The following is a 50,295-nucleotide window of genomic DNA, read 5'->3' as shown; positions in this document are numbered from 1 at the left end:
AGTCCATTTATTAGGTTGAACTTTTCAATGCCTGTTTTTTGTTGGAAGTCAATCTTTATTTTTAGGTAAACTTAAATAATTATCTGATATGAATAAAGCAACTACAATAGGTGAGGTAAGTTAACTTTTTGAATAATTTAGGAAGTTCTATGTAATGATGGCAATTTTTATGTAAAATAAAAATATGTTATTAAGCAAACGTATGGGAGGATGGATGAATTTATGTATGGTGAAGAGCCTAACTTTTTGTTGAGATTTATATTGTTGTTAGCCATTGTAGGGTTTATATTGTTTTTGTTTCATACCATAATGAGAAATTGGCTAAAAGTTGAGAAAAGGAGAGGGAATTTATTTTCAAATAACTATTTCAATGAGAAGCATAAAAAAATAGATTGGACAATTAGAATTATTACAATAGTAATTATCTTATTTACCTATGTGATAACCATCATGAGAGAACCTATGGATAGAACTTATCCGTGGTTTATTATATTTATTCTGATTGGTATTTCAGAAATCGTTAGAGCAATTATGGAGCGAAAGTATGCGGAAAATCCGAATGAATATAAATTAACAATTAGTCAAGTAATATTTACTCTTATATTATTTTTAATTTTGTTCAAGACTGATTTTTTTGGGTTAATATAATACAGTTGGATAATCAAAAAAATTATATTAATTTAGTGAAGAGCCTTGTAGGGTTCTTTTTTCTTCAATTGACTCCATGAAAAAGTTGGCAGTTCCGTTTGTTTTAATAACAGCATTCGCATGGGTTGGGGCTATAATAAGTTCCGGCATCTTAGAATCATTACTTATTATAGTTGCCATTATTCTCAGTATATTTGCTCTCCCAACAGCTTGGACTATAATCACAATTTACAGGAACAAATGGAAGGTAGAAGGAAGAAAAGGATTAGTCCATTTAGTAAAAGCCATACCATCCCTTGTCCTATTACTATTGGCTATTCTTTTGTTATTTGTCGGTGGTAGAGATCCAGATTCTGCAATTAACTCTTATCATATATAACAGCTGGAGTGATCGTACTTCCAATCCCTATTTGGATCATTATGTCCCTTTATCATAAGGTCCGAGGTAAGCAGGATAGTGTTAAATAACAATAAAGTTGTTTCCAAACTCCAGTCTCGGTATCAACAATCTAATATTTTGTTAAAGATAATTAAATAATCTAAGGAGGGTTCTTATGGTTAATAAATTAATATCATATTTTTATATTATTGTGGGTGTTCTGGTAGGGATTATAATTGTGAGTGCAATTCGACATGGGGAAATGAATTGGATGTATATTGGTAGGACAATTGCTATATCAGCTTTAGTATTCTTTTCTTTATTGTTTATCCGTATAGGAATTAAAAAAAGTAGGTAGTGAATAATTGGGCGATCCTTTTACATTGACTAGGAATTCAAAATGTAAATAATAAATTAGGATTCATTTTATCTTCCAAATACATCAGTGAATTAGTTATATTTATCCTACTCCCACCTTTATACGCTGCGTATTTATAAGGGGATTCTTTTCTTAAAGGACGCGCTAAACAAATCTCTATAATCTTTGTTCTTTAATAGACTTCTAAAGATATTCATATAATCTACCAATCTGCCTCTGATAAACTTTTCAGACTGAATTTCTTGTATTTTTATTGCATAAGATATAAAAATATTGCATGTATTTATAAACTCTTTCTCCTGAAGATTTAGATGTTAGTCCGTATGAAACGATTGCTACTATGGATCCACGTAGCAAATCAAATATAACATACATTAACTTGTAAATGAAACTCCATTTTGATTAATCTTTTTTCAAAATGGAGTTTTTGAAATTGGAGGCTAAATAAGGATAAAGGTAACTCTTCAGTTAATATTTATTCTGAAGCTACCAATTTGATTGAAAAAAGTCAAATAATAATTATAAAAGCAATTGCATAAATATACATGATTTTAAATTTTTATGATATGATAGTATTTACTTTTTATAGGGGTGTGAGGTTAATGGCATTATTCTTTACATATGTTATTGCGGGACTTGCTGTTGCAATGCCAGTAGGGGCAATTACGGTAGAAATGACGAAACAAGGTCTTAAAAACGGATTTATGCACGGTTGGGTTGTGGGGTTAGGTGGAATGACCATTGATTTTGTTTTAATTTTATGCCTTTATTTGGGGCTAGCCTCAATTTTGCAACTTCCTTTTATTCAAATTCCTATGTGGTTCATTGGTGCAATATTTTTGTTACTAATCGGATATGATTCCATTAAGAATGCGGACAAGGATATAACATTATCAGGAGAAAAACCGAAAAAATCATTATGGTCTACTTATCGTAATGGATTTCTTGTTGCCGTATCGCCAGGGAATATTGTTTTCTGGTTAAGTGTATTTGGGGCAGTACTAACCAACTCGTATAATGCGGCTGAGCCAGCCAACTTTTTAATTATCGCTTCAGGTGTTTTAACAGGAATTTTATTGCACGATATAGGGTTATTAACCATCGTGGCGACAACTAGAAAAGTAATGAGCCATTCCATGATTAAAGGGTTTTCTATCGTTGCAGGATTAGTATTAATTGGTTTTTCATGTTATTTTGTTTATCAATTTATTATGGCGATAACACATGTTATATAGAGATTCAGCGAAGGGAGCGATTACGGTACTAACCATAATCGCTCTTTTATCAGTATCTTATTTTTAAAAAAATATTACCTTGTCTTGCCCTTCATTTTTCTTTAGGTTTTTTGTCCAAAATGGAACGTAATTCTTTAATATCATCTTCTGATAAAGACTCTTCCTGAATGAACTGAACTAACATCGACTTTAAGGTTCCACCATAAATTCGATCAATGAAGGAGCGAGCCTTGGCGCGCTGACACTCTTCTTGTGAATAAAGTGGATAAAACGTATAGACTCTTTGATCTTTGTTGACACCAACGGCTTTTTTTTGAGTAAGACGATCTAAAAGAGTACGTATGGTTTTCGGCTTCCAATCTGTTTTTTCCTGTATGGAAGATATAACCTCACTAGCCGTTCTAGGAGACTTTTCCCATAGGACATGCATAATTTCCCATTCTGATTCTGAAATATTGGGGATTTTCTTAGTCAACCTGATTCCCCTCCTTCTTTTACATACATGTGAAATTCAATTATTCTCCAATTTCCTTAATGATTCCCTTATCTTTTAAAATAGATAATGTTATGTTTGCGGCCTTGCTTCCATAACTATTATCTTCATTTTGGATGTTGGTTGCAAAGAAAAATGTATTGTTCTTCGTTTCTACATATCCAATAAACCAGCCATTTACATTTTTGCCATTAATAGTACCAGTACCGGTTTTTCCAGATAACCTTACATCATCATATACCTCTAATAAAAGGGAGTCTTTTACAGTCTGGATATTCTTATCTTTAAAACCAAACTGATTTGTATAAAACGCTGATAGTAATTGTACCTGTTCGATTGGAGATATCTTTAAAGAAGATTCTAGCCAATAGTCTGTTCCACCAGTAAGATCTTCATTTCCATATCCAATTTGTCTTAAATAAGTTTGGACGGTGTCTTTAGGTATTTTTTGGTCCAATTCCTGAAAATACCAAGTTACCGAATTTTTCATAGCGGTTGATAAGTTTTGGTTTTTATTCCAAGGTTCATAAGGATAATGTTTTCCATTCCAATTGATTGTGGAATGATCACCTGCTATTACTCCTGACTCTAATCCAAATAATGCAGTATAAATCTTGTAAGTAGAATTCGGAGAAACTCTTGTCATACTGTTATTTTTATTGTAAATGGTATAATGATCAGCCTTCATATCGTATAATACAAAGCTTCCATCATAGTTAGAAAAATATTCGCTGAAGTCTTCATAAGTGGTATTTTCTTCACTGTTAAAATGATAAAAGCTTTTGTCATTGGACATGGCTGAAACAAATGGGACTTGACCTGCTACGAATACACCTATAAGGGAAAATATTGAAATACTTTTGAACTTTAAGCCCTTTGATTCCATCGTGAAAGATGCAATTTTTTCGATTCGTTTTTTGAGTTGCTCCTTGGGTCCATTAAACTGATTGGTCCAAGTAATATTACTCGATCGTGAGGATAATTCCACAAAATTTATAATTGTATTCCCATAATCTACGTAACAATGCTCATCCAATGATTTTAAAACAGCTGCATCACAGGCAATTTCGCGATCTACCCTCATTTCCTTAAAAGCAATCCATACAAGTGGATTAAACCAGTAAATAATTTGATAAATGATGAGGATGAAGTTTGTTGCGATATCTTTATATTTGTAGTGATGTAGTTCATGCATAAAAATATATTGGATTTTTTCAAGTGGCATCCATTCGTCAAGCTGCATCGGCAACACCACATATGTCTTAAATATACCGAATGTCATTGGAGATTTGACAAGTGGTGATTCTCCAATGAATATCGGTTTGGAGATATGCAAATGATTCTTACACTGCTCAAATAAATGTAATACCTCTTGATTCTTTAGAACCGATGTTGTACTTTTTATTTTCTTTAACTTAACCCAGGCTAGTAGGGATAGAATAATCATGACTATCATGCCTATGATCCAAATACTTCCTAAAGTTATATTTAGAAAATCCAGGTCGAGTTGATGGACTGATACTGTGAAGTCCTCCATCCAGTTTCCATTACTAAATCTTAAGCTTTTGTCGTTGTTGATAGATGAATCGATCATTCCATTGTTTTGATTTACATCGAATGAAAGAAAAAGATTTTCAAAATGAAATAGTTGTTTTGGTAAAAATGGTAGAGTTAACGCGATTAGCAATAAAAACCATAGATTGTACTGCCATTTCTCGGAAATGTGTTTTGAAAATAACCTTTTAATCAACATAATAACAGCTATAGTAATGGAGGACACTATAAAACATGTGAATATGTATACGAGGAACATTCTAATTACCTCCATTTTTTGGCAAGTAGGAAAATATAAAGTTCTTTCCCACCAGTAGGTATTTGCATTTTAACAATTCATTAGAAGATTATCAATTAGTTATTGATTACCTAATATAGGAAAATGGAATAGAATACGAGATTAAAAGTCTTTAAAGAAAGTTTATGAAACAACTTGACACATATCGATTACAATTGTAGTATATGACTACAGGTGTAATCTGGAAAGGAGGAACAGGAGTTAATTTAGAAGAGTTGTAAGGAAGAAGATAGAACTAAGGTTAACAATAAAATCTTATTTAAAGTTTTAAGTCAAATTTGATTATTATTAAATCAAGATAGTGAATCTAAAATAGAAAGAGGTTATAGATATGGGAAAACGATTTGAATATAAATTCAGCATACATAAATTTACATTATGTATATTATTGCTTATGCTGATCACACTTGCGGCTTGCGCGGATAAGGAAAATTCAAAGGATGCCTCATCTAAGGAGGAGAAAGAAGAAAATCAAACAGCAAAAATAGATAATCAGTTTTCTCAACTCGAGGAAGAGTTTGATGCTGAACTTGGTGTCTATGCGGTTGATACAGAAACAAATCAAGCCATTGAATATCAATCGGAGGAACGTTTCGCCTTTGCATCCACGTACAAGGCGTTGGCTGCTGCTATTGTTCTGCAGCAGAATTCTATGGAAGAGCTTAATCAAGTTATCACTTATACTAAAGAGGATTTGGTTCCCTATTCTCCGGTGACTGAGAAACATGTAGATAGCGGTATGACCCTTTTAAACCTTGCTGAGGCAGCAGTTCGAACCAGTGATAATACAGCTGGAAACCTCTTATTTAATGCAATAGGTGGCCCTAAAGAATTTGAACAAACCCTAAGAGAGATAGGAGATAACGATACTCAGGCAGAACGATATGAACCAGACTTAAATCAATTCAGTCCGGAAGATCCTCGCGACACCAGTACTCCAAAAGCTCTTGCTACTAGTCTTCAAGCATTTGCATTAGGTGACTTGCTTCCGAATGAAAAGCGTGAACAGTTCACGGATTGGCTACAGGGAAATGCGACAGGTGATACACTGATTCGTGCAGGCGCACCAGAAGGATGGGAGGTTGGCGATAAGAGTGGAGCCGGAAGTTACGGAACGAGAAATGACATTGCAGTTGTTTGGCCACCAAACAGAGAGCCAATCGTCATTGCAATTATGTCCCGTCATGATACAGAGGATGCAACATATGATGATGCGTTGATTGCGGAAGCTGTTAAGATTGCACTTAACGCCCTAAAATAAATGTAAGATCTATGGCTATCGAGAAGTTCTCGATGGTCTTTTTTTAATGAGTGTAGAAACATTCTTTTCTCAAATATAAGTTAACGAAAAAATTAGTTTTACTTTTTTCTAAAAAGGATGTAAGATATAAATTACATATGTAAGATATAAATTACATAAAACAGGTGAGTTTATGAAGAATAATGTGAAAATAATGCGATTGAAAATGTCAATGACACAAGAACAATTAGCCAAAAGAGTGGGAGTTACGAGGCAAACGATTGGGCTAATTGAGAAAGGAGAATATAATCCAAGTCTTCAATTATGTGTTGCAATAGCAAAAGAGTTAAATAAAACGTTAGATGATTTATTTTGGGAGGAGAATTTGATATGAAATCTTGGATATCCTTTTTATTGCCAGATGATGAGTATAAGGAAAAAAGAATGTTGTATTTTTTCTCGGAAGGAGCAATAATCCTTTTCCTATCTGTTATTATTATGATAATTTGTAACAGAATTTTTACTATTAACGATGTAGAAATAGTACTATTATTGTTCGTTGCTATATTCCTCTTATATGTTTCGGGAAGGTATATAATATCTGGAATTGAATATACAGATATTGCAACAGAACATTCTTACAAGAAAGAGATAAAAAACATTTTCAGTAGAACATGTAGCTTTGTAGTTATTTTTATGCTGTTATACTTAATTTTTTTAGATATACCAAGCAATCGAAACGAATGGATGGAAATTATAGGGTTATTATTAAGTGTTGGCATAGTTTGGTTTATCACTAGCTTCATTTCCTTAAGGAGATCCTATAAAAAGAATAAGGAATTGTTATAATGAGTTTTCTTTTTTAACAACCAAATATCACTTAGTTTTACGTTTGAAAGCTATAAAATTTTAGTTCGGAACGGATCCAATATATCTTAAAAATTAAACGGGCCAAGTATAAAAACTAATACATTCGCTAAAGGACGAGCGAATATGTTAGTTTTTTTAACCTTTATGGTGAGGGACAAACCTTTTCCTTTTTCTGATGTCTTAAATAAATTGTTATTTAATTAAAAAAGTTGAAACTTTTGCAGAATAGTTACCGTATAAGGATATAAAGATTAAAATCAGAAAGGATGTAAGCACAATGTCAGAAGTAAAAAAATTAGAAACGGAAGAGCCAATTGTGGAGAAACCCTCCATATTTGGAATGATTTGGAGTCCAATCGAACAGTTCGAACGGATTAGGGAGCGTCCAAGGATTTTGGGACCGATGGCAATTATTATCGGTTTATTTATTGTTGGAATGCTGATTACGATGTTTAGTGTAGATACCGGACTCGATGGCATATCAGATGAGGAAATGGCTGGTTTTGCAGTATTTGTAGCAGTAACTTCGGGTATTTTAGGTGTGATTGCACCAATTGTTGGAGCTCTAATCAGTAGTTTTATTTATTGGATTATTGCAAAGTTAGCTCGATCGGAAGTATCTTTTAAGCAATTATTTTCTATGTGTACATACATAATGATTATATCTGTCTTAGGTTCCATTATAAATGGAATTGGTATTGCCATCCTTGGTGGAGATGGGGAAACAATGTTCACTAGTCTAGGATCGATTATTCCGGCTGAGGGTGCAATCGGCGGTTTACTAAATAGTATTGAATTGTTTGGCATTTGGGGAGTTATTCTTGCAGCGCTTGGATTGAATAGAGTTGCGAATTTTTCGAAGGGATTGGCATGGACGGTTTCTATTGCGTTCTTTGTTATCGGAGTTGTCTTCGCTATGATTGGCGCTGCATTTAGTGGAATGGTCGGTGTCTAATGGAAATGGAAGCGAAAACGAAGAAGAGAAAAATATGGATTGCGATAGGTATTGTAGCTATCATTGTCGGATTTCTAGGAATAAATATTTGGGTAAACGCTGATGAAAGCAATCTTACTGTTGAAGTGACGACATTAAAAGAAGAAGAGATTACGGATAAGGTGTTGACACAGGGTACATTAAAACTTGCTGAAGAACAAACCGTTTATTACAGTCCTGACAAGGGAGAAATTGCAGAAATTCTTGTCAACGAAGGAGATGATATTGAGAGAGGAAAAGCACTCCTCACATATAAAAATGATCAGCTAACATTAGAACAAAGACAGAATGAACTTGAACAACAATCTGGAATTTTGCAGAGTAATAGTTTAAGAGAGCAGCATAAGGAAATTGATAAACAAATCGAAGAAGATAAAGAAAATAAGATGTTACAGGAGGAACATGATCAGATTAAGTTACAACAACAACAGGCGAATATTGAATTAGAACAGCTTAAATTACAAAAAGAAACCATTAATCAACAAATCGCTGATTTAAAGGTAGTAAGTGATATTACCGGAAAAGTGGTTGAAGTAAATGAACAGGCTGCCTTTACTTCAAATCAAATGGAGCAACAACCGCTTATCCGTATTGGATCACTTGATCAGCTGATTGTTGAAGGGTCCGTATCAGAATATGATGCTTTGAATATAAAGGACGGTCAAACAGTCACGTTAACCTCTGATGCGATTCCAGATGAATCATGGACAGGAACAGTTAGCCACATATCCTATCTACCAAATGATACAGGTGAAATGGGGATGGATGATGGAACTACAGGCGTTCAGTATCCAGTAACAGTCACCGTGGACGATAAAGATATTGGTCTAAAACCGGGGTTTCAAATGACTATGGAAATTAAAACGGATGAACATAAGGCGAACACACTCCCGATCACTGCAGTACAACAAGAGGAAGATGATAATTATGTTTATGTTGTCGTGGAAGGCAAAGCCGAAAGACGAGAAGTAAAGGTAGGCACCGCATCTCTTAAGACAATCGAGATTAGCGATGGAATTACGGATAAAGATCAAGTAATTATAGACCCAGCAGAGAACATCAAAGATGGTATGGATGTGTCGGTACAATGATACGTTTAGAGTCTATTAGGAAAAGCTATAAATTGGGTAAAGAGGATGTTGATGTTCTCAAGGGGATTGATTTAACGATAAATAAAGGTGAATTTACCGCTATTATGGGTCCATCTGGTTCAGGAAAATCAACGATTATGAATATTATTGGCTGCTTAGATCGTCCGTCAAGTGGTGACTATTTTTTAAATGAAAAACTCGTGTCTGAGTATGATGATAAAGCACTTGCCCGAGTACGAAATCAATCGATTGGTTTTGTCTTTCAACAATTTCAATTATTACCACGCTTAAATGCATGGAAGAATGTAGAGCTTCCGATGATTTATGCAGGCTTAAAGAAAAAGGAACGCGAGGAGCGGGCCAAAGAGGCACTGGAAAAAGTCGGACTGGCTGATCGTATGTATCATTTGCCAAATGAATTATCTGGTGGACAAAAGCAACGTGTCGCCATTGCTAGAGCAATTGTTAACCAGCCAGATCTCATTTTAGCAGATGAGCCAACAGGGGCACTTGATACTAAAACAAGTGTACAAATTATGGAACTTTTCACGATGTTAAATCTTGAAGGTACCACGATTGTAATGGTTACACATGAGCAAGAAGTCGCTGTGTATGCACAAAGACAAATCCATGTTCGTGATGGATTATTAAATAGAAATGAGCAGGTAGTTATGGATGAGGGGGAGAGGCTTCAATGAGTATCTTAGAAAATATGAAAATGGCAATCTCCTCCTTGTTATCACATAAAATGCGCTCGATTTTAACGATGCTTGGGATTATCATTGGTGTTGGTTCTGTTATTGCCATTGTTGCCATTGGACAAGGCGGAGAGGCGATGTTAAAGTCGCAGATTGTTGGCACAGGAAACACGGTAGAATTATACTACATGCCATCCGATGAAGAGATACAGGCGAATGCGTATAGTTTGATGTCCCCGTTTACACAAGAGGATATTAAGGCAATTGAGACGATTCCAGAAGTAACCAATGTTGTTGCAACAAGTAGTAATTTTGGTGATATACGTAATCGAGAAGATACGGTTGAAGCCTATATTACTGGAATAAACCAATCCTATTTAGATGTGAATGAACTAAAAGTAGAAAGTGGAAGAAACTTACTTGCAACGGATTTCCTTGGTGGTAGTCGAACGGCTGTTGTAAGTGCTTCGTTTCGTGAGGAATTATTTGACGGGGAAGACCCGCTTGGTGAGGTGATTTATATTGAGTCCCAGCCCGTTGAAATTGTCGGGATTTTAGAAGAACCAACTGGTTTTCTTTCCTTTGGATCAAATGATGTGTATATTCCTTGGAATACATGGCGAAGTATTTATGCGAGCAATGATATTAGTGAAGTCACATTACAAGCCGAGGATGCTGATGCATTACAGGAAGTTGGGGCGAAAGCTGCTGATATGCTGAACCGCATTCATGATACAGAGGAAGCTTACCAGGTGATGAATATGGAAGAGATTGCGGCAGGACTAGGACAGGTAACACGTATTATGACCATCATTATCGGTAGTATTGCAGGGGTATCCTTATTGGTTGGTGGAATTGGTGTGATGAATATAATGCTCGTTTCTGTTACAGAAAGGACACGTGAAATTGGTGTCCGTATGTCTTTAGGTGCCACACGGGGACAAATCTTATTCCAATTTCTCGTTGAATCGGTAACCCTCACACTAATTGGTGGAGCGATTGGTATCTTTTTAGGAACAGGGGTTGCCAATGTCGTTTCTTATTTTGCTGGCTGGCCACCACTCGTATCATTCCCAGTTATTATCGGTGGATTATTATTCTCGATGATCATTGGGGTTATCTTTGGAATCTTACCTGCGAACAAGGCATCTAGCCTAGATCCTATTGAGTCATTACGTTATGAATAACGTGGGTATTTTAAAACCTCATTTGGTATAGGTCTTGATCCAAAAGCTACAATGGAAATAATTCGTTTGTTAAAGTTAAATGTCCCAAGTATAAGAAAAACTGACACATTTGCTGAGAGACGAGCGAATGTGTTAGTTTTTACCTAACGTTTTTGTATAGAAAGTAGAGGTATAAACTTTATCAAAGGAGGATGCTAATAATGGAGTACACTCTTATATGTATATCTATTCTACTAGTATTTATGGTTATTTCTTTATTTATTAAACTGGATAGATTAGAAGGCCGTATGAAGGCTATGCAGTACAAGCTAGATCGGCTAGTTAAACAATCGGATATACCGGAAAATCCAATAAACGATGATTTGCGTCAACTTATAAAAGAAGGTAAAGATGTAAAAGCGGTTAAAAAGGCTAGAGAAACTTTAGGTCTTTCATTGGTTGAAGGAAAGCAATATATTGATAAATTGAAAATGGAAGATACATAATCCTTAATATACAAGGGAGAAACAAACCTATGCCTGAACATAAAAATGATTCATTTCGTAATATGAATATAAAAGAAAAGATGGCAACAATTTTAGGAATAGCACTTCTCATAATCCTGGCAGTGGGTTTTGTATTTGGGCTTTTTTTCTTTGGCTTGGCGGGAATATTTGAATTACTTGATGTACGATATGAATCCATCTGGTCATTGGTTGTTTTCGTTATCAACTTCATTATTCTAGGCATCATTGTTGAGTTATTTTCTAAAGTAATTTTCAAGCTGTCCGTCCGGAATATAACAGGTAAAAGAAAGGTGATTTTGATTCGAGCCATTATTGAAGGCACATCGAATTGGTTAGTTCTGTTTACGGTGGATGAGCTTATGACAAGTATTGCACTTTCCTTGAAAACAGAGATTATTATTGCATTGCTGCTTACTGTAATAGAGATTGTTTTTGATGGAGATGACGACGATAAAGAATAAGTTGCTAATATTAATTGATTATGGTAAGGGGTTTATAATAAAATAATTAAGTTTTAGTTTTGAACAAATAATTATTTATAGTCTTTTGTGTATGATAATTATAATATCTCTATTATAATTAGAAATAAGAGGAGGGGTGCTAAATGAAATGGCAAGAGGTAAGGGAATTATTCCCTAATCAGTTTCTTTTAGTTTCAATTCTAGATTATCATTATGAGAATGACAAGAAGATAGTTGATGAAGTAGCACCAATACGTACAATTGATGATGAAGATGCAACTAGAGAATTTTTTAAAGCTAAAGAAGGAACCGTAGTATACCATACAGCAAATGAAAAATTTGTAATTCACATTCGTAAGGATCCTTTAATGAAAGTGAGAAGGCTGCAGTGAACATATTATTTGATGGACAACTTATTACTACTTCTCTAACTATCAATTATCGTGGAAACTCAACCAGAATTGACGATGTAATAATTGATACTGGTTCATCTCACACGGTTATTTCCCCAGATGTATTAGAAACCATTGGGGTGAAATATGAAAACGGCGATACCATTTATGAGGCATACGGGATTGGTGGTAGTGTTCCGTTTTATACAAAAGTTATGGATGAAATACGGATTGGTACATTTATTATAAAGAACTTTGAGTTGGACGTAGGAATGTTACCCGCAGAACATAGTGGGTTACTTGGTTTGGATATTTTAAAACCAAATAAATTTATACTTGATTTAGATAAGCTAGAATTATATCAATCAAAGGGGAACAGGAATTTAGAGTCAAATTTCTGTTACCCTATTTTTATGTTAATTCTTTGAATATAGAAATTCTATTATTAAAATATCTACAAGCACATTTTCGTGAATGGAGTGATTACGGAGCAAACATAATCTCTGTATCTAAATAAAGATACCGTATCTTCTGATAAAATTACAACGAATACTAGAGGAAATTACGCCATTGAAGAAGTTTTCTAATTCTCTAGAAGCAATGAGAGAATATCAGGCACTTCATCGTGAAGATCCAAAAGGGAATTATATGTACTTCATACTAACCGTAAAGAGCCTAATATTATTGAGAAAAAATGGTTAAGAACAGGTCAATAGATATCAAGAAACACAGCGATACTAATATCACTGCGTTTTTCTATGCAATTTATCATTTATTTACTGTTTAATTTAAACGGTAAACTCTTTTTTTATTGGAGAAAAATACAAATTTCGCATCAATTCTAAGCAGATTCATGCGTATACGCCCCCTTTTTCATCTCCCAATAATTTAACCATCGAAACAATGGCGGGAGTATGATACAAACAGCGATGATCCTTAGTACTTGCACAGCCACGACAAATGTAGAATCTGCATCAAGGACGATTGCAGTAGTAGTCATTTCTGCTATTCCGCCCGGGGCAAATGCTAAGGCGGATGTGATAAATGATATACCAGTTAGCAATGAAACGATATAGGAACAGGTGAACATAGAAATGATAAGGCCAATGGTACCTAAAAGGGATACGACTAAGGTTCTCTTTAATCCGCTGAACATATTTTTATGAAAACGAGAGCCGATGCTTGCGCCGATGAAAACTTGTGACAAAATCATAAGCACATGTGGCCACCAAAATATAAGGTCGTGCCCGATAATAATGGAACCAAAGGACTTAACAGCTGCAACACTTACCATACTTCCAAGCAGCCATGGGGCAGGGAATTTTAAAAATTTACCTAAATAATACCCAAGCCATGCTATCACTATGAACACAATCATCCATAGTACCTGCTCTGCTTCAAAGGGTGGGGTTGCTGTTGAAACGGGATGACTAGCTACTGAACTAGTATGATTAACAAAGCTCATTGAGAGAACGACCGGTATGGTTAGCACAACTAAAAATATACGCATGGTCTGAACAATGCTGACAATTCCGGTATTAGCACCTACTTCTTCCGCAATACTTGGAATCGAGGATAGACCACCAGGTGCAGTTGCGAAAAAACCAGTCAACATATCCAAGTTCGTGTATTTCCATACAATAAATCCTGAAAGTAAAGCGAAAACAATGGACAAAATAAGCATAACAATGATCGTCAGCCAATTTTCCCCGAAAATGTATAACACGGAACTATTCATTTTCCGTCCAAGTTCTATACCTAATATAAGCTGGCCGACATGTAACCAAATCTTTGGTAACCCTTTTTGTTTGTGAAGTGCTGGTACTTGCAATAATTTTGGGTAGAAAATAGAAAGCAAGGTCGCCGTGAGAAGTGTCCCAATCATCCAACCAATTGATAGACCTGTGAGCGAAAGAAGAAAACCTCCTATTCCACTTATGATGACAAACCCGACAAATCGAAATACAGATTTACCTTCCATCATTGTAAAACCTTCTTTTTAGTTTTTTGGCAGATAAAAAGGTATAAACCTTTTTATCCTGGGGCTCCAATTACTCGCCCACCGTAAACTTGCATAAGTACAACTAAGGCATTCGTCCAAAGGCTTGGCAAATGCCAATTTTCTAAGATACTAACTTTTACGTTTTACATCCAATATAGTATACTTTTAGAAATAAATAAAATATTGAATTTGCATATTTATCTATAACAAAAGTTGATGGCTGATGAGGTGATTCATTTGATTGAACGAGATTGGCTAGTTTTGCAAACGCTCTACAATGAGAAAAACATTACGAAAGCAGCGCAGAGATTATATATATCCCAGCCTGCCTTGACAAATCGCATCCAACAATTGGAAAAGGAATTTGGCGTACAAATTGTAAACAGAGGAAGACGAGGTGTTCAATTTACACCACAGGGGGAATATCTAGCAACCTGTGCGCATGATATGTTGTTGTCCATTCAAAGGATGAAAGAAAATGTCCAGAATATGGAGAATAACGTGGCAGGAACATTAAGGTTAGGTGTTTCTAACTTTTTTACCGATTATAAGCTTCCCAACCTATTAAAGTTATTCAAGGAACAGTATCCTAATATTGAATTCAAGGTAACAACAGGCTTTAGCAGTCATATTGCACAATTAATTTATCAGCAGGATGTTCATATCGGTATTGTAAAAGGGGAATACAGCTGGGAAGATAAAAAACACTTATTATTAGAAGAGACGATATGTATCGCCTCTAAGGAAAAGATAGATATCCAGGATCTTCCCCGTTTACCTAGAATTGATTACCATTCTGACACACATTTGAAAGCTTCTGTTGATCATTGGTGGTCTGAAAACTTTACCCAACCGCCATTAGTCAGTATCGAAGTAACGAAAGCGGACACCTGTAAAAAAATGGTTGTGAACGGATTAGGTTATGCCATTTTACCAAGTATGTCGCTAAATGACGTAGATGATGTGTACAAATATGTAATAAAAATGAAAGATGGAAAGCCAATTCTGCGTAAGACATGGATGCTATACCATGAGGATTCTTTAAAGTTAAATATTGTGAGGGCATTTGTTGATTTTATAGAAAGTGTTGACGTGGAGAATAGAATTTAGTCTATTAGCATCCGAATGGGAGCACCGATTTTTGAAAGATATATTAGAGAATTACCCCACCTTAAGTTTCTAGAGAAACAAAGGAGATAGGTGGGGATCAACTGTCCATAAAGGAAGGAAAACCCCCACCTAAGGAAGTCTGCTTTATCATATGAGCGTATATTCATCAATATCATTAACTTTCTTGTATGAATATCTTTTCAAATGTTTCAATAATACACCATGGGATGCCTTTATTCGATGATGATAATGGACTTGTTATTTCAGTAGACATATCTATTTATTCTTCTCTAGTTTAAACATTATCCAAAGGTAAATGCCAATTCCACCAAAGGTTATGATTGAATTTAAGATTAGTTGTGTTTCATATTCCAATGATGTTAGGTTTAGTAAATAATTAGGTAGTGTTAACATTGTCACTACGATAATTAGAAGCCAAGTTTTCGCCCAAAGAGACATTCCGATAATAAATAGGGCTGCAATAATAGCAATAATTATGCTTCCTGTATTGCCCAAATAGATGATAGGAGTATTGATGGATCTATTTAAGAAAATCAAACCACTAAACAAAAGCATTGGCAGTAGAGCTATAGTAAACAATATTAATCCCTGTATTTTAATAGATTGATTTGATTTGGAAATGTATTTAAAACCAGTAAATACAGAAGCAATAAAGGTTATTGTAATAACAATGTATCCGACAATTTCCAAGACAGAGTAGGAGAGATTTCCTTCCAATAAATCGGGTAAAATATTTATAAACAAGGCCCCAAAAATGATTAGGCAAATGTATTTGAACCATGTTCGATAGTCAATAATCATTTCATTAGAAATCATTTCCATATATTCCTTCGGTGATTTCCCAATAACTTTTTCAATGGGTTTTCCGTTTTTTTCAGCTTCGGATAAGTGGATTTCTAATTCATTCACAATTCCTTCAATTTCATCCCATCTTTTTCCACTTGAAAATAAGTAAACACGTAAGTTTTCCAAGAACTCTTGGCTTTTTTTAGAAAGTTTTAACTCATTACTCAATGATTTCATCTCCTTTTGTATATTCTGTATCTGACTCACAATCCAACACTTTGTTAACATTAGACTGTAAATTGTTCCAGCGTTCTATAAATTTATTCAATTCCAACTCCCCTTTTGGAGTTAGTGAATAATATTTCCTTCTTGGTCCTGCTGTGGATTTTTTTAAGGTGGATGTAACTAATTCTTCCTTTTGCATCCGCAATAACAAAGGATAAATTGTACCCTCACTAAAAGAGTGAAAACCATAACTACCAAGTTTTTCTGCCATTTCGTAACCGTACACTTCTGTATCTTTGATAATTGCCAGCAAACAGCCATCAATGATGCCCTTTAGCATTTGTGTTGTCGACAAATCTTTCACTCCTTTTCCACTAACTTGTAATGCAAGGGTTATGATTATAGAATATCTTGTATTACATGATATATAGAGGATAGCATTATTAGCCTTGTAATGCAAGGTAAGTTTCTAAGGAAATCGATATAGTAAAGGTTCCACATGATAATCCGAATACCCATTAAAATTAAGTAAGAAGATTAAAAAGTCTCCACATGTAGTGATATCATGTAAGAGACCTTTCGCAGAGTTCTTCTTATTTTATCTTCATCATTTCTGCAATCTTTTTAGGTAAATCGGTGTTATCATGGAACCCTAAAAATTTCTCGGATTGTGGTCCATACACATAAAGCGGGATATCTACACCGGTATGATTGGTGCTTGTCCAGCCAACACTCGCATGTTCACTTGTAACTGTATTAATTGCTAAAGCTGCATCCTCTGCTTCTTGAACTTTTTGGACTTGTTGTTCAGATAATGTAAGTCTAGTATGTCCTTCAACCACTTCACGAACATTAGAACGATCATCATTTAACTGGCTTGCCATGTAATCCCCTGTAGCTGTAACATTTTGTAATACGTCCAAATTCAATTCCATGGATCCATTTGCCCCAGTCGTCATTCCGCCTGTGTCATGATCACCGCCAACAACAACTAATGTTTTCCCATCTTCTTTAGCAAATTCTATCGCTTTTTCAACTGCTTCTTCAAAAGCTGCTACTTCAGACATAGCCCAAGCAGCATCATTCGCATGTCCTGCCCAGTCAATTTGGCTTCCTTCCACCATTAAGAAAAAGCCATCTTTATCTTCTTTTAATACATTTATTGCTGTCTCTGTCATTTCAGCAAGACTAGGTTCTTTTGTATCACCACGATGTAACTCAGGTGCTAATGCTTCGTTAGCAAATAAACCAAGTAATTTATCTCCATCTTCTACATTTAGGTCTTTTACATTCGTTAATTCGTTGCGAGTCTCTACGATTTCAAAACCTTGTTCTTCTGCTTGTGTAAGTAGGTTTAGTTCCTCTTGGTTTCCGCCCTCAGAGGCTGGAAGAAAGTTATTTTTTCCTCCGCCAAGCATGACATCTACATCACTAGCAATAAGTTGTTTGGCAATTTCTGTTTCATTGTTTCGGTCATCCACATGTGCAGCGAATGAGGCAGGAGTTGCATGTGTAATGGTTGCGGTTGCTACTAATCCAGAAGATCTGCCATCTTTTTCAGCAGCTTCTAGAATGGTTTCTACCTTGTTCCCTTTTGTATCAAGTCCAACTACACCATTATTTGTTTTGATCCCTGTTGCCATCGCTGTTCCAGCAGCTGCAGAATCGGTAATGTCAGAGTTTGCTGATTTCGTAGTATACATCCCTTTTAAATGACTATCCCAAATGGCATCTTCGCCTTTGAACAAACGATAATTCGCAGCATAGTCACTACTAAATCCATCCGGAATCATATATATCACATTTTCTACTTTCCCATTATTTCCATTTCCATTTCCCTTACCGGCATTTTCTGGTTTAGCTGCATCTGCTGTTCCAAGATTTACCCCGGAAAATACAAGTGCTCCACTTAAAGCTACAATACCTAGTTTTTTTAACATCTAATCTCTCCTTTTCCAAAATCTATTACACTTATAGTTTAATAGATATATATTGATAGAGAGTTAATAGAAAGTTAATGGTTTATAAAGAATATTCATACTAAATGACTAGTACTTTTTGAAGGAAAATGTAGAAAATACTGTTAAAATCCCATTCATATTATGCTAACATTACCTTAATACAGTTAAGTGATAGGAAGGTTAAAACATGCATATTCGTGAAATCGAAGAAAAAGACAATCATACAATGGAGCAAATTATTAAACGCTCACTGGAATCGTTTGATTTAAACATTCCGGGAACTGCCTATTTTGATCCTGAGCTTGGCAAGTTAGCACAATTTTACAAGCAACAATCAAATGCTAACTATTGGGTAGCAGTGAATGAACAAGATGAAGTGGTAGGTGGTGTAGGTATTGCACCATTTGCACAGAAGGAAGGGGTTTGCGAGCTCCAAAAGCTATACATTACACCGAAGTCACAAGGAATAGGACTGTCGAAGGAACTGATGAAAGTAGCTCTCGACTTTGCTAAGGAGCATTATTCATACTGTTACTTAGAGACATTAAAGAAACTCGAAACAGCTAATCTCCTTTATGTTAAATTAGGATTCAAATCACTAGAAAAACCTCTAGATGGTTCAGAGCATGGAGCTATGGATGCGTGGTATATAAAAGAATTATCGTAAAGATGGTAGAAGCATTTCTTATTACAGGAATGCTTTTTTTCTGTATCTAAAGTGAATAGAGAATCAAATCACAATAAATATATAACAGAAAACAATATTTTTTTATTGTAAAACGATTAATAAAATAGTAAAATCATTCTTGAAAATAATTTAGTGAGGTGTTTTTTTTATGAAACAAGTTTCTACACTCTTTTTAAAAATAGCCGTTATTCTTCTTGGAATACCAGTACTTGCTTTGGGGGGATTTGGGTTACCTTGGTTAGTGAATAATCCTGTAAATCCAGATTATGCCCATTTACTGTATCCGATTGTAATAGGAATCTGTATATCCGTGATTCCTTATTTCATAGCTTTGTATCAGTCTTTTAAACTATTAAGTTACATTGACAAGAGTCAAGCTTTCTCGGAATTGTCTGTTAAGGCTCTAAAAAACATTAAATTCTGCGCCATGACAATCAGTGGTTTGTATGTGGTTATGCTGCCATTTGTTTATGTTGTAGCAGAGCTAGACGATGCGCCAGGGCTTATCATAATTGGAATGGTTCCTATTTTTGCATCACTGGTTATAGCTGTTTTTGCTGCTGTTCTTCAAAAACTATTAAAAGAAGCTATTGATATCAAATCTGAAAATGATTTAACGGTCTGAGGTGAATGACATGGCAATTATAATTAATATTGATGTAATGTTAGCGAAGAGGAAAATGAGTGTAACAGAACTGTCGGAGCGGGTTGGAATTACAATGGCTAACCTTTCTATATTGAAAAATGGAAAGGCAAAGGCAATCCGATTATCCACTTTAGATGCAATTTGTAAGGCACTAGATTGTCAACCAGGGGATATTTTGGAATATAAAGGTGATGAAGAAACGGAAGGGTAATAAGGAAACCACTTGTAGGGGAAAAGGAGAGTAGATAGGATGAACGTAACCATTCAACAAGATGCTCAGAAAAAAACAGTGAGGGCATCCATCTCAAGAGCATTCAAACAACTCATTCTCTTTGGTTGGGAGCAGGCCTTATCCTGTTTGTTTCCTGTCGTTATTTTTGCCTCTTTGGCCATTACGCAAATGATTCCACTACCTTTCCTACCGCGGTATGATTGGTTACTCATCCTTTTTCTTTTTATGCAAGGCTGGATGGTACGTTCAGGGCTTGAAACGTGGGATGAACTAAAGGTTATCACATTGTTTCACTTGATTGGGCTTGCTCTTGAAATTTTTAAGGTACATATGGGCTCTTGGGCTTATCCGGAGGAAGGATATTTCAAAGTTTTGGGAGTGCCGTTATATAGTGGGTTCATGTATGCAAGTGTTGCGAGTTATCTCTGTCAGGCATGGAGAAGGTTAAAAGTTAATCTGGTTAAATGGCCACCGTTTATAGTGGTTGTCACTCTTGCAGCTGCGATTTATTTAAATTTTTTCACTCATCATTTTTGGATTGACATCCGCTACTGGTTAGCCGGACTTGTCATTATTGTCTTTTGGAAATCATGGGTCACATATGAGGTGGGTGGAACTCGTTATCGTATGCCAATCGCACTTTCTTTTGTGCTCATCGGATTTTTTATATGGATAGCTGAAAACATTGCAACGTTCTTTGGAGCTTGGAAATATCCAAACCAAGCTGATGCATGGAGTCTTGTACATATAGGAAAGGTGAGTTCATGGGTTTTACTCGTGATTGTTAGCTTTCTAATTGTTGCGACGTTAAAACAGGTGAAAGGTAAGTTCCGTGAAGGTAGTAGTTAAAGAACAACATTTGAGGGGATAGACAATGTTAATGAAAATTCCTTTTTTCAATAATAAGCAATTGCAATCGAAAGAAAACTATCATAATACGGGAGGTAGTACACCTGACCATGTGGCCATCATTATGGACGGAAACGGACGCTGGGCCCAAAAGCAAGGCATGCCCAGAGTCGCTGGCCACAATGAAGGGGTATCTGCAGTTGTGAAAATTGTCAAGGCAGCAGTCAAATGCAAGGTAAAGGTTCTTACACTTTATACCTTTTCCACGGAAAATTGGAAACGTCCTAAGCTCGAGATAGACTTTTTAATGAGACTTCCTAAGGAGTTTCTAAATCATTATTTGCCTGATCTTTTATCTAATAATGTACGAGTTGAGGCAATTGGTGATCTGGGAAAACTTCCAGCCTATACACGTCAAGCTATACAGTACGCAATCAATCGTACCCGGGACAACGACGGTCTTCAACTGAATATTGCAATCAACTATGGAAGTAGATATGAGATTCTGAATGCCATGAAAGAAATTCACCTGGATGTAAAAGCTGGAAAATTGTCACTGAATGAACTGGATGAACAGCAGCTTTCAGGATACTTATACACAGCTGGTATGCCAGAACCTGACCTACTTATTCGCACCGGCGGGGAAAAACGATTGAGCAATTTCCTTCTATGGCAGCTTGCCTATACGGAGTTCTGGTTCACCGATACACTGTGGCCGGATTTTTCAGAGAAGGAATTTCTGCATGCGCTTGAAGAATATCGGCAACGAAAGAGAAGGTATGGCGGAATATAAGTTGGTTTATAGAGGAAGAAAAAATAAGAAAATCAGAAGATAATATAATAAAATGGGAAATGTGAATTTACAACGATAAACATTTTTCAACAAGTCTTAGCGGTAAGTGTAAAGTTTTCTATAAAGGGAATTACAGGTTAATTAATAAACCTGTATAAACTCCTTAATGTTAATTTTCAATCAAAATGGTTTATCATATAAATAAAAGAATGTTGAAATAAAGGTGACCACCAAGAGAAGGTGGTCTATATCGAAGCCATTGGAAACCGTGGGGATATTTTTAAATAGATAATCATATACAACTCTCTAGTGTACTCTGGGGAGTATTTTTAATTGGGAAGGTTAATCATCTAATGTTATGATATACGTTTAGACATTGACATATGATTGAAGGAGACTAAAAATGAAAACTGAAAAAGAAAAAATGATAGCTGGTGAGATATATGATCCTGCTGACCCGATATTAGTGAAGGATCGTGAAGAAGCAAGACGTAAAGTCAGAATATACAATCAATCGTTAGAATCGGAAGGAGAAAAGCGAACGGAATTATTAAAGGAATTACTCGGCTCAACAGGGGAAAAACTATATATGGAGCCTAATATAAGATTTGATTACGGTTATAACACATATGTAGGTGAAAACTTTTATGCAAATTTTGATTGTACTATCTTAGATGTATCTGAAGTTCGGTTTGGGAATAATTGCATGCTTGGACCAAGTGTACAAATTTATACTGCAACACATCCCCTCCATCCAACCGAACGAAATTCAGGTATAGAATATGCAAAACCGATTACTATCGGAAACAATGTGTGGATTGGTGGTAGTGCAGTAATTTGTCCAGGAGTAACGATAGGAAACAATGTTGTAGTTGCAGCAGGTGCAGTAGTTACTAAAAATGTACCGGATAATGTTGTAGTTGGAGGTAATCCAGCTAAAGTGATAAAAAAGATCGATATATAAGTTAGTTTATTGGGTGACAAAGGTATCACGGACAAAATGCAAGGAAATAGCAGTAAAAATGTCCGTGATACAGGTACAGGATTACATATTCCAGCTGTCCTGACACCATGCATCAATAATATTGCATAGGTTCATTACCTTTTCCCCAACGATATAAGGTGTGGCTGGCTCAGGTTCTTCCTCTAAGATTCCCTCTACGGTAATGGTAAAGGTCTATTCATTCCCATAACCAAATACATACAAGAAACACTTTCCGGTATATAATCCGACTGTACCAATTTCCAAGAATTTTTTATTTATTAGAATTTTTCTAAAATGAATTTAAACACAAAACGATAATTCGATAAGGAGTAGTTTGTGCTGGGATACTTTTGGTGGAAGGTCCATAGATAACAATTAAATCTCGATTTGCTGGATTATTCGAAAATAATTGACCGTTTGTTAATAACAATGGTGTATATGGAGATATATTTAATTGTAATTGTCCATCGCTACTTACTAATTGACTATCAAAATAATCCACTTTTACATTCTGGTTTGGATTATCTTTTACCATGACAAGTGCTGGATATTGAGGTGGGTAAATAAGAATGGTAGGTGCATTCCCGTCATAATATCCAGTTACTCGGTCTCCTACTGTCACCATGACATGATCTACAAAGTAAGTAGTAGGTGTTACGACGAAATTTACAATGGCACCTGAGTTGTCTTCTACAGTTATAAATTTATTACAGCCTTCTCCATCTTGCCCTGTATACATATCACTTATCCTCGTTACAGTCCCGTGAAATGATTTAAAATTTGTCACTATCTTACCTCCGTTTCTTTTAAATAGATAAAGAATACTTCCATCAGTGGGGGGGTTCTTCATCCCCCACTGATGGTTAGTCACTGACCTTCTTTGTTTCCCCAAAAGCTTGGGGTGGGAGTCTTACTGCTCGTTTAGGTGAGATAAATAATCATTAACCATATTATCCCTACATTAAAAATATCCGTTACTCGTGAATGAAAATCAGTTGTTAGTAATATTGAATTCGATACTCAAGCCAGGTAATCCGTTACTAGCAAGTAGGATAAAATAAATAGGATAAGTGGAGATGTGTACCCATCATTAATAGCTATGGACTTGCAGCCATTCTTCCAAGTGGCCCTTCTTCATCAATAATATCTTGAATGTCATATACGGAAATAGGGAACATTGGAAAACCAAATGCATATGGAGCTAACTCGTAAAGCTGGAAGTAGATGACGAGTGTTTTGTCTGCTATATAGAAATATTGATTAGGCTCAATTTTGGTAAACTCAGTAATGACTGGAATATCACGTGCTGCAATTTGCTTATGAACGATTTCAGAAAGCCGGTTGATATAATCACTTCCATATTTGAATAGGTCTTTTAAATTGCAACGCTTCTTTTTTTCTAAATCAAATGTTACGGATCTTAATAGGGTAAGACCATGTGCAGCATGATAATAGTAAGCGTAGTTGGATAGGGATACGCTTAAGACGTTACGTTGATTATTTTTTACTTCAAATGAACCATCCATTTCCACAATCGCTGTTGGCATTTCCCTAGCTTGCTCGTTGATGAGCTTTTGTGTTTCTTGAACAAAAGTTTGATTCATAACGTGTTCGAATTGTTTATCTTGTGGGTAGCTAACTTGAGGGTAGACAACTTGTTTACTTGGTCCAGCTTGAATCTTATAGGCTTTTATATTAACCGGTAAAGGGATAGGCATATTTATCACCCTTTTTGACCTATTGTATTCTTTGGAATAGAAGGGTGTGCTGATTTTAAAAAAGTACTTCTTTTATCTTGGAACATTCATTTAATTAGCATGGAAAATTAAGTCCCCACCTAAGAGAAAAACCATATACATAGTATAAAAGCACAGGAGTAGATTCTGTTGGATAATCAAAACAGTAAATTTAGATGGATTGTATTTGCTTCTGTATTATGTTCCTATTTATTGATGTCAAGTTTACGAACAGCTCCAGGATTAATAACAGATCAGTTAATGGCTGATTTTAGTGTAACAGCAACAACGGTTGGGTTAGTAACAAGCATACAGTTTTTCGTATACACGGCCCTACAAATACCGATGGGCATTCTAACAGATCGATATGGACCGAATTTTTTTCTTATTGTAGGTGCGATTCTTACAGGGATTGGAACTATTATATATAGTGTAGGTAGTCATGAATTTATCTTGTTTTTTGCAAGAATATTAACAGGGATAGGCGATGCGACAATTTGGGTGAATCTGGTGTTAATTTTAAGTCAATGGTTTAATGCTAAAGAATTCACCCGATTAATCGGTGTAGCAGGAATGACCGGAAGTCTAGGATTCTTAATGGCGACCGTTCCTTTCTCTGCATTTATTATTCTCGTTGGCTGGAGAAGGACGTTTCTTTTAGCGGGAATTTTATTATGCTTATGTGGAATACTTCTTTATTTTGTCCTCGTGAAAAAGCCAAATAAACCATTATTTGAAAAAAGAGAGATGCGACGAGAAAATACATGGGTTATCTTAAGAAGAGTTTTATCGAATCGACAAGCTTGGGCAATTTTCTTTTCCCACTTTGGTGTTGTTGGGGCATATCTAGGTTTGATTGGATCATGGGCAGTACCGTATGGGATGGAGATGTATGGTTTAACGCGTATAGATGCAAGTCAGCTCATTATGATTAGTCTAGTTGGAGCGCTTATTGGTGCCCCGTTCCTAAGTTGGCTTGCCAGTCGGTTAAGAACGATTAAACGTCCTTTTGTTATATTTCATATCGTCATGTTATTGTGCTGGTCTACTATTCTAATATTTCATGGAAAACCGCCATTTTTGTTTTTAGTGATGATTATGTTCATTATCGGCTTTGCATTTGGGTCCAATTCGTTAACCTTTGCCCTTGTACGCATATCATTTCCTGTAAACGAATCTGGAATTGTTTCTGGTTTTGCAAACACAGGCGGATTTATGAGTGCTGTTTTGTTACCTGGTATTTTTGGGAAAATATTGGATCATTTTCAGAATGTAGGTGAGTTAGGGGCTGGGTATTTCTATGGTTTTATTACTCCAGTTATATTTTCAGTAATTGGTTTAGTTGGGGTGATTTTTATAAAAGAATCCCCATAATACGAAGTTGTTTTAGATAGTAAAGTTTTTCCTATAATAAGATTCCACCTTCTATCTATACGTTTCTACCTTTCACTAGTATGATAGAAAAGGGAGGTAGATTGAATTGAATATGGATACGATTATTTTCGATGTCGATGATACGTTGTATGATCAAGCGATGTCTTTTAAAAATACGTGTAGAAGAATGTTTGATAGAGATTTTACGGAAGAGGAATTAAATCAATTTTATATTATAAGTAGGAAATATAGTGATGCGTTATTTGACCGATGTGAAGCAGGAGAAATGACCGTTCAGGAGATGCATATTCGTCGGATTAAAGATGCCTGTGCGGAAATTGGAATAGAAATATCGAATCAAGAATCTTTGGATTTTCAAGACGCTTATGTCGAGGAACAACATAAAATCACTTTATTTCCTGAATCTGAAAAACTACTAGAATATTTACATGAGCAAGGAAAACAACTGGCTATTTTAACAAACGGTTCAGAAGACCATCAATCAATGAAAGTTAAACAATTGAATGTATCAAGATGGATTCCCGAAGAAAACACTTTTATTTCTGGTGCGATTGGTCATGCCAAACCGACAGGAAAAGCATTTCAAATACTAGAGGAAAAACTTGGCTTAGACAAAGAAAAGACGGTTTATGTCGGAGATTCATTCGACAATGATATGGTTGGTGCCAAACAAGCAGGATGGAACGCTGTTTGGATGAATCATCGCAGAAGAAAAGCTCGTGAGAATTCCGTGAAACCAGATAAAATTGTATACAGTGCAACAGAGCTTTTGGAATTGTTTGTTGAATAATAGACTATAATGAGTAGCCTCCCGGGGATGTTCGGGGGACTTTTTCATTTCCTGGGAAATATCGACACTTTATTATGTAATTCAGGTTAATAACTTGAGGAATCTACGGGAAATGTAATAAATTTAGCATGTATAGTGAGTTTGGGTTACGATAAGGTTAAATAAAAATATCGTGTATCAAGGAGGATTCTTTTATGAAAATAGCATTTATTTCCGATATTCATGGAAATGCTACCGCATTGGAAGCGGTACTTGAAGATATTGAAAAGAAGAATGTAGATAAAATTGCGGTACTTGGTGATCTTTGCTTTCGTGGATCAGAACCAAAGCGTGCTTTAGATCTGATACGTTCATTAAATACAGATGTGGTTAAAGGGAATGCGGATGAATGGGTTTCTCGGGGAATTAAGGAAGGAGAAGTTCCTAACGAGGCACTAGAGATTATGAGAAAAGAACGTGAATGGACACTAAAGCAATTGACTACTGAGGATATTGACTTTTTAACTAATTTACCGACACAATTAACTATTAAACTGTCGGATGATATAGAAATCCATGCATTTCATGCTACACCGAATAATCTTTTTAATATGGTGCTGCCAAATCAATCGGATACAGAGCTTGCGGAACAATTAATGCAACAAACATCAGCGGATATTTTTTTGTATGGGCATATTCATCTACCGTATGTTCGCTTTATTAACGGCAAGTGCGTAGCTAATTTAGGGAGTGTTGGTTTGCCATTTGATGGTTCGAAAAATGCTTCCTATTTAATAGTAGAGGGAGAAGATAAACATTTTCAAGTTAGTGTTCATCGTGTTTCTTATGACGTCGACTATGTAATTAAGCAATTAAAAGAAAAAGAATATCCTAATTATGAATTTTTAAGAAATGTGTTAGTAAAAGCGTCATTATCGTGAATGAACTCATACCTCCTTTGTATTGTGAAAACAAACCCTAATTAATTATTATTTTGTATAGGGAATAATAGATGTTGGGGAGATAGGGTTTACAAGTGTTTTATATTAGCTAGGTTTTTTATTTATGCAATTCGAAACCATATAGCTAGTTTATTAATGAGGAAAGAGTGATTTTTATTGAGATGTGGAGCGAAGTGCTTTCTGGTTAAGATTGATGTGGATGAAGCAAAACTAATACAGCCGGTTGTTGCTAGGACTTCCGCCGAAGCAAGGAAACGTATTCGTCAGGAATTTGAGGGAAAAGTTCAAATCATATCGGTACGGGAAGAAAAGAAGAAAAGGTGATTTCACTCTATCTTGTAATGAGCAAATTAATGAAAAAAAGCTTTTATCAAATGTTGCACTCTTCATTTAATGATGAGTGCATTTTTAATTTTTTGGATTAAATTCGAGTTTGAATTGAAGGGACTCCCAAAAAGTTGACAAAGACTAAAGGTTTATGGTAATTTATATTTAATTAATAATAACTTAATTAAATATAAATTAATTAAAAGTAATTTGATTAAGTCAGAAAAAAATCGCTAGGTAAAAATCAGACAGCCAAGAAAGTATCGTTATAAATGAAGAATTGGCAACTTATGTTTAACAAAGACTTCAACATACTAAATAAAGAATAAAAAGGAGAGCATGTATGTGAAACAAACAGCAGGTATCCATCATATTACCGCCATTGTTGGCCACCCACAGGAAAATGTAGATTTCTATGCAGGTGTCCTTGGGTTAAGGCTAGTAAAAAAGACAATAAATTTCGATGACCCGGGTACGTATCATCTTTACTTTGGTAATGACGAAGGAAAACCGGGTTCCATTATCACCTTCTTCCCGTGGGCCGGCGCTTATCAGGGGAAAATTGGGGGCGGTCAAGTAGGTGTTACTACTTATGTCATTCCAGTTGGTTCTATGAAATTTTGGGAGAAGAGATTTTCAAAATTTAATATGGAATTCAAAAAGACAGAACGATTTGGAGAAACGTATTTAGAGTTTAGAGATGTTCATGGATTACAATTAGAGCTTGTAGAAAGAGAAGAAGGCGAACCAAATAATTGGACAACGGGTGATGTGACACCAGAAGTTGCTATTAAAGGTTTTGGTGGAGCAGTATTATTATCTATTCATCCAGAAAAAACGAACGATACGCTTGAAAAGGTTATGGGTCTAAAAGAAGTAGGAAAAGAAGATGATTTAGTTCGATTCCAATCTTATGGGGAAATTGGAAATATCATAGATGTTAAACAAACACCAATTGGACGTGGCCGAATGGGTGTTGGAACGGTTCACCATATTGCGTGGCGCGCGAAAGATGATGTTGATCATTTAGATTGGCAGGAATATTTAGCAAACAAGGGATATGGGGTTACTGACGTAAAAGATAGAAATTACTTCAATGCCATCTATTTTAGGGAGCCTGGAGAAATACTTTTTGAAATTGCAACCGACCCACCAGGATTCGCTCATGATGAGTCTTATGAAACTATGGGACAGGAACTGAAATTGCCATCACAATATGAACAATATCGTGATCAGCTTAATAGAAGATTAATACCGTTAGAAACATGATGAAAAGCTTCAACGCAGTAAGTCGATTAGCCGGCTTTTATTACGCGAAAATTGGTGATGTATTTTTTATCGTGAGAGCAGAATAGGTTGGGGGAAAGTTTATGAAAACAGCCGGAATTCATCACATCACAGCAATTGTTAATGATCCACAAGTGAATGTTGATTTTTATTCCAGAGTGTTAGGGTTACGACTTGTGAAAAAAACGGTGAACTTTGATCGACCTGAAGTATATCATTTATATTTCGGGAATGAATCAGGAGATCCCGGAACCATTATCACTTTCTTCCCTTGCCCAAAACTTCCTAAAGGACGTGTTGGTATTGGACAGGTAGGAACGACAAGTTATGTGGTTCCGATAGGTTCGATGGATTTTTGGAAAAATCGTTTGCGCGAATATAAAATTTCTTTCACTTTAGAGACCCGTTTTAATGAAAACTATATGAAGTTTAAAGATCCAGATGGATTAAAACTAGAAATAGTGGAACGTGATGAAGGATTAGAAAATAGTTGGAGAACGAATGGCATATCATCAAAAAATGCCATTAAAGGATTTGGCGGTGTAATTCTAAATTCAGCACAGCCAAATCAAACCAAAGATGTGCTAGAAACCATATTGAACATGAATTTTGTTAAACAAGAAGATGATTATTTACGTTTTAAATCGGATGGAGTGTTAGGTAATTTGATTGACATTAAACTATCCCCATCTGTTAGAGGACTTGCAGGTGCAGGTACGGTACATCATATTGCCTGGAGAGCAAAAGATGATGAAGAACTTGAAAATTGGAGAGAGTTACTAGAGGAAAAAGGCTATAAACCGACTGAGATAAAAGAACGCAATTATTTTAAAGCTGTTTATTTTTATGAACCAGGCGGAATCCTTTTTGAGATGGCAACTGATTCTCCGGGGTTTTCGATTGATGAATCTCCAGGGAAACTCGGTGAGAAGTTAATGCTACCAAGCTGGTTTGAACATAAAAGGAAAAAATTTGAAGAAATATTACCTCCAATTGAAGTGGAGAAAGAAGATTTATGAAATGATAGAACAATGAACCAATCAAAATGAAACGAAAGGCTGGAGGAATAAACATGCAACCATTAAAAGGAGTACACCATATAACCGCAATAACGAGCAGTGCAGAGAGGATTTATGAATTTTTCACGTATACATTGGGATTACGATTAGTTAAGAAAACTGTTAACCAAGACGATATTCAAACCTATCATTTGTTTTTTTCGGATGATGTAGGTAGCGCTGGGACAGACATGACTTTCTTTGATTTCCCTGGTATTCCAAAGGGGATGCATGGAACAGATGAAATTTCAAAAACTTCTTTCCGTGTTCCGAATGATGCAGCATTGGACTATTGGGTGAAACGGTTTAATCGTTTAAATGTGAAACACACAGGAATTAAAGAGCAATTTGGGAAGAAAGTACTTAACTTTGTTGACTTTGATGATCAGCAATACCAATTAATTTCTGATGAGAATAATAAAGGTGTAGCTTCAGGAACCCCTTGGCAAAAAGGACCGATTCCTTTGGAGTATGCCATTACTGGGTTAGGGCCAGTCTTCGTACGAGTATCTAACATGGATTACTTTAAAACCATTATGGAAAGGGTATTGTTCTTTGAAGAGGTAGATAAGGAAGGCTCGTTCCATTTATTTGAAGTAGGGGAAGGCGGAAATGGTGCACAAGTCGTTGTGGAGTTTAACAACATTCTTCCACGTGCCCGCCAAGGTTACGGTACCGTTCACCATGCTGCATTCCGAGTGGAAGATCGCTCCGTATTAGATGACTGGAAGAAATGGTTTGATGAAATTAGATTGCCAAATTCAGGTTTTGTCGAACGATATTATTTTGGTTCGCTCTATGCTAATGTTGCTCCGCAAATCTTATTTGAAATTGCAACAGATGGACCTGGATTTACGGGTGATGAGCCATATGAAACACTTGGAGAAAAACTATCCTTACCCCCATTCTTTGAAGCAAAACGTGAGGAAATTGAAAAATTAGTAAGACCTATCGATACAGTTAGAAGCACGAAGGAATTTGAGAAAGAGTATGAGAACTAAGCACTTTATTGTTAAAGGGAGGAATACAGTTGAAACATATTTTTCAAAAAGGAAATGACGCATCTAAACCGACACTACTATTATTACATGGAACTGGTGGAACGGAACATGACCTTCTGCCTCTTACAGATAAAATGGATCCAAATGCCAATGTTTTAAGTGTAAGAGGAAATGTTCTTGAGAATGGAATGCCACGCTTTTTTAGAAGATTAGCTGAAGGTGTATTTGATGAAGAAGATTTGGTTTTCCGTACAAAAGAATTGAACGAATTTTTGGATGAAGCAGCTGAAAAATATGAGTTTGATCGTAATAATGTTTTTGCGATAGGATATTCAAATGGAGCAAATATTGCAGCAAGCCTCATGTTCCATTATAAAGACGCTTTAAAAGGCGCAATTCTCCATCATCCCATGATTCCAAGAAGGGGAATTGATTTGCCGGATTTATCAGGTAAGAATGTATTTATTGCAGCAGGTACCAATGATCCGATATGTTCAGCCCAAGAGTCAGAAGAATTAACATCCTTGTTAAAGGGAGCAGGTGCAAAAGTGGAACTTCACTGGGAAAATAGAGGGCATCAATTAACCTATAGTGAAGTAGAAGCAGCTAGTAAATGGTATAAGAGTAAGCAGAAAAACAAGCAGTAAAAAGTAGTATGAGAAGCTGTTGTGAAACCTAAGGCTAAACGAACCGTAACGGTTGCGGAATACAATAATAATTAAAATAGATATTTTTCTATAAAAAGCCTAATTTCTCAATTATATTGGAAATTAGGCTTTTTATTTGATATCTTGGTTGGAATACCGATATCTGAGCTGTAATCTGAGTTTTAGTTCTCATTTCCTAGCAGCCTTCATAATAAGGCTCACAATGAAAATAAGGATAATTGCACCAATTAGTGCAGGTATTATACGAAAGTTTCCTATTTCAGGTCCCCAATCTCCAAGTATGAGAGAACCTAGCCATGCACCAACAAAACCAGCAATTATATTACCAATAATTCCACCGGGTATGTCCTTGCCCATAATTAGACCTGCAATCCAACCAAGAATTCCTCCTACTATTAAACTCCAAATAAATCCCATTATGTCAACATCCTTTTCAGTAAAATTTAATTTTGTGTTAGTTAATATACCCAGCTTTTTTATCTTTAAACATAATAATAGAAGAGTAGCGGTCATGGATGTTGGGGTATAATAAAACAAAAAGTCTTGTCAGTAATGAAAAGGTATTTTAAGGGGAGAAGAAAATGAAGAAAACATCAGGTATGGATCTTAACATGAAAGATATTATAAAAGAGCTGGAATCGGACTATGACAGTATGGTAAAGCCAAACATTATGATTGCAGGAAAAACGGGTGTTGGCAAAAGTACACTTATTAATGCTATTTTTCGCGAGAAGATGGTGCAAACAGGTACTGGCAAGCCCATTACCCAGCATTTACAAAGAATTTCTAAAGACTCGGTTCCTGTCACTTTATTTGATACGAAAGGGCTAGAGCTAACGGAAATTGCAAGAGAAGAAGTACAAAATGAAATTTTAGACGAAATTATGAAGCGGGAAAAGAATAAAGATATTAATGAGCATATTCATCTCATGTGGTATTGTATCTCTTATGAATCGTATCGGATTGAGCAAGAAGAAATCGAATGGATCCGGTTGTTCTCTAAAAAAATGCCTGTAATTCTTGTATTAACGCAATGCTTTAGTGATGATACATCTTTTTATGAACAATTAGAGAAATTAGAATTACCGGTAAAAAATATGGTTCGCTTACTAGCCGCTCCTAAAAGGATTATCAATAATATAGAAATACCTGCCTATGGATTAAATAATCTTGTCGATGCCACTTTTGATGCTTTACCAGAAGCAACGAAAAGAGCCTTTGTTAATGCGCAAAAAACAAATATTGATTTAAAGGTAAAAGAAGCAAAAAAGTGGTCGACCGGTTTCATCGCTAGTTCGTTTGGAGCCGGGTTTGCCCCAATTCCGTTTTCCGATGCTGTAGTTTTATCTGGGATACAGATAACCTTAATTACAAAAATCACCAATATTTTCGGCTTTTCTCGGTCACGTGCTTTGATCCAGACGATTGTTTCAGCTTTGGCTGGGACAAGTGCCGCGACTCTAACAGGAAGAGCAATGGTTGGACAACTGCTTAAGTTCATTCCGGGAGTTGGTACAGTTGCAGGCGGGATCATTAACGGAGCGGTTGCCTCGACGATAACAACAAGTTTAGCATTTGCTTATATCAAGGTTTGTGAGAAATTAAGTTATCAAAACGATATGGAATCAATGTCCGCTGACGAAATTGCAGAAATGGTCCGGGAGCAATATAAAAAAGAGTTGAAGAAAAATAAGTAAGAGGAGTAAGGGGGAATCCTATGTAAGCGGGCTCCTCCTTTTACCCTCAAACCAAACTAGATAAGCGTTGTTTCCATTTTTCTGGCAAACGTTTATAAACCTGACCTTGGAAATGAAGATCTAGATAAAGCAATATAGTTAAAATGCCAATCGTAAAAGTTATAAACCATTTATTCATGATATTTCCTCCGAATATTGTTGTTTTTATTAAAATTTTCTTCGAGTTCTGTGTATGAATGCTGATATCTAATAGCAAGTACTGATAAACGGATTGTGAATGCTGATATCTAATAGCAAGTACTGATAAACGGATTGTGAATGCTGATATCTAATAGCAAGTACTGATAAACGGATCGCGAATACTGATATCCAACACCCAAATCCTGATATCTATATCTATCATCATACCATAACAAAATTCAACCCCTAATACCCGCGACTAATCCCTTTTGAATGTGAGGCTGAAAATATTCGAAATAGCACAAACGCAATAATCGATAGCATAATACCTGAAATATATGGTAATCCAATAGAAATAGAAAATAGCCAACCCCCTAATGGTGGGCCGATAATTCTTCCAAGTGAATCGAAGGAGGAGATCATCCCTGTTACACCACCGTGTCCAGTCCTAGAACGCTTCGTGAGTATAGAGGAGACAGCTGGACGGATAACTCCATTACCTAAACCAAAGATGGTTAAAAAGATAGCTGCTGTCGTAAAGCTTTCCGTGAATAGAATTAGTAGAAAGCCAACTGCAGAAACGAAAATTCCAATTTGGATGACCAAGCCTTCTCCAAATCGTTTAATTAATTTACCAACCATACCACCTTGTACGATGGCACTACCAAGCCCCATGATCATGAAGATGTAACCTAATTCGGTTGTTCCTAAATCCGCCTTTTCCGCAGCGAAGTAGGCAAAAGTTGCTTCTAACCCAGCTAAAGAAAGGGTAACGAAGAATGATAAGAAATACATGATAGACGTTGGGCCATTTAACGTTATCCATAATCCTCCAGATTTCCCTGGGGATTTTTTTCTTCTGTTTTCGACAGATAAGGATTCTTTTAAAATGAACATTACCATGAAAAAGGTAAAAAGAGAAAAGATTCCTGCCAAGAAGAAAGGTGTACTTAAGCTTGATTTTGAGAAAATGCCACCGATTGCAGGACCGAATATAAATCCTAGTCCAATTGCAGCACCTACAATTCCCATGCCTTTCCCACGATCTTCTTCTGATGTGATATCAGCTGCATATGCCATGACTGTCGGCATATTGGCAGAAGATAAGACCCCACCAATAATTCTTGCTGCGAATAGCATCCATAATTGTGTGGAAATGGCCGTTAAGAAAAAGGAAAGTGCTAGTCCTAATGTTCCAATCATAATAACAGGTTTACGCCCAATTCGGTCAGAAACTCTTCCCCACATCGGTGCGAAAATCAATTGCATTAATGAATAAACTGCCATCAATAGCCCTAATTCGGTTGGCGAAGCACCCAGTTCCTCCGCATAGAAGGGGATGACAGGGATAATAATTCCGAAACCAACCATCACGAGAAACATGACGGCAAACAAGATAGATAACGCTTTATTTGTACTCAACATAGGTCACTCCATTATAGTAAGCTGTTTCACTAGAGACAGAAGGACAGGTCTCTTGTCCCGCTTCATCATTAATTATTAGGAAACGGGGCCTGTTCCCATGGCTCTCCCCTTAAAATAATATAGGAAAAGTTACATATTTGCGAGAGCTAACCAAAAAGAAATAGTGAAAAAAGTGTGAAGATAGGATACGACATAACTGTAATCAAAGTGGAAAAACAATGACTTTAACAAATACTATATGGTATATTTAAGTCTGTTTAGTATTATCAACATATCTTTATGGAAGAGGTTGTTCAAAAAGTCCGGTGAAAATGTCACTTCGACTTCATCCTCCTTTTTGAACAAGCACTCGAAGTAAAAAATCATAACTTATCAAGAAAAAGGAAGTGAACATAAATGGGGGAGGTAGAAAACCTACCTTTGTCAAAAATCTTGGCTCAAACCATTAAAACCGGGATCATTAAATCAAATCTAATCCCTATGTTTGCAGGGTTAACATTGTCGTTATACACGTATCAAATTAGTATTTTTGAGAAATGGCCTGAAATTATATTTGCTTTTATTGGTACTATTTTGGTCATTGGAGCGGCAGGAGCTTTTAATAATTTATATGATCGAGACATCGATTCAATCATGCAAAGAACCCAAAGCAGACCAACAGTAACAGAAGAAATAAAACCTAGTACAGTACTATGGCTTGGTATCTTCATGTCTATTTTTGGAATCATATCTCTAGCATTAACCACTCCATTAGCAGCATTTCTAGGTTTCCTAGGATTATTCTTTTATATTGTCCCATATACGATGTGGAGTAAGAGAAGAACAGTTTACAACACGGAGATAGGAAGTATTTCTGGAGCAATGCCACCTCTCATTGGATGGGCTGCTATTTATCCAGACATCACACATCCTGCCATCCTTGGACTGTTTGTCATCACAATTATTTGGCAAATGCCGCATTTTTACGCTATAGCTATTAGGAGACACGATGAATATAAGGCAGCAAAAGTACCGATGTTGCCCGTAGTAAAAGGGATTAAGCGGACGTATGTACAAACGAATATTTACTTAATTGTATTAATTGCAATCAGTTTTCTCTTTGGTTCGTTAAGTATCGGATTAATGTTAGTGGCACTTCTTTTAGGTATTATTTGGCTTGTTTTAAGTATGGTTGGTTCTAAGAGGATGGATTCGGAAAAATGGGCAAAATCCATGTTTATTTATTCCTTAATCTATATGACCATTCTTTTTTCAACTGTTATTATCTATTCACTTATGGGTATTATCTTTGATCTTTGATTTACCCCATTTAAAATGAGTAGAAAACAAGGGAAATTCCTAATAATAGCAAATAACATTACGCACACGCTATTTTATATTATAAATAGCGTGTGTATTTTTGTGAACGTCTAAAGATTTTACCATGATTGTTGAACTTTGTAACCTCACTACCCTTCAATGTGCAATTAGCAATTTTGTCTTCGGGTAATAATGTTCGTGAATGGTCAAGTTTTCAAGACGATGGGAGTTTACACGCCTAATTACGATTGATTGTTTACCTCATGCAATATATATTCTCATCTCTTACTTTTGTAGAAGTATACAAAAAGGTTGCTATAGACACACCAACTTTTAAGTTGATATTCTATTTACATACTTTGTTAGGAGAAGAAGAATGGAAGAACAAAAATATAAAGACCTAAAATTAGGTGAACGTGGTGCAACCATTAGTATATTAGCCTATATTTGTCTATCTATTATAAAGCTAATGGTAGGATATATGAGTGACTCCGCAGCCTTAAAAGCAGACGGATTGAACAATACAACTGATATTATTGCATCAATTGCCGTACTGGTTGGATTAAGGTTAGCACAAAGGCCTCCTGATAAAGATCATGGCTATGGTCATTGGAAAAGCGAAACAATTGCCTCCATGATAGCCTCTTTTATTATGGTTGTTGTTGGTATACAGGTGTTGATAGATGCTATAACATCCATGGTTGAAGGTGGGAAAGAGTCACCTGACATAATGGCGGCATATGTGGCTGTGTTTTCTGCAATAGCTATGTATTTTGTTTACCGTTATAATAAAAAGCTTGCAACCAAGATTAATAGCAAGGCGGTTATGGCAGCTTCTAAAGATAACATTTCAGATGCTTGGGTTAGTATTGGAACAGCGATAGGAATATTTGGTTCCCAATTAAACATGCCTTGGCTAGATACTTTTGCAGCTATAATTGTTGGATTACTAATATGTAAAACAGCTTGGGATATATTTAGACAAGCTTCCCATGATCTATCAGATGGATTTAATGAAAATAAAATTCAACTATATCACGATGTAATTACCAATGTGGATGGAGTTAAAGGTGTAAAAGAAATTAAAGGAAGAAACTATGGAAATAATGAAGTGATAGATGTTGTCATCCTTGTTAATTCTAGGTTAGATATAAATGAAGCTCATGAGATTTCAACCTATGTAGAGGAAAGTATGATTAAAGATTACGGAGTATACAGCGTTCATGTTCACGTAGAGCCAAATTAAATGAAAAAGTTGATGGGGTTGATGTATATGAAGCATCGCCCCATATAAAAAGAATATGAAAAAAGACCCTAATAAAGGGTCAAAAAAACATATGGCTCGCCTTAGAAAAGACCTGCTTCTTTTGCTGCCCCAAAACTTCTTCTAGCAAACTCAAACGGATCCATTCCAACATTCTCCCAATGCATATACATTAAATGAGGTTCATCAAACAGCCAGTGGTTATGGAAGGCTGTTACGATAATTCCTCTTTTTCGTAATGCATCAAGCATTGGATTAACTTCTCTTTGAAGAAGTACACTTTCACCTAGGTTAAGACCATTATTTTCAAAGGATAACATAAACGGAAGTGCCAATGGAGAACGAGTGCGGCGGCCTAAAATAGTTGCTCGAATATTTCGAAGTCGCATGATGACACAAACAGGAGTCGATTGAATAACTTCACCACCGATTATATCCGCAAGTCTTTGACAAGTTGACAAGTTTATTCCTCCTCCTTTCATTATATTTACTACAGCGTATGAAGAATTTGAAAGCTTGTATAGGTAGATCAAATAAAGAAAAACAATAAAATACAGAATAGATAAAACACCAAAACTTCAATGTTAATACGATAATGGTATGAATGTAGGTAACTGGTAGAAGAACTATTAGAACATTATTAAGAAACTGTTTGAAGAGAATGATTTAAATTCAAAAGCATCAGCGGAAGTAATGAAAAACCTCGGCTTACGGTACAAAAGATATGTATTAGTCAAATTTAAAAATACTTGGAAATTAAAGTTATGATAAAATAAACCTACAAAAGCTGCGTGCGGCTATACAACAGAGAGGTGTCGACAATGAATGTAAGAGATTTTATGATTACGAAAGTTTATACAATAAAACCATCCAATACGGTAAAGGACTTACTAAATATACTTAAAACCAATCGAATTGGTGGTGTGCCTGTAGTAGATGATAGAGATCAATTATTAGGAATGGTATCTGACGGAGATGTATTACGTTATTTATCTCCCACACCTATGGGAATTGCCGGGCTTGTTTATATTATAGAAGTTGGGGAAATGGAAGATGTATTAAGGGAAAAATTAAATACACCTGTGAAGGAAATTATGACGAAACGAAATCTTATATATGTATCTCCCACCGAAGAATTTGAAACGACGATTCGCTTATTATCTAAACATCGTCTCAAAAAGCTTCCTGTTGTTAATGGTGCTGGCCGTGTTGTAGGTGTACTTAGCAGGGGAGATATAATCAATAATATCTATGAACAAATTATCGATAATTAAAAAAGAAATAATCCATGATGAATTATTTCCAAACTAATCTAAATTCGAACCGGTTCTGTTGTTTTTACCATAGCTTGGAATTTTTCTATTACATCGCTTGTTTTTAGAATAGATAAAAAGGATAGTTCCCCTCAAAGAACTATCCCCCACCTTACAATTTAAAATTACTTACCAATCCGTTTAATTCCTCAGCAAGTTTTGATAATTCATTTGCACTCCCCGCAACTTCTTCCATAGCACTACTTGTTTGTTGGGAAGAAGCAGAGGTTTGCTCAATACCAGCTGCGGATTGTTCTGAAATAGCTGCGATTTCATAAATGGAACTGTTCATTTCTTGACTACTTGCCGCGATGTCTGCCATGTTCGTATTAATAAAATTAATGCTATTAACTGCTTCTGAAATAGAGTGCTGGATCGTGCTGAATTTCTCATTTGTTAAGCGGATTTGATTTGTACCTAGTTCCACTTCTTTGTATTCATCGTTTAAGGAATTTGTAACTTGATTAATTTCGTTCTGAATGGAACCAACAATAGTTGAAATATCGGTTACGGAATTTCCGACCTGTTCTGCAAGTTTTCTTACTTCATCTGCCACAACTGCAAAACCTCTACCTTGTTCACCAGCACGAGCCGCTTCGATTGCTGCATTTAACGCTAGTAAGTTTGTTTGGTCTGCTATATCCTGAATAACGACAACCAATTTGGATATTTCACGTGATTGTTCATCAAGATCTTGAACTTTCTCAACTGAATCTTGAACAATTGAATCAATGTTTTCCATTTGTTTCATAGAAGCATTCATTAACTCAGTTCCTTCATCTGCTAATACAAGTACTTGATTGGATTCATTCGTTGCTCGTTCCGTATTTTCTGTTGTTTGTTCGATTTTTTCTGTGTAATCTTTCATCATGGTCGATAGATCCGTTGTCATATTTGCCTGTGATTCAGATCCGGTAGCTAATTCTTCCATTGTTGTAGAAATTTGCTCCGTTCCAGAACGTACCTCATTAGCTGATTGTGTTAATTCTTCACTATGGGCAGAGACAGTGGCGGTAACTTCACTAATGGTTAACATAATGTTGCGCATACTATTATTCATTCCATTTGTTGCGTGAATAAGTTGTCCAAGTTCATCTTTGGAATCGGTATGTAGTTCATCATTATTTAAGTTACCACTTGTGATTTTTTGCATTTGTTCCATTACTGTTTTAATAGGATTCACAATTGATCTAGACGTAATAAATGCCGTAATAACCCCTAAAATAAGTACCACAATAAAAGTTATGATGCTAGTTATGATAATTTGTTTACCATTTTCCTGAATATTGTCACCTAACTTTTCAATTTTTGCTTCCCTATTTTTTGCTAGGTCATCGAATTCGGTAATTAATGTTCTACCAAGTGGACCCACTGTTGTTTTCATAATTTCTAAAGCTTCTTCTTTATTCCCTTTACTATACTCTGAAAAAACTTTATCCGTTAACTGTTCCCATTCTACTTTTTGATTAATTAATTCATCTAATTTTGTGGAGTCACTAATTTCACGAGCTTGTTTTACTAGATCCTGACTTTGAACGGTCCCAGCTTGGAATTCGTCCATAAAACTTTTTTCGTCAAATAATAAATATGCCCGAATCAATCCTGTTCGGCTGGCCATATTACTAGCTAATTGTTCATCTAAAATTAATAGTTCTAATTCGTTATTGATTAAATTTTCTACTTGTTTATTGGACTGATTCATAGAGTTAATAGTTAGAACACTTAATAGTAGTGTAAGAACGATAACAATAGAGAACCCGAAAATAATCTTTGTTCGGACACTTTTAAAGTTAAATAGCTTTTTCATGATGAATACACCTCGCTAATATGTAATTTCAATTTTCAAGTACTTTTTTATTGATGCTGCACTATCTGTAATTAATGATAAGGCTCCTTTCTTATCTTATATTTGTGTCTAAGGCATTCGCCCAAAAGCTTGAAAAAACCAAGTTTTCATAAAGGAGACTTCCATCCGTGGGGGTTTTCCTTCACCCCACACGGATGGTTAGTCACACTTATATAAGACCTTTACGAGTAGTTGATCCCCCACCTACCTTCTTTGTATCCTCAGAAGCTTTAGGTGGAAGTTTTACTGCCCGTAAAGGTGGGATAAAAAATAACGAAGTACAATGTTAAGCATTATATTATTTATATCGGACAAATTTCCTGTATGTAAAGTACTAGAATAGGAATCTAAAAAGAAGGCAAATATCTAGGTTTCCCACTCTCTAAAAGACTTTTCATTATGATATGATAAAAGAGAAAGATGACAAGGGGGTAGGGGATTTATGATGGAAAAAAAGGAGTTTATGGGGTTAGTTGAAAAGGCCTTCGATGAAAGAAATTTTAATCCAGAGAGTATTTTTTTATTTAAACTTTTTCAATTTGATTTTCAATATGATGATGAAAATAGAACGTGTACGATTACGTGCCCCATATCAGAAGTGATGCTCAACCCAAGCGGAATAGTTCATGGGGGAGTTTACACGTTTTTGACAGATACAGCAATGGGGCATTTGAATTTTCGCCTAAAGGACGCCCCGTATGTATCACTAGAATTGAAGACTTCTTATTTTAAAGCAGCATCTACTGGGAATATTACCGCCACAGCAAGATATACAAAAGAAGGGTATAAAGTATGTTTCATGGAATGTGAAGTACATAATGAAGAAGGAGATTTATTGTGTAAAACCTCTGGAACGTTTTACAGATATCAAAAATAAATTGGTGAATTTGAAAGTAAAGATACTATGAAAATTAGGTAAGATACGGACATTTTCCTTCTTGATGGTCTGCTTCCTATTAAGTATACTATTTCTTGCAAAGTCGTTTCATAAAAAGGAGAATAAAGATGAAAATAATTCAAGTGAAAGATTATCAAGCAATGAGTGAAAAAGCATGTGAATTAATCGTAGAAAGAATGCAAAAACTGGAAAACCCCGTATTAGGACTTGCAACTGGTTCTACTCCGGAAGGCTTATACAAATGTTTAATTAAAAAGAATAAAGAAGGCAAAGTTTCCTTTAAAAATACGACGACATTCAATTTAGACGAATATGTTGGAATAAGTAAGGAAGATCCAAATAGCTACGTTTACTTTATGAATGATAAATTATTTGATCATGTTGATATTGCAAAAGAAAATGTTCATATACCAAGTGGATTAGAAAAAGACATGGATCAAGAATGTGAAAATTATGAGCAAATGATCCGTAACGCAGGTGGAATCGATGTTCAAGTATTGGGAATTGGAGTGAATGGTCATATTGGATTTAATGAACCCGGAACACCATTTACAAAACCAACGCATGTTGTGGAATTAACGGATTCTACTCGTGAGGCGAATGCAAGATTTTTTGCTTCTAAGGATGAAGTGCCAACCCATGCTATTTCAATGGGGCCTAAAACGATTATGCAAAGTAAAGAGATATTATTACTTATTTCCGGTGAAAACAAAGCCGACGCAGTTGCACAATTAATCGAAGGCGATGTAGATGAGCAAATGCCAGCATCTATCTTACAAAAACACGATCATGTCACGGTTATTGCAGACGAAGCAGCATTATCTAAGACGAAGAATAAATAAAGTAATTTTGAAAAGAGCAGCCTATGTAAATGGGTGCTCTTTTAGTGTTGGACTGGATAATTATTCTGTGTTGGTGCAAAAAGTTAATATTATGTTCAATAAACTGGTATAGACATATATACAATAGGCTGTTATTATAAAAGTAAGCAATTACATTGTCTTCATATCTAGATAAACGATGAGTAAAGAAAGGAAGATAATTTTGTTTAAAAAACTATTCCGGTCATTCACATATATTAACAGAAGAGGTCTATTATCGGGCTGGAGGGCTTGTCCCCATTCATCCAATTTTTCATGAGCCATTAATGCTACATGAAGGCGCGATCTGTTCATCGGAATTGGAGCGGAAGAGCGGCTATGCTAAGACATTTATGGAAGAACAAGATATTCGTGAAAATGACGTGATGATTGTGATATCCACTTCTGGAAGAAACCCTGTTCCTATTGAAACTGCTCTTTTATCCAAGGAAAAAGGAGCGTTCGTAATTGGCCTATCATCCCATGTCTATGCAGAAGGGCAAACATCAAGACATGTTAGTGGGAAGTTTTTACATGAAGTTGTTGATGTAGGAATTGATAACCATATTCCAGTGGGGGATGCCTTGTTAACGAATGAAAATGTATCCGTTGGTTTTGCTCCAGGATCAACCACTGTTGGTGCGTCTATTCTTAATGCGATGATGGCAGAAGCGATATCCCGTATGGTAGAAAAGGGAATAACTCCGCCAGTATTTTTAAGTGGGAATGTGGACGGGGCTGATAAGCATAATCACGTATTAATGGAAAAATATAGCCACCGAATTAGATTTTAAACAAATAGCACATAAAGTGGTATAGACAACTATATATAAGGCGTGCTATAATTTTGATAAAAAAAGAAGGGCTTTAGTTCTTGTCGACAGAATTAGGAGGAGTTTCTTTCTTGCATAAGTGGAATGAAGATATTTGTTCTAAAGTGGCGAATGCCAAGTTTTCTAAAAAGAGAATTGAGATCGATTTATTAAATGTTTATCAAGTAAAAATAGGAGGTTTTTACTATGATGAAATACTTGCAAAATCTAGGTAAGTCATTAATGCTTCCTGTTGCCGTATTACCTGCAGCTGCGGTATTAGTGGGGATTGGTTATGCAATTGACCCTGAAGGTATGGGTTCTGGGAGTATCATTGCGGCATTTTTAATTAGCGCGGGTAATGCAATTTTAAACTTTATTCCGATTTTATTTGCCGTCGGTGTCGCAATAGGGATGACAAAGGCAAAAGATGGTCCAGCAGCACTTAGTGGCCTGGTTGGTTATTTGGTTGTTACAACTGTTTTAGCAACAGATAATGTAGCCAACTTGTTACAAATTAAAGTTGAAAGTGTCAATATGGCATTTGAAAATATTGATAATGTTTTTATTGGTATTATTTCTGGACTGATTGCGGCTGCACTATATAACCGCTTTAGTCATGTGAAATTACCTGAAGCACTTGCATTCTTTAGTGGAAAACGATTGGTACCAATTTTAACAGCAGCAACCATGCTTGTAGTTTCCATGATCTTATTATTTGTATGGCCAGCTGTATATTCCGCATTGGTTTCATTTGGGGAAGCAATTAGTAGTCTAGGGGCAATTGGTGCTGGACTGTATGGATTCTTTAACCGTATTTTAATTCCGACTGGTTTACACCACGCATTAAATAACGTGTTCTGGTTTGATGTTGCGGGTATTAATGATATCGGTAACTTCTGGAATGGAGAAGGAACGCCAGGTATTACTGGTAGATATCAAGCAGGTTACTTCCCAATCATGATGTTTGGGCTTCCGGCGGCAGCACTTGCCATGTATCATACAGCGAAATCGAAAAGGAAAAAACAAGCTGCGTCCTTACTAATGGCAGTAGCGTTTGCATCTTTCCTTACCGGTGTTACGGAGCCGCTTGAATTTTCATTCATGTTCTTAGCACCAGTGCTTTACGTGGTACACGCAGTGCTAACAGGTATATCGTTGTTCATCGCAGCAACATTCCATTGGACAGCAGGATTTAGCTTTAGTGCTGGTCTTATCGACTTTTTATTAAGTTCACGACTTCCACTAGCGAATAATCCATATATGCTCATTCTTTTAGGTCTTGTGTTTGCGGTTATTTACTACTTCCTATTCCGTTTTTTAATTATCAAATTTGATTTCAAAACGCCTGGTCGTGAAGATGATGATGAGGAGGAAGTGCTAGTTGGAGAAACTGCACCGAATACTACTGGAAAAGATAAGTATGCAATGATGGCAGAGGCAATTTATGAGGGGCTTGGCGGAGATGAGAATGTAATATCCGTTGATAACTGTGCGACCCGATTACGTCTTGAGGTAAAAGACATGGACGCAGTGGATCAGAAGAAAATCAAAGCAACCGGTGTACCTGGAATAAATGTCGTTGGAAAACATAGCATACAAGTTATTGTAGGGACACAGGTTCAAGCCGTAGCTGATGAAGTACACAAATTAAGAAAAAAAGATGAATAAAAATGGGGGAGGCTGGTATTCTTAAGAAGGATATTGGCCTTTTTTAGCAGGTAGGAAAGTATAAAAATCTTTCCCGTCTGGGGCTCCGATTACTCGCCCCATCATAAAGATTTGCATAAGTGCAACTAAGGCATTCGCCAACTTAAAAAATAAAAGCTACGAGAAATATGGAGAGATAAGGTTTTTTCTATTGGTCTATAATCTAAACCGAAGCAATGTTAAAATAAATTTTGGGAAATAACAGGATCAACAAACAGCGCTGTTAATCCCGTTTCATTTGCATTTTGAATTTATATTTATCGGAGCGGTAAATGGATTTGACATATTCAATTGGCGTTTCTTGGTCGTTTTTCAAGAAGCTTGTCCGGTGCATGACGAGAACAGGATCTCCCTTTTTGATATTTAAATACTGGGTTTCTTCTTCGTGAGCTAGGGATGCTTCAATCGTTTGATTCCCATAAGCAATTTCTAAATTTAATTTTTTTTCAATGTAATCGTAGAATGACATAAAAAGGTCCTTGTCACTGATTTCACCAACTAAATGTTTCGGTGTATAAATAGTTTCTAAAGCAAGTGGTTCGTCGTTAGCCATTCGGATTCGTTTGACTTCATAGATCTCATCGGTTGGTTCAGTTTTTAGTATAGAACTTATCCAAGTATGACCTGAAATGACATGAAAACTAAGTAGTTTATTAGAAGGAATCAATCCACGGTTCTTCATGTCCTCACTAAAGCTAGACAGTCCGGATAGGTCCTGTTCAAATTTTCTTTCTGCAACAAAGGTACCTCGGCCTTTTTGACGATAAATCAACCCTTCTTTTACAAGGTTTGTAATTGCTTGGCGTACGGTCATTCTGCTTATGTCATATTTTTCTGCATATTCACGTTCGGAAGGCAATAAATCACCAGGTTTCAACTGATCTTGAATCATGCGTTTTATCTCTTCTTCTAGTTGATAATAAATAGGGATAGGAGAATTTTTGTCAATCATGTGTATTCCCTTTCATTGCCCGTTTTCAGTGCCACAGCTGTCAGCGAGTAATATTCAACATTTATTTTTGCCAACGAGGACACTACGGTTTTCTTTAATTTTATCAAAATAATGATTGTGTGTACACAAATATATTAATGACTAGACAACTATAGGTTTAACATCTTAAATGTGAAAGGAACAGTGAGCTATGAATACATCTATATATATTAAAAACATCCATATTCTCTTGGAAGATGAGGAATTGTCTAATGGGGGAATATTAATAGAAAACGATAAGATTAAGAAAATTTTTAGGGAAAATGAGCAACCGAATCATCTCCCTGAAAATGTAGAAATATTGAACGGTGCCAATCTAACCGCCATTCCAGGGTTCATCGATGGTCACATACATGGTGCGAACGGTGCCGATACGATGGATGCTACAGAGGAAGCGTTGGATGCGATGGCATACTTGCTACCGAAAGAAGGGACAACTAGTTTTCTAGCAACAACCATCACCCAGTCTCCGGAAAATATCGAGAAAGCTTTAAAGAACGTTGCAAAATATAAAAATAAAGCCAAACACGCAGAAATGATTGGTGTCCACTTGGAAGGACCATTTGTTGAAAAGTCGAAAGCTGGTGCGCAACCTATTGAATACATTATGGAGCCCAATTTGAATCAATTTTTAAAATGGCAGGAGCTTTCAGGGAACAACATTCGAACGATTACCATGGCACCAGAGCATGATGTGGACGGTACATTTATTGGGTATTTAAATAAAAATGGTATTAACGTATCTGCTGGACACACAGATGTTGGATTTGAAGGTATTAAAAAGGCAGTTGGAGAAGGGGTTAGCCAATTAACTCATTTATGTAATGCGATGAACGGGATTCATCATCGTGACATTGGAGCGGTTGGTGCGGCATTCCAATTGGACGATCTTCGTGCGGAATTAATTTCTGATGGCGTACATGTTGTAAAAGAAATGCTACAACTGATTTATAGTAATATCGGTAGTGAGCGACTCATTTTAATTACGGATGCGATGCGGGCAAAAGGTTTACCAGCGGGTGATTATGAGCTTGGTGGACAACCTGTAAAAGTTACGGAAGATCGTGCGGTATTAGAGGATGGTACACTTGCTGGTAGTATTTTAAAAATGGATAAAGGAGTGCAAATGATGCTCGGATTGGATGGTGTAACGTTAGGTGATGTTGTACAAATGGCTTCCGTCAATCCTGCAAAACAAATCGGTATATATGATCGAAAGGGAAGTATCAAAGAAGGAAAAGATGCCGATATTTTACTTGTTGATGATGCGTTGAATATACAATACACCATTTGCCGTGGTGACATTTCATTTATGCGAGCGTAATGGGCATATCGTTTTTAATGAACTAGGAAGCATTTATCGGACCTTTAAGGAAGTTGATCTCCCACCTACCTTCTTTGTTTCCCAAGAAGGTTTAGGTGGGATAGATTCCTCACTATCAGTTTTGAAGATGTGTTCCACGTAGTTAAGATTACTTTTGAATCCTCTGTTTTTCACACTTTAGCGCTTATAACAGTTGTATCGCTTGAGACGTTGATACTTTGTATCCTCTTAACTTCACTATTGAAACAGTTAAAGAATCAAAATCAGATGTGCTTATATCAGTCCCTTTTAATCATGTTTCTTCAAATCTTACGCCAAGTTGAATAAAGAAAGCTATTGAATTGAACTTTTAATCTAATTTATACAAGCGAATTTTAATTCTAGTCGATCATCCGAATACACATTAAAATAAGGGATGTTCTGTCAAGCTCGTAAAAAAACCCAAAAACTAGGATTTTATCCATGTCGCCATGAATTCTCCTAGCATATAGTGACTATATAAGGCTTAAGGAGGTGTATTGTAATGAGTGATGGAAGAGGATACGGTGATGGTTTTGCGTTGATCGTTGTGTTGTTTATTTTGTTAATTATTGTAGGTTCTGCATATGTTGGATTTGGTTATTAATAATAAAATTTTTGTAAGGAGTGTTATTATGGGATTCGGATTTGGTAACTGTGGATATGGTGGATATGGATACGGTGGAGGAGTAGCAGGAGCAGGATATGGCGGAGGTAACAGCTTTGCGTTAATCGTTGTTCTGTTTATCCTTCTAATCATCGTTGGCGCAGCTTGGTATTGCTAAGTCTTTCTAATGGAAGAAACCTTTTTTAAAAGCTTTCCTCATGTCTTTAATAAAGACTATTACCTCCTCTAAAGCGGTTATGGGGTAGCTAGAAATTTAGCTACCCTCTTCTTATTTGTATTGGTTTATCGAGATAGATGGGGATTATTTGTGATTTAAAGGATTAAGAAAAAATGCGGAGCCTATAAAAGGCTTCGCATTTTTTGGATAAATATTATGCCAATACTTCTTCCACAGTTTTCACTACATTTTCAACTGTAAATCCGTATTCTTCAATCACTTTGTCTCCTGGTGCGGATGCGCCGAAACGATCGATTCCTAGTACTTTACCGTCTAGACCTACATAGCGTTCCCATCCAAGTGTTGCACCCATTTCAATAGCTACGCGAGCTCTAACTTCTGATGGAAGAACAGCTTTTTTGTATGCTTCGTCTTGTGCTTCGAAACGATCCCATGATGGCATACTTACGACACGTGCATCGATACCTTTTGCTTTTAATTCAGATTGAGCTTGTACAGCTAATTGTACTTCAGAACCTGTTGCTAAAAGGATTGCATCTGGGGTTTCTTTTTCAGAATCTACTAATACGTAGCCACCTTTTTGTACTCCTTCATAACCAGTACCTTCTAATGTTGGAAGGTTTTGGCGAGTTAGAACAAGTGCAGTTGGTGTGTCTGTAGATTCTACTGCTAATCTCCATGCTGCAGAAGTTTCATTTGCATCTGCTGGACGGATAATAGAAAGACCAGGCATGGCACGTAATGCTGCTAAATGTTCGATTGGTTCGTGAGTTGGGCCATCTTCTCCAACAGCGATAGAATCGTGAGTTAATACATACGTAACTGGTTGATTCATAATCGATGCAAGACGAATGGATGGACGTAGGTAGTCATTAAATACGAAGAATGTACCACCATAGACTTTTAATCCACCATGAAGTGCCATACCATTTAGTGCAGCACCCATCGCATGTTCACGAACACCAAACCAAATGTTACGTCCAGCGTAATTTTCTCTTGAATAGTCTTCTTCTTTATTCATCATGGTTTTGTTTGAACCAGCTAAATCCGCACTTCCTCCGAAGAAGTTAGGTACAGCATCTGCAATAGCGTTTAGCACTTTACCAGAAGATGCTCTAGTTGCTAAAGTATCTTCACCAGGAGTGAATTGTGGTAACGCCTTTTCCCATCCTTCAGGAAGTTCGTTGTTGATTGCTGTTTCTAGTTCATTTGCTAATTCAGGATATTTTTCTTTATATGTGCTGAATAGCTTATTCCATTGTGCTTCTTTTTCTTCACCATCTTTAACGATTTTTTCGTTGAAATCAGCGTAAACTTCTTCCGGAACGTGGAAAGCTTCATGTTCCCATTTATAGAATTCTTTCGTTAATTTCACTTCATCCGTACCAAGTGGAGCACCGTGAGAATCGGATTTAGCGGATTTATTTGGTGAACCATAACCAATTACTGTTTTAATTTCAATAAATGTTGGTTGTTCTGTATTTTCTTGAGCTGTTCGGATTGCTTTTCTAATTTCATTTAGGTTATTTCCATCTTCTACATAAAGAACTTGCCAACCGTATGCTTTGAAACGTTCTTGTGCATTATCAGAATAAGATTTATTTAAATCTCCGTCTAAGGAAATGTCATTGGAATCATAAAGAACGATCAATTTTCCTAAGCCTAAGTGACCAGCTAGAGAAGCTGTTTCATGAGAGATACCTTCCATTAGGTCTCCGTCACCAACAAGAGAGTAAGTGTAGTGGTCTACTACATTTAAATCTTCTTTATTATATTTAGCAGCTAAATGACTTTCTGCCATCGCCATCCCAACTGCCATTGCAATACCTTGGCCTAGTGGACCAGTTGTAGCTTCCACACCATCTGTATGGTTTACTTCTGGATGTCCAGGAGTTTTAGAATCCCACTGACGGAATGATTTTAAAT

At 36.0% G+C, this 50,295-nt stretch carries 55 protein-coding genes and 2 pseudogenes (1 of these 57 running past the window's edge); 41 read left to right on the top strand and 16 right to left on the bottom strand.

Annotated elements, in window-relative coordinates:
* Nucleotides 1-222: 222 nt before the first annotated feature.
* The 3 genes from ACFQ18_RS02485 (at nucleotide 223) to ACFQ18_RS02475 (ending at nucleotide 2,641) form a co-directional block, all read left to right on the top strand.
* The gene (locus tag ACFQ18_RS02485) at nucleotides 223-648 is read left to right on the top strand and encodes a DUF4181 domain-containing protein (RefSeq protein ID WP_047184188.1); all 426 of its coding nucleotides are present in this window, start codon (nucleotides 223-225) and stop codon (nucleotides 646-648) included.
* Nucleotides 649-1,202: 554 nt separating this feature from the next.
* Nucleotides 1,203-1,385, top strand: coding sequence for a hypothetical protein (locus ACFQ18_RS02480; RefSeq protein ID WP_047184187.1), 183 nt, complete (start codon nucleotides 1,203-1,205; stop codon nucleotides 1,383-1,385).
* 623 nt (nucleotides 1,386-2,008) lie between these two features.
* Nucleotides 2,009-2,641 carry a LysE family translocator gene (locus ACFQ18_RS02475; RefSeq protein WP_047184186.1) on the top strand — a complete coding sequence of 211 codons (633 nt, stop codon included), beginning with the start codon at nucleotides 2,009-2,011 and terminating at the stop codon, nucleotides 2,639-2,641.
* A gap of 91 nt (nucleotides 2,642-2,732) precedes the next feature.
* On the opposite strand, the gene blaI is transcribed toward ACFQ18_RS02475, so the two are convergent.
* Nucleotides 2,733-3,116 carry a penicillinase repressor BlaI gene (blaI, locus tag ACFQ18_RS02470; protein WP_047184185.1) on the bottom strand — a complete coding sequence of 128 codons (384 nt, stop codon included), beginning with the start codon at nucleotides 3,114-3,116 and terminating at the stop codon, nucleotides 2,733-2,735.
* 40 nt (nucleotides 3,117-3,156) lie between these two features.
* Entirely contained in the window at nucleotides 3,157-4,947 is a 1,791-nt protein-coding gene (locus ACFQ18_RS02465; RefSeq protein WP_204797883.1) for a BlaR1 family beta-lactam sensor/signal transducer, read from the bottom strand.
* A 370-nt stretch (nucleotides 4,948-5,317) separates the two neighbouring features.
* Between ACFQ18_RS02465 and bla the strand changes: the two genes are divergently transcribed.
* From bla to ACFQ18_RS02410, 11 genes are all read left to right on the top strand, one after another.
* Nucleotides 5,318-6,247, top strand: coding sequence for a class A beta-lactamase (gene bla / locus ACFQ18_RS02460; RefSeq protein WP_060669154.1), 930 nt, complete (start codon nucleotides 5,318-5,320; stop codon nucleotides 6,245-6,247).
* Between the two features lie 172 nt (nucleotides 6,248-6,419).
* On the top strand, nucleotides 6,420-6,620 hold the full coding sequence (locus ACFQ18_RS02455) for a helix-turn-helix transcriptional regulator (RefSeq protein ID WP_060669153.1): 201 nt from the start codon (nucleotides 6,420-6,422) through the stop codon (nucleotides 6,618-6,620).
* Nucleotides 6,617-7,075, top strand: coding sequence for a DUF3278 domain-containing protein (locus tag ACFQ18_RS02450; protein ID WP_145523140.1), 459 nt, complete (start codon nucleotides 6,617-6,619; stop codon nucleotides 7,073-7,075). Before ACFQ18_RS02455 ends, ACFQ18_RS02450 begins: the two co-directional genes overlap by 4 nt.
* Nucleotides 7,076-7,373: 298 nt before the next feature.
* Nucleotides 7,374-8,051: a Yip1 family protein gene (locus ACFQ18_RS02445; protein WP_060669151.1), complete on the top strand. Its 678-nt coding sequence runs from the start codon at nucleotides 7,374-7,376 to the stop codon at nucleotides 8,049-8,051.
* A complete protein-coding gene (locus ACFQ18_RS02440; protein ID WP_052771636.1) occupies nucleotides 8,051-9,181 on the top strand; it encodes an efflux RND transporter periplasmic adaptor subunit in 1,131 nt (376 codons plus the stop codon). Before ACFQ18_RS02445 ends, ACFQ18_RS02440 begins: the two co-directional genes overlap by 1 nt.
* A complete protein-coding gene (locus tag ACFQ18_RS02435) occupies nucleotides 9,178-9,879 on the top strand; it encodes an ABC transporter ATP-binding protein (RefSeq protein ID WP_060669150.1) in 702 nt (233 codons plus the stop codon). The genes ACFQ18_RS02440 and ACFQ18_RS02435 overlap by 4 nt, the downstream gene beginning before the upstream one ends.
* Nucleotides 9,876-11,066, top strand: coding sequence for an ABC transporter permease (locus tag ACFQ18_RS02430; RefSeq protein ID WP_145523141.1), 1,191 nt, complete (start codon nucleotides 9,876-9,878; stop codon nucleotides 11,064-11,066). The genes ACFQ18_RS02435 and ACFQ18_RS02430 overlap by 4 nt, the downstream gene beginning before the upstream one ends.
* Nucleotides 11,067-11,266: 200 nt before the next feature.
* Complete coding sequence (locus tag ACFQ18_RS02425) at nucleotides 11,267-11,551, top strand: hypothetical protein (RefSeq protein ID WP_047184173.1); 285 nt, start codon at nucleotides 11,267-11,269, stop codon at nucleotides 11,549-11,551.
* 29 nt (nucleotides 11,552-11,580) lie between these two features.
* Nucleotides 11,581-12,033 (top strand): regulatory YrvL family protein, encoded by a 453-nt coding sequence (locus ACFQ18_RS02420; RefSeq protein WP_047184172.1) that lies wholly within the window; start codon nucleotides 11,581-11,583, stop codon nucleotides 12,031-12,033.
* Between the two features lie 143 nt (nucleotides 12,034-12,176).
* On the top strand, nucleotides 12,177-12,425 hold the full coding sequence (locus tag ACFQ18_RS02415) for a hypothetical protein (protein ID WP_047184171.1): 249 nt from the start codon (nucleotides 12,177-12,179) through the stop codon (nucleotides 12,423-12,425).
* Nucleotides 12,422-12,853, top strand: a complete 432-nt coding sequence (locus ACFQ18_RS02410) for a retropepsin-like aspartic protease (protein WP_047184170.1) — start codon at nucleotides 12,422-12,424, stop codon at nucleotides 12,851-12,853. The genes ACFQ18_RS02415 and ACFQ18_RS02410 overlap by 4 nt, the downstream gene beginning before the upstream one ends.
* Nucleotides 12,854-13,266: 413 nt before the next feature.
* On the opposite strand, the gene ACFQ18_RS02405 is transcribed toward ACFQ18_RS02410, so the two are convergent.
* Entirely contained in the window at nucleotides 13,267-14,409 is a 1,143-nt protein-coding gene (locus tag ACFQ18_RS02405) for an AbrB family transcriptional regulator (protein ID WP_111014449.1), read from the bottom strand.
* A gap of 255 nt (nucleotides 14,410-14,664) precedes the next feature.
* Here ACFQ18_RS02405 and ACFQ18_RS02400 point away from each other — a divergent pair, with 255 nt between their 5' ends.
* Complete coding sequence (locus ACFQ18_RS02400) at nucleotides 14,665-15,537, top strand: LysR family transcriptional regulator (protein ID WP_047184169.1); 873 nt, start codon at nucleotides 14,665-14,667, stop codon at nucleotides 15,535-15,537.
* Between the two features lie 276 nt (nucleotides 15,538-15,813).
* Here ACFQ18_RS02400 and ACFQ18_RS02395 read toward each other — a convergent pair whose 3' ends face one another.
* The 3 genes from ACFQ18_RS02395 to ACFQ18_RS02385 form a co-directional block, all read right to left on the bottom strand.
* Nucleotides 15,814-16,572, bottom strand: a complete 759-nt coding sequence (locus tag ACFQ18_RS02395) for an HAAS domain-containing protein (RefSeq protein WP_047184168.1) — start codon at nucleotides 16,570-16,572, stop codon at nucleotides 15,814-15,816.
* On the bottom strand, nucleotides 16,565-16,909 hold the full coding sequence (locus ACFQ18_RS02390; protein WP_047184207.1) for a PadR family transcriptional regulator: 345 nt from the start codon (nucleotides 16,907-16,909) through the stop codon (nucleotides 16,565-16,567). The genes ACFQ18_RS02395 and ACFQ18_RS02390 overlap by 8 nt, the downstream gene beginning before the upstream one ends.
* A 253-nt stretch (nucleotides 16,910-17,162) precedes the next feature.
* Complete coding sequence (locus ACFQ18_RS02385; protein ID WP_047184167.1) at nucleotides 17,163-18,509, bottom strand: alkaline phosphatase; 1,347 nt, start codon at nucleotides 18,507-18,509, stop codon at nucleotides 17,163-17,165.
* Nucleotides 18,510-18,717: 208 nt separating this feature from the next.
* Here ACFQ18_RS02385 and ACFQ18_RS02380 point away from each other — a divergent pair, with 208 nt between their 5' ends.
* From ACFQ18_RS02380 to ACFQ18_RS02355, 6 genes are all read left to right on the top strand, one after another.
* Nucleotides 18,718-19,197 (top strand): GNAT family N-acetyltransferase, encoded by a 480-nt coding sequence (locus ACFQ18_RS02380; RefSeq protein WP_047184166.1) that lies wholly within the window; start codon nucleotides 18,718-18,720, stop codon nucleotides 19,195-19,197.
* A gap of 169 nt (nucleotides 19,198-19,366) precedes the next feature.
* Entirely contained in the window at nucleotides 19,367-19,843 is a 477-nt protein-coding gene (locus ACFQ18_RS02375; protein WP_047184165.1) for a DUF2975 domain-containing protein, read from the top strand.
* A gap of 10 nt (nucleotides 19,844-19,853) precedes the next feature.
* On the top strand, nucleotides 19,854-20,075 hold the full coding sequence (locus ACFQ18_RS02370; protein WP_047184164.1) for a helix-turn-helix domain-containing protein: 222 nt from the start codon (nucleotides 19,854-19,856) through the stop codon (nucleotides 20,073-20,075).
* Between the two features lie 39 nt (nucleotides 20,076-20,114).
* Nucleotides 20,115-20,945 (top strand): DUF817 domain-containing protein, encoded by an 831-nt coding sequence (locus ACFQ18_RS02365; RefSeq protein WP_047184163.1) that lies wholly within the window; start codon nucleotides 20,115-20,117, stop codon nucleotides 20,943-20,945.
* A 25-nt stretch (nucleotides 20,946-20,970) separates the two neighbouring features.
* The gene (locus ACFQ18_RS02360; protein ID WP_047184162.1) at nucleotides 20,971-21,738 is read left to right on the top strand and encodes an isoprenyl transferase; all 768 of its coding nucleotides are present in this window, start codon (nucleotides 20,971-20,973) and stop codon (nucleotides 21,736-21,738) included.
* A gap of 403 nt (nucleotides 21,739-22,141) precedes the next feature.
* The gene (locus ACFQ18_RS02355) at nucleotides 22,142-22,702 is read left to right on the top strand and encodes a sugar O-acetyltransferase (protein ID WP_047184161.1); all 561 of its coding nucleotides are present in this window, start codon (nucleotides 22,142-22,144) and stop codon (nucleotides 22,700-22,702) included.
* A 310-nt stretch (nucleotides 22,703-23,012) separates the two neighbouring features.
* Here ACFQ18_RS02355 and ACFQ18_RS02350 read toward each other — a convergent pair whose 3' ends face one another.
* Together ACFQ18_RS02350 and ACFQ18_RS02345 are read right to left on the bottom strand one after the other, a co-directional pair.
* Nucleotides 23,013-23,510, bottom strand: a complete 498-nt coding sequence (locus ACFQ18_RS02350; protein ID WP_047184160.1) for a hypothetical protein — start codon at nucleotides 23,508-23,510, stop codon at nucleotides 23,013-23,015.
* Between the two features lie 310 nt (nucleotides 23,511-23,820).
* The gene (locus tag ACFQ18_RS02345) at nucleotides 23,821-24,441 is read right to left on the bottom strand and encodes a DUF3298 and DUF4163 domain-containing protein (protein ID WP_084824018.1); all 621 of its coding nucleotides are present in this window, start codon (nucleotides 24,439-24,441) and stop codon (nucleotides 23,821-23,823) included.
* A 168-nt stretch (nucleotides 24,442-24,609) separates the two neighbouring features.
* On the opposite strand from ACFQ18_RS02345, the gene ACFQ18_RS02340 reads away from it, so the two are divergent.
* The 8 genes from ACFQ18_RS02340 to ACFQ18_RS02305 all read left to right on the top strand — a co-directional run bounded on the left by ACFQ18_RS02340 (nucleotide 24,610) and on the right by ACFQ18_RS02305 (nucleotide 31,905).
* Nucleotides 24,610-25,833, top strand: a complete 1,224-nt coding sequence (locus tag ACFQ18_RS02340) for an MFS transporter (RefSeq protein WP_047184159.1) — start codon at nucleotides 24,610-24,612, stop codon at nucleotides 25,831-25,833.
* Nucleotides 25,834-25,945: 112 nt separating this feature from the next.
* Nucleotides 25,946-26,644, top strand: coding sequence for an HAD family hydrolase (locus ACFQ18_RS02335; protein WP_047184205.1), 699 nt, complete (start codon nucleotides 25,946-25,948; stop codon nucleotides 26,642-26,644).
* A 194-nt stretch (nucleotides 26,645-26,838) separates the two neighbouring features.
* The gene (locus tag ACFQ18_RS02330; protein ID WP_204797882.1) at nucleotides 26,839-27,564 is read left to right on the top strand and encodes a metallophosphoesterase family protein; all 726 of its coding nucleotides are present in this window, start codon (nucleotides 26,839-26,841) and stop codon (nucleotides 27,562-27,564) included.
* 177 nt (nucleotides 27,565-27,741) lie between these two features.
* A complete protein-coding gene (locus ACFQ18_RS02325) occupies nucleotides 27,742-27,909 on the top strand; it encodes a hypothetical protein (RefSeq protein ID WP_167507318.1) in 168 nt (55 codons plus the stop codon).
* A gap of 348 nt (nucleotides 27,910-28,257) precedes the next feature.
* Entirely contained in the window at nucleotides 28,258-29,181 is a 924-nt protein-coding gene (locus ACFQ18_RS02320; RefSeq protein ID WP_257454343.1) for a ring-cleaving dioxygenase, read from the top strand.
* A 101-nt stretch (nucleotides 29,182-29,282) separates the two neighbouring features.
* The gene (locus tag ACFQ18_RS02315; protein WP_204797880.1) at nucleotides 29,283-30,218 is read left to right on the top strand and encodes a ring-cleaving dioxygenase; all 936 of its coding nucleotides are present in this window, start codon (nucleotides 29,283-29,285) and stop codon (nucleotides 30,216-30,218) included.
* 53 nt (nucleotides 30,219-30,271) lie between these two features.
* Entirely contained in the window at nucleotides 30,272-31,258 is a 987-nt protein-coding gene (locus tag ACFQ18_RS02310; RefSeq protein ID WP_204797879.1) for a ring-cleaving dioxygenase, read from the top strand.
* A gap of 29 nt (nucleotides 31,259-31,287) precedes the next feature.
* Nucleotides 31,288-31,905 (top strand): alpha/beta hydrolase, encoded by a 618-nt coding sequence (locus ACFQ18_RS02305; RefSeq protein ID WP_204797878.1) that lies wholly within the window; start codon nucleotides 31,288-31,290, stop codon nucleotides 31,903-31,905.
* Nucleotides 31,906-32,094: 189 nt separating this feature from the next.
* On the opposite strand, the gene ACFQ18_RS02300 is transcribed toward ACFQ18_RS02305, so the two are convergent.
* On the bottom strand, nucleotides 32,095-32,343 hold the full coding sequence (locus ACFQ18_RS02300) for a GlsB/YeaQ/YmgE family stress response membrane protein (RefSeq protein ID WP_047184153.1): 249 nt from the start codon (nucleotides 32,341-32,343) through the stop codon (nucleotides 32,095-32,097).
* Nucleotides 32,344-32,507: 164 nt separating this feature from the next.
* Here ACFQ18_RS02300 and ACFQ18_RS02295 point away from each other — a divergent pair, with 164 nt between their 5' ends.
* The gene (locus ACFQ18_RS02295) at nucleotides 32,508-33,623 is read left to right on the top strand and encodes a YcjF family protein (protein WP_204797877.1); all 1,116 of its coding nucleotides are present in this window, start codon (nucleotides 32,508-32,510) and stop codon (nucleotides 33,621-33,623) included.
* A gap of 46 nt (nucleotides 33,624-33,669) precedes the next feature.
* Here the strand turns inward: ACFQ18_RS02295 and ACFQ18_RS02290 are convergent, their stop codons facing one another.
* Both ACFQ18_RS02290 and ACFQ18_RS02285 read right to left on the bottom strand, forming a co-directional pair.
* Entirely contained in the window at nucleotides 33,670-33,801 is a 132-nt protein-coding gene (locus tag ACFQ18_RS02290; protein ID WP_255449086.1) for a hypothetical protein, read from the bottom strand.
* A gap of 248 nt (nucleotides 33,802-34,049) precedes the next feature.
* The gene (locus ACFQ18_RS02285; RefSeq protein ID WP_204797876.1) at nucleotides 34,050-35,225 is read right to left on the bottom strand and encodes an MFS transporter; all 1,176 of its coding nucleotides are present in this window, start codon (nucleotides 35,223-35,225) and stop codon (nucleotides 34,050-34,052) included.
* A gap of 399 nt (nucleotides 35,226-35,624) precedes the next feature.
* Between ACFQ18_RS02285 and cyoE the strand changes: the two genes are divergently transcribed.
* Nucleotides 35,625-36,527: a heme o synthase gene (cyoE, locus tag ACFQ18_RS02280; protein ID WP_204797875.1), complete on the top strand. Its 903-nt coding sequence runs from the start codon at nucleotides 35,625-35,627 to the stop codon at nucleotides 36,525-36,527.
* 376 nt (nucleotides 36,528-36,903) lie between these two features.
* Nucleotides 36,904-37,773, top strand: coding sequence for a cation diffusion facilitator family transporter (locus tag ACFQ18_RS02275; protein ID WP_204797874.1), 870 nt, complete (start codon nucleotides 36,904-36,906; stop codon nucleotides 37,771-37,773).
* A 101-nt stretch (nucleotides 37,774-37,874) separates the two neighbouring features.
* Here ACFQ18_RS02275 and ACFQ18_RS02270 read toward each other — a convergent pair whose 3' ends face one another.
* Entirely contained in the window at nucleotides 37,875-38,252 is a 378-nt protein-coding gene (locus ACFQ18_RS02270; RefSeq protein WP_379565619.1) for a DUF1259 domain-containing protein, read from the bottom strand.
* 360 nt (nucleotides 38,253-38,612) lie between these two features.
* Between ACFQ18_RS02270 and ACFQ18_RS02265 the strand changes: the two genes are divergently transcribed.
* Nucleotides 38,613-39,065: a CBS domain-containing protein gene (locus ACFQ18_RS02265; protein ID WP_047184148.1), complete on the top strand. Its 453-nt coding sequence runs from the start codon at nucleotides 38,613-38,615 to the stop codon at nucleotides 39,063-39,065.
* A 151-nt stretch (nucleotides 39,066-39,216) separates the two neighbouring features.
* Here ACFQ18_RS02265 and ACFQ18_RS02260 read toward each other — a convergent pair whose 3' ends face one another.
* Nucleotides 39,217-40,911 (bottom strand): methyl-accepting chemotaxis protein, encoded by a 1,695-nt coding sequence (locus ACFQ18_RS02260; RefSeq protein ID WP_204797872.1) that lies wholly within the window; start codon nucleotides 40,909-40,911, stop codon nucleotides 39,217-39,219.
* Between the two features lie 481 nt (nucleotides 40,912-41,392).
* Between ACFQ18_RS02260 and ACFQ18_RS02255 the strand changes: the two genes are divergently transcribed.
* The 5 genes and pseudogenes from ACFQ18_RS02255 to nagE all read left to right on the top strand — a co-directional run bounded on the left by ACFQ18_RS02255 (nucleotide 41,393) and on the right by nagE (nucleotide 45,191).
* Nucleotides 41,393-41,827 (top strand): PaaI family thioesterase, encoded by a 435-nt coding sequence (locus ACFQ18_RS02255; RefSeq protein ID WP_052771634.1) that lies wholly within the window; start codon nucleotides 41,393-41,395, stop codon nucleotides 41,825-41,827.
* 128 nt (nucleotides 41,828-41,955) lie between these two features.
* Nucleotides 41,956-42,690, top strand: a complete 735-nt coding sequence (gene nagB, locus ACFQ18_RS02250; protein WP_060669254.1) for a glucosamine-6-phosphate deaminase — start codon at nucleotides 41,956-41,958, stop codon at nucleotides 42,688-42,690.
* A 221-nt stretch (nucleotides 42,691-42,911) separates the two neighbouring features.
* Nucleotides 42,912-43,502, top strand: a pseudogene (locus tag ACFQ18_RS02245) (SIS domain-containing protein); the annotation flags it as partial.
* Between the two features lie 80 nt (nucleotides 43,503-43,582).
* Entirely contained in the window at nucleotides 43,583-43,756 is a 174-nt protein-coding gene (locus ACFQ18_RS02240) for a hypothetical protein (protein WP_379565615.1), read from the top strand.
* On the top strand, nucleotides 43,728-45,191 hold the full coding sequence (gene nagE / locus ACFQ18_RS02235) for an N-acetylglucosamine-specific PTS transporter subunit IIBC (protein WP_204797870.1): 1,464 nt from the start codon (nucleotides 43,728-43,730) through the stop codon (nucleotides 45,189-45,191). The genes ACFQ18_RS02240 and nagE overlap by 29 nt, the downstream gene beginning before the upstream one ends.
* A gap of 262 nt (nucleotides 45,192-45,453) precedes the next feature.
* Here the strand turns inward: nagE and ACFQ18_RS02230 are convergent, their stop codons facing one another.
* Nucleotides 45,454-46,182, bottom strand: a complete 729-nt coding sequence (locus ACFQ18_RS02230; protein WP_047184142.1) for a GntR family transcriptional regulator — start codon at nucleotides 46,180-46,182, stop codon at nucleotides 45,454-45,456.
* A gap of 190 nt (nucleotides 46,183-46,372) precedes the next feature.
* On the opposite strand from ACFQ18_RS02230, the gene nagA reads away from it, so the two are divergent.
* Nucleotides 46,373-47,545, top strand: a complete 1,173-nt coding sequence (gene nagA / locus ACFQ18_RS02225) for an N-acetylglucosamine-6-phosphate deacetylase (RefSeq protein WP_060669252.1) — start codon at nucleotides 46,373-46,375, stop codon at nucleotides 47,543-47,545.
* 184 nt (nucleotides 47,546-47,729) lie between these two features.
* Here the strand turns inward: nagA and ACFQ18_RS02220 are convergent.
* Nucleotides 47,730-47,837: pseudogene (locus tag ACFQ18_RS02220) on the bottom strand (pentapeptide repeat-containing protein); the annotation flags it as partial.
* Nucleotides 47,838-48,068: 231 nt separating this feature from the next.
* Between ACFQ18_RS02220 and ACFQ18_RS02215 the strand changes: the two are divergent.
* Together ACFQ18_RS02215 and ACFQ18_RS02210 are read left to right on the top strand one after the other, a co-directional pair.
* The gene (locus ACFQ18_RS02215) at nucleotides 48,069-48,170 is read left to right on the top strand and encodes a YjcZ family sporulation protein (RefSeq protein ID WP_083452650.1); all 102 of its coding nucleotides are present in this window, start codon (nucleotides 48,069-48,071) and stop codon (nucleotides 48,168-48,170) included.
* 28 nt (nucleotides 48,171-48,198) lie between these two features.
* A complete protein-coding gene (locus ACFQ18_RS02210; protein WP_083452649.1) occupies nucleotides 48,199-48,348 on the top strand; it encodes a YjcZ family sporulation protein in 150 nt (49 codons plus the stop codon).
* Nucleotides 48,349-48,562: 214 nt separating this feature from the next.
* Here ACFQ18_RS02210 and tkt read toward each other — a convergent pair whose 3' ends face one another.
* Nucleotides 48,563-50,295, bottom strand: the 3' portion of a protein-coding gene (gene tkt / locus ACFQ18_RS02205; RefSeq protein ID WP_204797869.1) for a transketolase. The gene runs 262 nt beyond the window's last position; 1,733 of the gene's 1,995 nt are visible here — the last part of the coding sequence; its start codon lies off the right edge, out of view — the gene reads right to left on this strand; it ends in the stop codon at nucleotides 48,563-48,565.

The sequence above is a fragment of the Oceanobacillus caeni genome (genome assembly GCF_042678465.1).
Classification (GTDB): domain Bacteria; phylum Bacillota; class Bacilli; order Bacillales; family Amphibacillaceae; genus Oceanobacillus; species Oceanobacillus caeni.
Note: the sequence above shows the minus strand (reverse complement) of the source record. Positions and strands in the feature narration are given on the sequence as shown.

Bases quoted from the DNA above. Each gene is read 5' to 3' on its own strand.
- ACFQ18_RS02485 (WP_047184188.1), top strand. From the start codon at position 223: ATGTATGGTGAAGAGCCTAACTTTTTGTTGAGATTTATATTGTTGTTA.
- ACFQ18_RS02480 (WP_047184187.1), top strand. From the start codon at position 1,203: ATGGTTAATAAATTAATATCATATTTTTATATTATTGTGGGTGTTCTG.
- ACFQ18_RS02475 (WP_047184186.1), top strand. From the start codon at position 2,009: ATGGCATTATTCTTTACATATGTTATTGCGGGACTTGCTGTTGCAATG.
- ACFQ18_RS02465 (WP_204797883.1), bottom strand. From the start codon at position 4,947: ATGTTCCTCGTATACATATTCACATGTTTTATAGTGTCCTCCATTACT.
- bla (WP_060669154.1), top strand. From the start codon at position 5,318: ATGGGAAAACGATTTGAATATAAATTCAGCATACATAAATTTACATTA.
- ACFQ18_RS02455 (WP_060669153.1), top strand. From the start codon at position 6,420: ATGAAGAATAATGTGAAAATAATGCGATTGAAAATGTCAATGACACAA.
- ACFQ18_RS02450 (WP_145523140.1), top strand. From the start codon at position 6,617: ATGAAATCTTGGATATCCTTTTTATTGCCAGATGATGAGTATAAGGAA.
- ACFQ18_RS02445 (WP_060669151.1), top strand. From the start codon at position 7,374: ATGTCAGAAGTAAAAAAATTAGAAACGGAAGAGCCAATTGTGGAGAAA.
- ACFQ18_RS02440 (WP_052771636.1), top strand. From the start codon at position 8,051: ATGGAAATGGAAGCGAAAACGAAGAAGAGAAAAATATGGATTGCGATA.
- ACFQ18_RS02435 (WP_060669150.1), top strand. From the start codon at position 9,178: ATGATACGTTTAGAGTCTATTAGGAAAAGCTATAAATTGGGTAAAGAG.
- ACFQ18_RS02430 (WP_145523141.1), top strand. From the start codon at position 9,876: ATGAGTATCTTAGAAAATATGAAAATGGCAATCTCCTCCTTGTTATCA.
- ACFQ18_RS02425 (WP_047184173.1), top strand. From the start codon at position 11,267: ATGGAGTACACTCTTATATGTATATCTATTCTACTAGTATTTATGGTT.
- ACFQ18_RS02420 (WP_047184172.1), top strand. From the start codon at position 11,581: ATGCCTGAACATAAAAATGATTCATTTCGTAATATGAATATAAAAGAA.
- ACFQ18_RS02415 (WP_047184171.1), top strand. From the start codon at position 12,177: ATGAAATGGCAAGAGGTAAGGGAATTATTCCCTAATCAGTTTCTTTTA.
- ACFQ18_RS02405 (WP_111014449.1), bottom strand. From the start codon at position 14,409: ATGATGGAAGGTAAATCTGTATTTCGATTTGTCGGGTTTGTCATCATA.
- ACFQ18_RS02390 (WP_047184207.1), bottom strand. From the start codon at position 16,909: ATGCTAAAGGGCATCATTGATGGCTGTTTGCTGGCAATTATCAAAGAT.
- ACFQ18_RS02385 (WP_047184167.1), bottom strand. From the start codon at position 18,509: ATGTTAAAAAAACTAGGTATTGTAGCTTTAAGTGGAGCACTTGTATTT.
- ACFQ18_RS02380 (WP_047184166.1), top strand. From the start codon at position 18,718: ATGCATATTCGTGAAATCGAAGAAAAAGACAATCATACAATGGAGCAA.
- ACFQ18_RS02375 (WP_047184165.1), top strand. From the start codon at position 19,367: ATGAAACAAGTTTCTACACTCTTTTTAAAAATAGCCGTTATTCTTCTT.
- ACFQ18_RS02370 (WP_047184164.1), top strand. From the start codon at position 19,854: ATGGCAATTATAATTAATATTGATGTAATGTTAGCGAAGAGGAAAATG.
- ACFQ18_RS02365 (WP_047184163.1), top strand. From the start codon at position 20,115: ATGAACGTAACCATTCAACAAGATGCTCAGAAAAAAACAGTGAGGGCA.
- ACFQ18_RS02360 (WP_047184162.1), top strand. From the start codon at position 20,971: ATGTTAATGAAAATTCCTTTTTTCAATAATAAGCAATTGCAATCGAAA.
- ACFQ18_RS02355 (WP_047184161.1), top strand. From the start codon at position 22,142: ATGAAAACTGAAAAAGAAAAAATGATAGCTGGTGAGATATATGATCCT.
- ACFQ18_RS02345 (WP_084824018.1), bottom strand. From the start codon at position 24,441: ATGCCTATCCCTTTACCGGTTAATATAAAAGCCTATAAGATTCAAGCT.
- ACFQ18_RS02335 (WP_047184205.1), top strand. From the start codon at position 25,946: ATGGATACGATTATTTTCGATGTCGATGATACGTTGTATGATCAAGCG.
- ACFQ18_RS02330 (WP_204797882.1), top strand. From the start codon at position 26,839: ATGAAAATAGCATTTATTTCCGATATTCATGGAAATGCTACCGCATTG.
- ACFQ18_RS02315 (WP_204797880.1), top strand. From the start codon at position 29,283: ATGAAAACAGCCGGAATTCATCACATCACAGCAATTGTTAATGATCCA.
- ACFQ18_RS02310 (WP_204797879.1), top strand. From the start codon at position 30,272: ATGCAACCATTAAAAGGAGTACACCATATAACCGCAATAACGAGCAGT.
- ACFQ18_RS02300 (WP_047184153.1), bottom strand. From the start codon at position 32,343: ATGGGATTTATTTGGAGTTTAATAGTAGGAGGAATTCTTGGTTGGATT.
- ACFQ18_RS02295 (WP_204797877.1), top strand. From the start codon at position 32,508: ATGAAGAAAACATCAGGTATGGATCTTAACATGAAAGATATTATAAAA.
- ACFQ18_RS02290 (WP_255449086.1), bottom strand. From the start codon at position 33,801: ATGAATAAATGGTTTATAACTTTTACGATTGGCATTTTAACTATATTG.
- cyoE (WP_204797875.1), top strand. From the start codon at position 35,625: ATGGGGGAGGTAGAAAACCTACCTTTGTCAAAAATCTTGGCTCAAACC.
- ACFQ18_RS02275 (WP_204797874.1), top strand. From the start codon at position 36,904: ATGGAAGAACAAAAATATAAAGACCTAAAATTAGGTGAACGTGGTGCA.
- ACFQ18_RS02265 (WP_047184148.1), top strand. From the start codon at position 38,613: ATGAATGTAAGAGATTTTATGATTACGAAAGTTTATACAATAAAACCA.
- ACFQ18_RS02260 (WP_204797872.1), bottom strand. From the start codon at position 40,911: ATGAAAAAGCTATTTAACTTTAAAAGTGTCCGAACAAAGATTATTTTC.
- ACFQ18_RS02255 (WP_052771634.1), top strand. From the start codon at position 41,393: ATGATGGAAAAAAAGGAGTTTATGGGGTTAGTTGAAAAGGCCTTCGAT.
- nagB (WP_060669254.1), top strand. From the start codon at position 41,956: ATGAAAATAATTCAAGTGAAAGATTATCAAGCAATGAGTGAAAAAGCA.
- nagE (WP_204797870.1), top strand. From the start codon at position 43,728: ATGATGAAATACTTGCAAAATCTAGGTAAGTCATTAATGCTTCCTGTT.
- ACFQ18_RS02230 (WP_047184142.1), bottom strand. From the start codon at position 46,182: ATGATTGACAAAAATTCTCCTATCCCTATTTATTATCAACTAGAAGAA.
- nagA (WP_060669252.1), top strand. From the start codon at position 46,373: ATGAATACATCTATATATATTAAAAACATCCATATTCTCTTGGAAGAT.
- ACFQ18_RS02215 (WP_083452650.1), top strand. From the start codon at position 48,069: ATGAGTGATGGAAGAGGATACGGTGATGGTTTTGCGTTGATCGTTGTG.
- ACFQ18_RS02210 (WP_083452649.1), top strand. From the start codon at position 48,199: ATGGGATTCGGATTTGGTAACTGTGGATATGGTGGATATGGATACGGT.